The organism is Streptomyces sp. NPDC031497, from assembly GCF_055580905.1.
This window is the reverse complement of record NZ_JBVIKO010000004.1, coordinates 171,353-228,715: the sequence shown is the minus strand read 5'-3', so window position 1 is coordinate 228,715 and position 57,363 is coordinate 171,353. Positions and strand designations below refer to the sequence as shown.

Sequence of the window (57,363 nt, the reverse complement as noted above, 5' to 3'; positions counted from 1 at the left end):
TGTGCAACGTCACCTGGTACGGCTGACGCCCGCCGCGTCGCCCGACCAACCCCGCCCACCTCCCCTACCTGGCCGAAAACCGGCCACTTGGGACCACACAACCCACACTTCGCATACCTAACTGCCCCCTGAACGGACCGTTCCCGGTCGATTACAGTGCTGGCTGTCGTACGTACGGACGGTGCCCGTGAGGAGGTCATGGTGGGTGCGACAGTGGGTGCCGTCTGGGGTCGTGTCGAGCAGCAGGACTTCCGGAGCCGGGTGCGGGGAACCCTCCTCGGTGCTGCCGTGGGGGACGCGCTCGGCGGGCCCGTGGACGGGCTGACGCTGGAGGAGATCCGGGCGGCGTACGGGCCGGAGGGGCTGGTCGATCTCGGGTTCGGGTACGGGCGGCGCGGGACCGTGACCCATCACACCCAGCTGACCCTGTTCACCGTGGACGGGTTGATAAGAGCCCAGGTGAGACGGGATACCGGCGCCTGGCATCCGCCCACCGACCTGCATCGCGCCTATCTGCGGTGGGCGGCCACCCAGCGGGACTGGGGGCCCGACGAGCGGCGGAAGGACGACGGGTGGCTGGCCCGGGAGGAGTGGCTGTACGCCAGGAGAGATCCGACCCGGGCGCTGCTCATCGGGCTCGGGGACGAGACCATGGGGACCCTTGAGTCGCCGAAGAACCCCGACGACATAGGGTCGGAGGCCGTCGCCCGGTCCGCGCCGTTCGGGCTGCTCGTCGGCTGGGAGCCGCAGCTCGTCGTGCAGCTGGCCGTGGAGTGCGCGGCGCAGACGCATGGGCATCCGACCGCCTGTCTGGCGGCGGGCGCGTACGCGGTGATCGTGCACGCGCTGGCCCGGGGCGACTCCCTCGACGGGGCCGTCCAGCGGTCCCTCGCCATCCTCGCCGCCAGGCCGGGGCACCAGCCCGTCTCCGACGCGTTGCAGCACGCGCTCGGCGCCGTACGGCAGGGGATGCCCTCCCCGGCCCGGGTCGAGGAGCTGACCGGGGACGGGGCGGCGGACGGGACGCTCGCCGCGGCCGTGTACTGCGCCCTCGTCGGGGAGGACGTGCGGCACGGGCTGTGCCTCGCCGTCAACCAGGCCGGACCCTCCGCCGTCGCCGGCGCCCTCACCGGCGGCCTGCTCGGCGCCCTGCACGGCGAGACGGCCCTCCCGCCGGCCTGGGTGGCCGAACTGGAGGGCCGCCCTACGATCCTGGAGCTGGCCGACGACTTCGCCATGGAGATGACCCAGGGTCCGGCCCTGCACGGGCCGGCGGGCGCGTCCCCGGGCTGGCTCACCCGCTATCCGAGAGGCTGACCCGGCGCCCCGGTCCTGTCATCGGGTGACATCGGGTGTCATCAGTACTGGTCAGGTGCTGGTCAGGTACTGGTCCGCGATGACCGACAGCAGTCGGAGCTTGTCGTGGTCCTCCGTACCGGGCGACGCGGTGAGGACCAGCAGGGACTGCGACTGGTCGGGGTCGACCAGCGTCTGGCAGAACACGGTGATCGGCCCGATCTCGGGGTGGATGATGTGTTTGTGGTCGCTGTAGACGATGCCGACCTCGTGCTCGTCCCACAGGGCCGCGAACTCGGGGCTGTCGGCCTGGAGCCGCCGGGCGAGGACGTCCGCTCGTGAGCCGGCTCCTTCGCGTGACGCGACGGCCCGGAGCTGTGCCACGTACACGCGGCTGTGCTGGGAGTGCTCCTCCGGGGCATAGCGTCCGCGCTCACCGGGGTGGAGGAACCAGCGGTAGATGAGGCTTCGCTCGTACCCGGTGAAGTGTGTCTGCTCGCCGAGCAGAGCCACGGCCAGCCGGTTCTGGATGATCGTCTCGCCGGTGCCGGTGACGACCTGCGCGGGCGTGTCCGCCAGCCCGTCGAGGATGCGCATCATGCCCGGATTGACATGGCTGGTGCGCAGCGCGCGGGCCGGCGCGTTGTGACCGGCCAGGACGAACAGGTGGTCGCGCTCGTCGAGGGTGAGTCGTAGCCCGCGGGCGATCGAGGCGAGCATCTGCTCGGACGGCTGAGGGCCGTGGCCGCGTTCGAGGCGGCTGTAGTAGTCCGTCGACATCTCGCACAGCACGGCGACTTCCTCGCGCCGCAGTCCCGGCGTACGCCGGCGGCGTCCCTCGGGAAGGCCGACGTCGGCAGGCTGGAGCGCCTCGCGGCGCTTGCGAAGGAATGCCGCCAACCCGGTCTGATCCATGCCTTCACTGTGCCGCGTCACCGGGACCGTATCCACTGTCCGCCAGTCCCACCCTGAGCGGGAGCACCAAGGGGGGACCGGCGGACAGTGGATAAGCGGGCACTGGTTGCCTTCGCGGTCGGCACCTCAAATGGTCACGGAAGCCAGAAATGTCTTGGAGAGGACGTTCCGATGACCGATCTGAGTGGAAAGACCGCGGTGATCACAGGTTCCGCACGGGGTATCGGCCGGGCGATCGCATTGCGCTATGCGAGCCTCGGCGCGAATGTCGTGGTGAATTACGCGGGCAACAAGGAACGGGCCGAGGCCACCGCCGCCGACATCGAGCGACTCGGTGTGCGCGCGATCACGGTCCAGGCGGACGTGGCCGTGGTCGCCGATATCGAGCGGCTCTTCGACGAGGCCACCGCGGAGTTCGGGAACATCGACATCGCCGTCGCCAACGCGGGCGTCGAGGAGATCGGCATCGATTTCGTCGACATCACGGAGGAACAGTTCGACCGACTGTTCACGATCAACACCAAGGGCACCTTCTTCACACTTCAGTCGGCCGCCCGTCGCGTCGTGGACAACGGCAGGATCCTGTACGTCGGCTCGACCACGACGGCCGTGCCGGTCGCGCGGGAAGGTCTCTACGGGTCCAGCAAGATCGCGCCGCGCTACGCCGTGGAGGTTCTCGCACAGGAGCTGGCGGACCGGGGCGTTACGGTCAACACGATCCTTCCGACAGCCATCGAGGGCGCCGGCGTCTTCACCGAGTTCGACCCCGACCACCCGGTTCGGCAGTTCGTCTCGCGCCCCGGACGCATCGGCCGCCGGATGGGTACCGTCGAGGACGTCGCGGACGCCGCCGAGTACTTCGCCTCCGACCTGGCGGCATGGGTCAGCGGCCAGACCCTGCTGGTCACCGGCGGCTCATTCCAGTAGCCACGAGAACCCCGGGCCCCGGCCCCCGGCCCCTGGACCCCGGCCCCCGTCACGCGGCCGCCGTCACGCGGCCCCCGGCCCCCGGCCCCCGGCCCGTACGTCCGGTCCCTGTCCGCGGCCCTCGGTCACTCATCACAGCCATCACGTCATCACAGCCATCACGGCCATCACGGCCAACGGCTATTACGTCATCACGTCAGGAGAATCAGCTCATGTCCGCACCTCAGACGCCCCGCACGTTCGGGGCGGGTACCACGGCCGCCGAGGTCGTCGACGGTGTCGACCTGCACGGCCGCGTGGCCGTGGTCACCGGCGCCAGCTCCGGAATCGGGGTGGAGACGGCACGCGCGCTCGCCGCCGCGGGCGCCGACGTGACCCTGGCCGTACGGGACACCGACGCGGGCGCCCGCGTGGCGGCTCGGCTGGAGGCCGAACTTCCGGCCGGGGCGGGGAAGCTGACGGTGGGGCGGATCGACCTGGCGGACCGGTCGACGGTCGAGGCGTTCGCCGCCGCCTGGGACGGTCCGCTGGACATCCTGGTCAACAACGCCGGCGTGATGTCCCCGTCGGCGATCGCCCGCACCGCCGACGGCCACGAGTGGCAGTTCGCCGTCAACCACCTGGGCCACTTCGCCCTCACCACCGGCCTGCACCGGGCGCTCGCCGCGGCCGACGGGGCACGGGTGGTGGCGGTGAGCTCCATCGGCCACCTCTTCTCACCGGTCGTCTTCGACGACCTGGACTACCGCTTCCGGCCCTACGACCCGTGGACCTCCTACGGGCAGTCGAAGACCGCCATCGCCCTGTTCGCCGTGGGAGCCGCAGAGCGGTGGGCCGGCGACGGGATTGCGGTCAACGCGGTGATGCCGGGCAACGTCGGCGCGACGTCCCTGGGCCGGAACATGGACATGGAGCAGGTGGCCGCGGTCATCGCCTCGGGCGACCTCGCCCTGCCTCCGGAGAAGTCCGTGGAACAGGGTGCCGCGACCTCGGTGCTGATGGCCGCCTCGCCGACCGTGGAAGGCGTCACCGGGCGCTACTACGAGGACTGCGCGCCGGCCGAGCCGGTCACCGAACGAGCCGGCGCCGTCACCGGCGTCGCCCCCTACGCTCTGGACCAGGGGAACGCGGCGCGGCTGTGGACGGTGTCCGAGTCCTTCGTCCGCTAGGCGGTTCCGTTCCGGTCCCTCCGGTCCCTGCGTACGGGTACGGCCGCGGTCGGGTGACCGCGGCCGCAAGGCAGGTACAGGTACAGGGGCAGGCGGTGGACTTCCTCAGTCCTTCACCCGCGTCGCCACCGCCCCGTCCTCCGCCCCGCTCGCCGGCGCCGGGATCGTCGCCGCCGCGCTGTCCCCGTCCGTGTTCACGGTCTCGATGATCGCGAGGCGCTCCGGGGTGTCCTCCGGCTTCAGGTAGCCGATGAGGATGTAGAGGACCAGGGAGACGGCCAGCGGCACCGACACCTGGTACTGGAGCGGTACGCCGCCGTCGACGTTCCAGTTGATCGGGTAGTTGACCAGCCAGAAGGCCAGCAGGCCCGCCGCCCAGCTGGTGAGCGCGGCCGTCGGGCCGGAGCGGCGGAACGGACGGAGCAGGCCCAGCATCATCGGGATCGCGATCGGGCCCATCAGACCGGCCACCCACTTGATGACCACGGTGATGATGTCCTTGAACGTGGGGGAGTTGACCTGGGTGGCCACCGCCATGGACAGGCCGAGGAAGACCACCGTCGTCACCCGGGCCGCGATCAGGCCGGAGCGTTCGCTCCAGGACCGGGCCCGCGACGACAGCACCGGCGCCACGTCACGGGTGAAGACGGCCGCGATCGCGTTGGCGTCGGAGGAGCACATCGCCATCGTGTGGGAGAAGAAGCCGACGACCACCAGGCCCAGCAGGCCGTGGGGGAGGAGCTGTTCGGTCATCAGGCCGTAGGAGTCGGAGCCGTCCGGCTTCTGCGCGTGGACCAGCAGCGGCGACATCCACATGGGGAAGAACAGGACCACCGGCCAGATCAGCCACAGCGCCGCGGAGAGGCGGGCGCTGCGCTCGGCCTCCTTCGGTCCGGCCGTCGCCATGTAGCGCTGGGCCTGGTTGAGCATGCCGCCGTTGTACTCGAAGAGCTTGATGAAGAGGAAAGCGAGCAGGAAGACCGTGCCGTAGGGGCCCACCAGCGGCTTGCCGTGGCCGTGCAGGGCCGGCTGGTCCCAGGCGTCGAAGAAGCCGATGCCCTTGTCGTTCAGCTTCAGGACGACGGCGACGAACATCGAGACGCCGGCCAGCAACTGGATGATGAACTGGCCCAGTTCGGTCAGCGCGTCCGCCCACAGGCCGCCGATCGTGCAGTAGACCGCGGTGATCGCGCCGGTGATGAGGATGCCCTGGTTGAGGGACACGCCCGTGAACACCGACAACAGGGTGGCGATCGCGGCCCACTTGGCGGCCACGTCCACGATCTTCAGCAGCATGCCGGACCAGGCCAGCGCCTGCTGCGTGGACAGGTTGTAGCGGTTCTTCAGGTATTCGAGGGGGGACGCCACATGGAGCCGGGAGCGCAGGCGGTTGACGCGCGGTGCGAAGAGTTTCGAGCCGATCGCGATGCCCAGCGCGATCGGGAAGGACCAGGTGATGAACGACGTCACGCCGTAGGTGTAGGCGATGCCCGCGTAGCCGGTGAACATCACCGCGCTGTAGCCCGACATGTGGTGCGAGATGCCGGAGAGCCACCACGGCATCTTTCCGCCGGCCGTGAAGAAGTCGCTGACGTTGTCCACGCGCTTGTGCGACCAGACGCCGATCGCGACCATCACGCCGAAGTAGCCGATGAGCACGGCCCAGTCGAGCCCGTTCATGTGCCCCCCTTCCAGGGTCCGCCTTCTGAACTCCGCTCAGCTGGTTGGCACTTCGCATAAGCGGAGTGGGGACGGGGAAGGCCGCGAAGTGCCCGCTCATCGTGGGTTCGGTTACGCGGGCACGACAAGCGGGCGTCGGGTCAAGGGAAAGTAAAATCGTTCGCCTTGCTGACCTTGATTCACGTGTATGAACGGCCTGGCGTGTTTCCGATGGCCGGAACCAGTGCCTCAGCGCATCAGCTCCCCCGCGTTGACCAGCAGCGACTGCCCCGTGATGGCCCGCGCCCGGTCCGACGCCAGGAACACCGCCGCGTCCGCCACGTCCCCGTCCGTCGCCAGCTCCGGCAGCGCCATCCGCCCCGTCAGCCGCCCCAGCACCTCGTCCTCCGGCACCCCCTCCGTGTGCGCCGTGAACTGGACGTACGCCTGCACCGGCGGCCCCCACATCCAGCCCGGCAGCACCGTGTTGACCCGGATCCGGTACGGCCCCAGCTCGCGCGCCAGCGAGTACATCGCGCTGGTCAGCGCCCCCTTCGAGGCGGCGTACGCGGCCTGCCGCACCTGCGAGGGCGCGGCGACGGCCGACTGCGTACCGACGAAGACCACCGAGCCGCCGCCCGCCTCCTTCAGCGCCGGCAGACACGCCCGGGTCATCCGCAGCGTCCCCAGCAGGTTCACGTCGACCACCGACGCCCAGGTCGCGAAGTCCGCGTCCTCGACCCCGCCGAAGTAGGAGTCCCAGGCGGCCACGTGCACCACCGCGTCGATGCCCCCGAACCGCTCCCGCGCCAGCGCCGCCAGCGCCTCGCACTGGCCCTCGTCGGTGATGTCGGTCGGGCGGTACGCGGTCCGGCCGCCCTCCGGATCGATCCCGGCCGCGCTCTTGACGAGGTTCGCCTCGGTCCGCGCACCGAGCACGGCGTTCCCGCCGTCCCGTACGACGGCCGCCGCGACCTGGTGCCCCAGCCCGGCGCCGACCCCCGAGACGACGACCGTCTTGCCCACGAGCAGTGACATCGATGACCTCCCGGCACAGGTGCTTCATCTGACGGAGCGTCAGGGTATGGGCGGGCGCAGGCGGAAGGAAGGGAAGGCACATGAGCGAGGACACGCACAGCGATGTGTACGCCGAACTGGCCGCGGTTCGCCCCTACGGCGTCCGCCCCGGCCACGCCCTCATCGCCATGGTCGAGCCGCACCCCGGTGCGGGGGCTCACCGCAGCTCGTCCACGTAACGGTCGGTACCCGGGACCGTGGGGATGAACGGTGCGACGAACTGCGCGTCACCCAGCCCCGAAGCCGCCACGGCCGTCTCCAGGTCCGCGAAGTGCTCCCGCCAGGCCTCGCGGGGATCCTGCTGGAGGAACCACAGCAGGGTCAGCCGGGTTCCGACCCCCTCGACCTGCTTGACGTAGGTCATCCGGTCCAGGGGCAGCGGGGTCGGCGCGAAGACGGTCACCATGGCCGCCGGTGAGCCGGCCAGCCGCTTCGGCAGGTGGTCGTCACGCAGCCACGTGAGCAGCTCACCGCGCTCGCCGGGGGACCTGGCGTCGATCACCTGGACGACGAGCCCGGCGTAGGGGTGGTCGAGGGCGTGAATGTCCCGCGGGCCTTGGTCGCCGTCGCGGTAGACGGTTACGGCGTGGTCCTGGAAGGCGGTGAAGACGTGCGTACGGTCCTGGAAGACCCGGTGGTCGCGGTTGAGGCGCTTGTTGATGCCGACGGTCCAGCGCATGTGGTCGGCGTAGCGGCCGGCGGTCATCCAGTAGACGGAGATGTAGCAGCCCTCCGTCACCGGCTGCGCGACGGCCGAGGTCTCGGGGTAGCGCAGGAGCTGCAGGTCCCGGGTGGCGACCCAGCGGCGCCCGGCGTACATCCACGGCATGGCCATCGCACCGGCGATGAAGTGATCGTCCTCGTACCAACGATTGTACTGACGTTCGTGGCCCGGGTGTGGCTCGACCATGGTGATCAGGGCATGTCCGAGGTCGGCTCCGTATGGGCCGACAGCGGCCAGTTCCGCATACGTGCGGCTGCGGGTCTCATCTGTGTGCGTCGCGTCCTGTGTCATGAGTCCGGTTTACCTGACTGGACGTCAGATTTGGAGAGGGGTTCCGTTCAACTCCGTCCGAAGTTCGGAGAGCACGGGCTGACTGCCCCGCAGTTCGGCACGTCATCCAGGGCGCGCGCCAGGTGTCCCTCATCAACACCCGAGGCACACCCCGTGCGGGCAGCACGGAGCGACGAATTTCGGCCAACTCTGTTCGGCCGATTCACGCCACAACGCCGCCCGCACACACAGGCAACACACAGAAAGTCCATGGATGGGTGGGCTGGTGAGGCTTCAGAAGGCCACCGGACAGCCGCAGATTTCAGGCCGGCCCCCTCACCCGCCCCAGAACCCCCTGTACAGCACGGAGCGCTCCTGCTTATCGTGGCGCGGCGCATGACAGGTGCCTGACCAGCACGATTCGCGCGCACATCACTCAGCGACCGGGGGAACGCCGTCGCTCACGGGGAGGGGTCGCATCGCCATGTCGTCGCATCGGACGTCAGCACGCATCGCCCCAGCGGGTGAAGCGACATCCTGAGTCCCCCTCAGGACACATCGCGCGTCACCGCTCCCCGCTCTTCGGCCACCCTCACGGCTCACACCCCTTGAACGCAGAAAGGGATGCTCCGTGCACCCCAGACCATGGTTCCGCCTGCCCGGGTCCTGGAGACCCCGTAGAGCGGGAAAGCTCACCACCGCCATCACCTCCGTCGCCTCGCTGGCACTGCTCACCGGCCTCGCGGTCCAGCCCGACCTCGCCGCGAGTCTGGCCGCCGCCCACTCCAGCGACCGGCCGGACGACTGGTACGAAACCACGTCCGACGAACAACTTCGCTTCGACCAGTGCCTGATGGGCGACGCGCTGCGCCTGGGCGGTCCGGGCATGTACACCTTCGCGCAGAACGCTCTCAACCAGAGCCCGGCGAAGCTGCGCGAACTGGCGACTCTGGACGGGGCGTTCCACGGCCCGCTCTACGACGCCCACACCAAGGACGAAGCCGACAACAAGGCCAACTGGGAGCGGCTGCATGCCCGAGAGGCCGCGTGGGAGAAGCCGCTCGACGGTCTGGTGACCCCCGTCGGGTTCTCCGAGACCGGGTTCCACTGGGTTCCCGGCGTCCACGAGGGCGATGACTTCTACGACCAGACGGGCCTGGGCAAGTGGGCCGGCGGCCCCGACTGGACGCAGAAGTTCGACTTCTACGACCCGACCCCGAAGGCCGACGCGAAGACCCTGAAGGCCGTCGACGACCTGGGCACCCCCCTCTACGGCAAGGACCCGGACCCGGGCCTGCCCCGTGACGAGTGGAATCGCGCGCTGAACGAACGCGACGCGTTCAAGTGGCTGCACGGGTTCGCCACGGAGGCCGCCGGCGCCGACAACGCCCGTCTCTTCCTCGCCTCGGGCGGCTTCCCGCGTACCGGTCCGCAGCCCGACAGCATCGAGTACCGGATCGCGGTCGAGGACCTGAAGACCCGATCGGCCACGTGCGCCTGGCGCGACCCGATCGACCCGAACAAGACACTCCGCCAGGCCGAGGACACCGCGGCCGGTGAGTGGCAGCAGGAGATCGCCTCCCAGGCCACCCAGCGCAACCAGATCCTCACCGCCAACCGGGACGCCACCACGGCCCTCACCAAGGGCGCCGAGACCATGGCCGAACTCCTCGGTCAGTCCTGGATCGCCGACCACCTCACCCGCTGGCAGGACTACTGGAGCGCCGGTGGTCTGGGCTGGATCGGTGACGGGGACCTGGAGATCCAGGTGCCGGGGGCCGCGGGCAAGTGCCTGGACGTGGCCGGGGGTGGCAAGACCAACGGCACGCCCGTGCAGCTCTACTCCTGCAACGGCGGCGCCGCCCAGAAGTGGCAGCTCATGGGCTCCTACGACGGTGGCTACACCCTGGTCAACCCGAACTCGTTCAAGTGCCTGGAGGTGCTGAACGGGGCCGGCTCCGACGGCACGAAGATCCAGATCCGGGACTGCGGCAGCAGCAAGGCTCAGCAGTGGCAGTTCGACGTCCGCAGCACCGGCCCGCTGCGCAACGCGGCGAGCGGCAAGTGCCTGCACCTGCCCACGTTCGACAACGGCAAGGACGCCGTGCAGTCGACCTGCAACGGCTCCAGCGCCCAGAAGTTCAAGATCGTCCCGAAGACGCACACCGGTGACGGCAAGCTGGGCTACCCGACCAAGGCGCAGTTCGACAAGGCCAAGGCCGGGATCACTGCCGCGCAGACCGCCGCGAAGGCGCAGCTGGCCGTCCTGAAGACGCAGCTGACCAACGCGCAGAACGCCGCGACCACCTCGGACACCGCGATCCAGGCCGCGTACACCATCGCCGACACGCACGGCGCGCCGCGCGGGCGCGGTCTGCTGGTCGGTCAGCAGAAGGACCAGGTCACCAAGGGCGCAGCAGCCGCGGTCACGGCGCTGGAGAAGGCCGGTGAGACGGCCGAGGCCGCCACCCGCGCCGCCGCCGGTGACAGCGCGACCATCGCGCAGCGCGCCCTCGCTCAGGCGGCCCAGTCCAAGGCGGAGTTCCGCAAGAAGGCCGCCGAGGCCGCCGAACTCCAGGCCAAGGCCGCCGCCGACGCGGCGAAGATCCACCGCGACAACGCGAAGAAGGACAAGGAGACGGCGGAGGCGAAGCTCGCCGACGCCCTCAAGGCCGAGGGTGACGCCAAGGCAGCCGCCGCCGACGCGCACGCCAAGCGGCTCGCCGCCGAGGCCGAGGAGAAGACGGCCAAGGCGGAGAAGGAGAACGCCGCCGCCAGCCGGGCCGAAGCCGCCGAGCACCGCAAGAACGCCGAGTCCCAGGCGACGAAGGCGAGCGACGCCAAGTCCAGGGCGGAGGCCGCCGAGAAGACCGCCGAGGACCGGCGCGACGACGCCGTCAAGGCCAAGGACCACGCCGCGTCCATGCGCGACGACGCCTGGGACGCCGAGCAGAAAGCCGACGCCACCCGCGCGAAGGCAGACGCCAAGGAGGCCTACGCCGACAAGCTGGATGCCGGGGAAGCGGCCGACGCCGCCCGCGCCGCAGCCAACGACGCCGACAAGGCCGCCGACGACGCCGAAGCCGCCGCAGGCAGAGCCCGCTCCGAGGCGGACGCCGCAACCCAGGCAGCAGCAGACGCGGACGCCGCGGCCACCCGCGCCGAAGCCGCCGCCAAACGCGCCCGCTCCGACGCCGACGCCGCCCAGGCCGACAAACTGAAGGCCGACGCCGCGGTCAAGACCTCGACCAGCGCCGTCGCCGACGCCATCAAGGCATCCCACGACGCCTCCGCCGAAGCCAAGACCTCCGTCCAACTCGCCAACGAGGCCGAAGCCCACGCCAAGAACGCGAGCACCCAGGCCGACGCCGCCAACAAGGAAGCCGGCAACGCCCTCGCGGCCGCCGCGAAGGCCGCGGGCTACGCCCACGTCACCGCCCAGGCAGCCGTCGACGCGGGCAAGGCCGCCGAGCAGGTCGCCAACCCGGCCAACGACGCGATCCAGCTCGGCTCCCCCTACGTCGACACCGACTCGGCCGCCGGCCTGGTCGTGCTGACCGGACAGGCGTCCAAGACGATCGCCGAGCAGCAGCAGGCAGTCGCCGACGCGCACGCCAAGAACGCCGCCGCCGAGGCCCAGGCCGCCAAGAACATCGCCGACCAGGCCACCGGCGACGCCAAGGAGGCCTACCAGCACGCGGCCAACGCCGCCCAGTACGCGGCCAACGCCCGCACCTACTCCAAGGAAGCCCTCGGCTACGCCGCCGACGCCGCCAAGGCAGCCGCAGCCGCCTCCGCGTCACTGGCCCGCACCATCGACTACGACCAGCAGGCAGCCGACGACGCAGCAGCCGCCGACAAGGCCGCCGGCAACGCCGAGGGCTACGCCACGGAAGCCCGCGACTCAGCCGACGCCGCCGAACTCGACGCACAGGCCGCCCGCTCAGCGGCCGCCCAGGCCGAACAGGACGCCAAGGACGCCCGCGCGGCAGCCACCCGCGCCGACGCCGCCGCGACCGAAGCCGAACAGGCCGCCAAGGATGCCGCCAAGTACGCCAAGGAAGCCCAGGAAGCAGCCGACAGGGCCGAGAAGGCAGCCAAGGGCAAGCAAATCGATGCCGGCACCGTCCCCGACGGAAGCGGCGGCTCCATCGGCAGCATGTTCTACGTCATCGACCACATCGAGCGGGTCGGCGATCCGCAGATCGTGGACAAGACGAGCAGTTGCGACAACTGGATCAGCAAACTCGCCTACACGGGCGACTGCACCATCACGGCGAAGCTTCCGTACAAGGCCGTCGTCGACCTCTATCTGTGCAGCGCCGACGGCATCGATCCGCAGAAGTTGATGTGCCCGTCCGGCGCGACGCATTACCTCCAGACAGTCAAGACCGACGTACTTTACGAAAAGGTCACGCACAACATCACGATCGCCGAGTGGCAGGAGAACGTCGACCCGATCGACATCCTCTTCGGCAGCTGGATCAAGTGCGCCCAGAAGCTCACCCCCGGTGGTGAGAGCGGCAGCTGGAGCGGCTGCGGCTGGGCGTCCCTGGACGTCGCGAGCCTGTTCGCGGGCAAGATCCTCCGGCCTATCGCCGACGCGGTGAAGGCAGCAGACGCGGCCGCCCGGACCGGGATCGCGTTCACGGACGCGTGGAAGGCACTGCGCGCCCTCAATCTGCCGGAAGATGCTGTCGCCGGCATCTTCAAGGCAGCTGGCCAGAGACTGCGTGGACTCTGCCTGAAGGACAGCTTCCCCGCTGCGACACCCGTACTGCTCGCCGATGGTTCGGTCAAGCGCATCGACGCGGTCAAGGTCGGCGATCGAGTGCTCGCGACTGACCCGGACGCCGGTACGACCGGGCCCGAACCGGTCACGTCGACGTTCTCTCACTCAGCAGACCGGCTCCTGCAGATCTCCTTCGCTGACGGCGGACGGATACTGACCACGCCGGGACACCGGATGTATGTTCCGGGCCGCGGCTGGGTGCACGCCTCCAGCCTGCACAGCGCAGACTCGCTCCGGACTCCGACCGGTGCCCTGCACAAGGTGGTCGGTGTCAGCCCCGTGGCCGCACCGCAGCAGGTGTGGGACCTCAGCATCGCCGACGTCCACACCTTCTACGTGCTCGCGGGCCGGACTCCCGTACTGGTCCACAACGTCGAGTGCCCCGTCTACTATGCGGAATACCCCAGTGGAGCCTCGATCGTCGCGGACATCGACAAGAGGGGTCTCTTCGGACTCGCCATCGAGGCGATCAAGGACGAATTGCCCAGAGGCAGCGAGATGTTCAACGCCGCACTCGCGCATTTCGGCGACGCCGTGAAGGGTATCAAGGGGTACTGGCAGGACGGAGGTACGCTCAGCGATAACCTGAACTCCTTCAACGCGGCCGTACGGGACGGTGTACCGCTCGAGGAAGCGGCACTGACAAAAACGTTCACGGGTAAAATGGCCGCGCGAGCAGGTTTCACGCGGGTGGAGATAACTGAACTCAGAGGCATGCCGGGGCACTACACAAACGTGGGCGTGATCTTCTGGCCGTGATCTTCCGTCAGGGCACCTGCCCACGGCATCCACCACTGAAGGACTCGCGTCACGCGAAAGATCGGAAAGTCGGCCACAAGATGAACGAGATGGAGATTCTTGTCGGCGAGCTGAAGGCGGCTCATGCCGATGGAAAGGACGCGATAGAGCTCGCATTGCTCGCCAGGGAAAAGCTGGGTGCAGGGTTCCGCGCCGTCCCTTTCATTGCCTCCTTCCGTCTCGCTTTTGACATACCGCTGCCCGTTCTGCAGCGGGCGCAAGCCTGGGAGAGATTCGGCTTGGGGAGCGTCCACATTTCCGACGAGGAGTTCACGAGTCTCCTCTCACCATGGCTCACCCATGAGTGAGGAGCCCTCGGGCCCCGGAGGACGCATCGACCGGGCCGGGTGACGTCGAGGCGCAGGGGCGGGCGGGGAAACCGCCCGCCCCTGCGGCATGTCCCGGGCCGCGCCCCCACGGGACGGACCCCACCCTCCACCCCCGCATGGATCTTGCGCTCGTCGCACCCTTTCCGGCGGAGAAGGCTGTTCGGCCGGCGAAGGTGGCGCGCGTGCTGGTCGGAACCGGGGACCGGCGTGCCGTTGAGGCGGCGTCGAGGGCCGCACACTGGTCCCACCGGGCGCGGCAGGAGAGCGGTCCGCCGAGTGGGGATGAGCAGGAGGCGGAGGAGGCCACCGGGGAGTCCGCCATCGCGCTGATGGCCGTCGGCGCGTTGCGCCAGGGTCGCGAACTGCTCGGCTTGCTCAGGGCGTCGGCAGACGCGTCCGGAACAAGCGAACGTTCTGGAGGGCGTCGACACCCGGCTGGCCCTGGGCCGGGTGGAACTGGTGGCACCGTTCGTACCGACCGTGCCGGGCACGGATCGCCATGTGGCGGAGCTACGCGGCTGACCCGGTCACTTCAGCTCGTCGGGACACGGGGTGCCCCGCGGCAGCTGGTACGGCGCCGCCAGCCGGTAGGTCCCCGTCTTCGGCGCGAGCAGCATCGTCCACCTGTCGCCCTTCGCGTCCTCCGGCGTCTCCATCAGGCAGCCGTTGGCGTTGACGTACGTCTTCGGCGTGCCATCGGCCCGGTGCTTGGAGGCCTGGGTCTCCTGCGGCGGCTTCAGGCTCTTGCCGTCCGCGTCGACGATGCTCAGCCATGGCGAGTACGGGATCCGGATCAGGATCCGCCCGGCCTTGCGCACCTCGATGGTCAGCTCGCCCTGCTCGGCGCTGTCCACCACCGCGTTCGGCTCGGCGAGCGGCACCGGGTCGGTCACCCGGAACAGCTGCCAGTTGGCGTCGCCCCACACCTGCTTCAGGTACGGCATCCCGCGCTGGACCAGCGCCCGCTCGCGTTCGCCGCCGTCGCCGTCGGGCTCGTCCTTCGGCAGCACCACGAAGTGCACGGCCCAGCGCTGCAGCCACTCGTGGTAGTTCGCGGAGTTGAGGGTGTCGTCGTAGAAGAGCGGGTTGCGCTCCATGTCGGCCTGGCGGTTCCAGCCGCGGGCCAGGTTGACGTACGGCGCGAGCGCGGACGCCTCCCGGTGCGAGCGGGCCGGGACCACCTCGACACGGCCCTTCTCCGCGCCGACCTCCTGGAGCTGGTTGACGAGCGGGGCGAGTTCGCGGGCCCAGGACGCGGCCGGGGTCGTATGGACGATGTCGTCGACCGCCTTGAAGCCGATCCAGCCGACGAAGCCGAGGAAGGCGAGAACGGTGACGTAGTACTTGCGCGAACGCGGCACGGTGTACGGCAGGGCCGCGATCAGGGTCGCCCCCGCGAACAGCATCGGCAGCCGCGAGATGTTCGAGCCGATCTGCGAACTGACCAGCCACACCAGCACGACCCCGAGGCTGTACACGGCCGCCGTCAGCCGGACCGTCTTCCACTCCCTGGGCACGAGGAAGAGACAGAACAGGCCGTACAGCAGGGGCATGATCACCGAGCCGAAGCCCATCGGCTGGGTGCCGGAGAACGGGAACAGCCAGGCGGAGACGGCGACCACGGCCGCGGGTGCCACACCGAGCGCCCACGCGCCCGGGCGCCGTTTCTGCAGGAACAGCGCGACCGCGACCAGGCCGATGAAGAGCCCGGCGACCGGCGACGACATGGTCGCCAGGGCCGCCAGCGGGGCCGCGACCAGCGCCTTCGCCCACCGTTTGTAGCGCCAGCGGTACGGCCAGCAGAACACCGCTCCCACCGAGGCCAGCGCGAACACCGTGCCGAGCCCGAAGGTGACGCGCCCGGACAGCGCGTTGCAGATCAGCGCGAACACCCCGGCGAGCGAGGCCCACAGGGGGTTCTTCACCGCGCGGCTGCGGATGAGGAGCAGGGTCAGCAGCCCGGCCGAGACCGTGCCGGCGATCATCATCGTCGTACGGACACCGAGCACCGACATTAGGTACGGCGAGACCACGCTGTACGACACCGGGTGCATACCGCCGTACCAGGCGAGGTTGTACGCCGAGTCCGGGTGCCGGCCGACGAACTCGGCCCAGGCGTCCTGCGCCGCGAGGTCGCCGCCACTGTTCGCGAACGTGAACAGCCAGATGATGTGCAGGACGCCGGCGAGGGCCGTGACCGCCAGCACCGGGTGGCGCGACGGCCACTCGCGCAGGGGTTCGTCCAGATCGAGGAGGTGACGGAGCCCGCCGTTACGCTGCGTGCTCGTCCTGCCCCGCGTGCTTGGTGCGCTCTGCGTGCTCTGCGTGATTTGTGTGGTCCGAGCGCCGTGCGCGCCGTGCGGACCGGTCTCGGGCAGGGCTATTCGCGGGCCGGATACCGGGCCCGGATCGGCGTCGTCGGCGCGTGTCGGCTCCGCTGTGGCCACCTGAAGGCACTCCCCGTGTCCCGTCTTCTGTTCTCGGCCGCGTTCCACGGTGTTACCGGCCGCTTCTCATCCAGTTCGCGGCCGTGTCCCGGCGGCCGACGACCTGCCCCGATTCGTGACGCTAGCACGCACCCCGCCGCGGGACCCTGGGGTGGGCCGCCATCGGCGGGGTGCGGGGGCGGAATGCGTGTCTTGTGTCAGCCGAGACGGGTCAGCTTGCTCGTGAACCCGGGCTCGGCCAGATCCTTCTGCAGGGCGACCGGGACCTGGACCGCGGAGCCGGAGCCGTCACCCACGGTGAGGGCGCCGACCTTGGTGCCGGCCTTCGCGGTGTGCGGCACGTCGTCGGCCTGGAAGGTCAGCTTCACCTTCAGGCCCGACCAGCCGACCGCGGTGACGTCCTTGGTCGCCACGACCGGGGTACGGCCGCCGAGACCGTCGTCGACGTACCCGACGACAGCGCCCTTCTTGTAGATCGTCGCCGACTTCAGCGCGCCCTGGGCGGCCCGGATCAGCTTGTCGCCGCCGTTCAGGGCGGCGGTGAGGATGCTGTTGTCCGAGGCGGCGCTGGCCGGCTGCCGGAGCACCGCGCCGATGATCGTGCGGGTCTCGCCGTTCACGTCCTTCTTCGCGGCGAAGACCAGGTTGCCGAGGGCGGAGGTGGTGGTGCCGGTCTTGATGCCGACGACGTCGTTGTGGCCGACCAGCTGGTTCCAGTTGCCGTGGTTGACACCCTTGTAGTCGTCGTACGACATCATCGCGGCGACCTCGCGGAACGACGGCTCGCTCGACATGGCCGCCTTCGCCAGCTTCACCTGGTCCACGGCCGTGGAGACGGTGGAGTCGGTGAGGCCGGAGGGGTCGGTGTACGTCGTGTTCGTCATGCCGAGCTTCTTCGCGGTGGTGTTCATCTTCGCCACGAACGCCTTCTCGGAACCGGCGTCCCAACGGGCCAGCAGGCGGGCCACGTTGTTGGCTGAGGCGATGAGGATGCCCTCCAGGGCCTCGCGCTGGGTGAGCGAGTCGCCCGCCGTCACGTCGACGGTGGACTCCTGGCCGGCCTTCGACTGGTCCTGGGCCGTCTGGTCGATCTTGATCTTGGGGCCGGCCGCGCCGCTCTTCAGGGGGTGGTCGCGCAGGATGATGTACGCGGTCATCACCTTGGCGACGCTCGCGATCGGTACGGGCTTCTGGTCGCCGGAGGAACCGAACGAGCCGATGCCCTGGACGTCGAGGGCGGCCTGGCCGTCGGCCGGCCAGGGGATGTCGGCCTTGCTGCCGTCGAAGGCGTAGGTGTCCTTCGCGGTGAGGTCGAGGGTGGGCTGCGGGAGCGGACGGAGAGTCTGTACGACCGCAAAGATGATCAAGAGGACTATGACCAGGGGCGTCCAGATCTTGACCCGCCGGACGAAGGTCCTGACCGAGGTCTCCGGCGGCGGAGGCGTGTTGGTCAGCTCGGCGAGCAGGTCCAGCGGGGGCTTCGGGGGGAGCGGCAGCTGGGTGGTGCGCTCGGGGCCGACCTGGGGGATGGCGGTGGTACGGGTGGTGGAGGCGGTGCCGGGTTTGGCGGCCGGCGTCGCGTCCGGCTTCGCGGCCGGCGTCGCGGTCGGCGTCGCGTCGGGTTTGGCGTCCGGCTTGGTGTCCGGCTTGAGGTCCGACTTGAGGGCGACGAATCTGCTGGTGCGCTCGGGGTCGGACTCAGGGGTCTTGGGCCGGGGCTTGGGGTTGGGCTGGGGCTTGGAGCCCAGCTTGAGCGTGGTGGTGGGCTGGTCGACCTGCGGGGGGCGGGGGGCCTTGAGCATGGTGGTGGGCTGATCGACCGCGGCTGCGGCTGCGGCGTTGGCTGCGGCTTCGCCGGGGCCGTCCTCGCCGTCGGCGTCCTCGCCGTCGGCGGGCGCGGGTCCGTCGCTGGTTGCGGTCTTGGTGCCCCCACCCGCACCACCCGTGCGACTCTCGTCGCCGACTGCGGGTGGCCCCTGCGCAGCGCCTTCACCGTCGGCGTCTGCGAGTCCGGAGTCGGCCTTGGGCTTGTCTTCGGGTGCGGCGTCTTCGGCAGCGTCCCTGGGCTCGTCCTCGGGCGCGGCGTCTTCGGGTTCGGCCGCAGGCTTCGGGGCGGCCTTGGGTGCGGCGTCTTCGGGTTCGGAGTCGGCCTTGGGCTTGTCTTCGGGTGCGGCGTCGGCGGGTTCGGCGGCAGCCTTCGGGGCGTCCTCGGGTGCGGCGTCCTCGGGTTCGACCGCAACCCTGGGCTCGTCTTCGGGTTCGGCGGCCGCCTTGGGCTCGTCCTCCGGTGCGGCGTCGGCGGGTTCGGCGGCAGCCTTCGGGGCGTCTTCGGGTGCGGCGTCCTCCGGTTCGGCGGCCTCCTTGGGCTCGTCTTCGCGCTCGGCGTCCGCGGGTTCGGCGGCAGCCTTCGGGGCGTCCTCCGGTGCGGCGTCCGCGGGTTCGGCCGCGGCCTTGAGCTCGTCCTCGGGTTCGGCCGCAGCCTTCGGCGCGTCCCCCGGTGCGGCGTCCTCCGGTTCGGTCGCGGGCTTCGTGGCGTCCTCGGGTTCGGGTGCAGGGTTCGGGGTGGCCTCGGGCGGGGTGCTCTTGTCGGCGGTGGTCGTCGGCGCGGTGTCCTCGGACTCTGGCTCGTTCTCCGTGTCCGCCTCGGTCGTTGCCTCAGGCGCGGTGTCGGCCCTGTCGGCGTTCTTCGGCGGCTCAGGGGCCTCCTGGGGCTCCTCGGCCGCCTCGGGGCCCTCCGTGGCCGCCTCGGGCCGCTCAGGCTCTTCCGGGGCGCCGCGCTCCTCGGCCTCCTCCGCGGGCGGACCCGTGCGGACCCACGCCGCCACCGCCTCGCGGAGCTTCGTGTCGTCCTCGCCGGCCGTCTTCACGTCCCGTACCGAGAAGATCCGGGTCGCGGTGTCCACGCCGCCGGTGGTCTCCCTCTCGTCCTCGGCGGCCACCGCCAGTCGCGGGTCGCGTGGTTCGGGAACTGTTCCCGCACTCCCCGACGTCGGTTCTGCCGACGACTCGCGCTGCTTCGACCTGTCGGGGGACTCGCCCGCCACCGATGCCTCCTCCACGCTTCGCACGTTGCCGTGCGCTGTCCGAACCATGTACCAGTGTCCTGTGTGCGGGCTTAGCCCCTGCGGTAGACGAGAACGACATACCTTCCGGTTCCCTTACAAACCGGTCACGCACCCTCGACAGACCAATGTGAGAGGGGTCACCCTGTCATTCATCCACGCGGGGAGGCATGGATGGGCAGGAGCCGCAGAACACTTCCGGAGGAGCTTCTGCTGCTGGCACTGGACCCGACCACGGGTACCACTGCACAGCCGCAGTCGCTCGACCTCGGTCTGGCCGGAGCACAGCTAGTGGAGCTGGCGCTGGCCGGACGGATAGCCCCAGACGGGGATCGTATCGCCGTGGTGCAGCCACGGCCGACTGGAGATCCGACTTTGGACTGCGCGTTGGAGTTGCTGCGAAGGCGTGGCGCTCCCGTGCGGGCTGTGAACTGGATCGGCGGGCCACGTCTGGGACTTCGCCAGACGTACCTCTCGCATCTGGAGCGGTGCGGCATGGTGCATGCCGTGGCGGGCCAGATGTGCGGGGTGCTGCCGACGACCCGGTATCAGGCGACGGACAACGAGATCTGCCGGGACATCCGTGCCCGGCTGGATTCGGCGATCCGTACCGGCGTACCACCGGACCCGCGGACCGCGGCGCTCGCCGCCCTGGCCCACGCGGTCGGTCTCGGCAAGCACCTGTATCCGGGGAACGAGGGACGCTCCTCGCGTTCCCGGCTGCGGGACTTGATCCGGCACGACCCGATGGGCGGGCTCGTGGCCCACGCCGTCATGGACGTGCAGAACGGCGCGGGCGCCCAGCCTCGCCGCAACCCGGCCGCCCCGGCCGGGCGTCAGACCGCACCGGCCGGCAGGCCAGGTGTGCCGGAACCCGCCCGCGGTGTTCCGATGCAGCCGCGCCGAGGCGCGGGTGCGATGGCACGAGCCGTGGTGCACTGAGCCGCAGTTCCACGGCACAACAGCCGGCAGTAGCCGGCAACACAGCACCCCTGAGACCCGGTTCGGGAGCCGCTGGTCCGAGCGGGGCGGTGAGGCGCACGCAGTACGCGCCCCGCCGCCCCGCTCGGTATTTCCCGGCGCTTCCCGTCGTTTCCCGTCCCACCGGCCTCGTCCGGCGCCCGGAGAATCCGGAACGTGCCCGAACTGACGCGTACGCGCCGCATATCCACAGTTTCCCAGCGGTAGGAACCACCTTGGTGGCAGTCTGCTCAACAGCAGATACGCAAAGTGGTAGTTACAGGCAGGCAGCCGGAGGTGCACGTCCCGTGGCGTCCAATGTCAATCCCACCGTCAGGCGGCGCCGGCTGGGCCAGGAGCTGCGCAGGCTCCGCGAGCTCAAGGGCATGACGGCGGAGGAGGTGGCGGAGCGGTTGCTCGTCTCCCAGTCGAAGATCAGCCGGCTGGAGAACGGGCGCCGCAGCATCAGCCAGCGCGATGTCCGCGACCTGTGCGGGGTCTACGAGGTCGAGGACCAGCGGGTCGTCGAGTCCCTGATGGAGATGGCCAGGGATTCGCGGCAGCAAGGCTGGTGGCATGCGTTCGGAGACATCCCGTACAGCGTCTACATCGGCCTGGAGACCGATGCCGAGTCACTGAGGGTGTACGAACCCCAGCTGGTCACCGGGCTGTTGCAGACCCGGGCATACGCCGAGGCGCTGGTGCAGGGCGCGTTGCCGGAGACCTCCGCCGCCGACATCGAGAAGCGGGTCCAGGTGCGGATGCGGCGACAGGAACGTATCACCGCAGAACACAACCCCCTTCGCCTCTGGGTGGTGCTCGACGAGGCCGCGCTGCGCCGGCTCGTCGGCAACAGGCTCGTGATGCGCGAGCAGCTGGAGTACCTGATCGAGATGTCCCAGCAGCCGCACATCACCGTCCAGGTGCTGCCCTTCGAGGTGGGCGCGCATCCCGGCCTCAACGGCCAGTACGCGATCCTGGAGTTCGCCGACGCGGCCGACTCCAGCGTCGTCTACCTGGAGGGCGTGACCAGCGACCTGTACCTGGAGAAGGCCCACGACGTGCAGAAGTACGCCGTGATGTACGAGCACCTGCGGGCCCAGTCGCTGAACGTGGAGCAGTCCCGGCAGTTCATCGCCGACGCGGCCAAGGAGTACGCGCGCTGAGCCCTTCCGGACGGCGAGCGCCGGATCGTACACCGGCGCCACGCTCCAGCGGAAGGCTCTCCTGGAATATGCCATCCGGTCGAGTGAACGAGTGCTCCGGGCGAGGGAGTTGGCTAGTAGCGTCGATCACGCCAACCGATCAGAAGGTTGGCGTGAATGGCACTACACCAAGCACCACAGCAACTCGTTACAGGAGTGGACATGGCACTGCTTCAGGGCACCACGGAGACGTGGACGAAGTCCTCCTATTCCGCAGGGAACGGGGCGTGCGTCGAGGTCAAGTCGCCGACGACCGCTGGACTCGCCGTACGCGACTCCAAGGTCGAGAAGGGCCCGGTCCTCGCGTTCCCGACCGGAGCGTGGAACGCGTTCGTGGCCTCGGTCAAGGCGTAGGGGCCTCGCTGACCCATCGGCCACGCTCCCGACACGCACCACCACAACTGCACAAGCGTCACCTCAAGAGCCCTCTCGACTAGCTCGCCGTCCTTGCCGAGGGGGCTCGGCTTGTGCCCGTGCGGCCGGTCGTCGGACCGGCCGCCGCGTCACCTACCGGACGGGGAAGGCCACATCGCACACCGGGTCCTCCGGGCCCGCCGCGTCCCAGTCCGCGAAGTAGACCTCCCGGCACGGGCCGTCGTACTCCAGAGCGCCCTCCGGAGCGCCGTCCGGGCCACCCTGCCGGGCCACCCACCGCTCCACCGCCTCGAAGGCCGCCACGATCTGCGGATGCGCCACCTGCGCCTTGCTGATCCGCGTGTACGCCAGCGTGCGCGCCGGCTCGACGCGCACCTTCGTCTCCCAGGCCCGCCCGTGCCGCTCCGCCCAGGCCCGGGCCGCCGCCTCGTCCGCCACCGGGACACAGGCCTCGGCCGGCCCGTCGCTCTCCATGGACACCTCCGCGTAGTACACGACGAACGGCGCCCCGGCCACACCCCCGCACGCGCGGGCCGCCGCCTCCAGACGGCCCAGGGAGGCGGGAATCCAGACGGGCAGCTCGTCCGCCAAGGCGTGCCGCGTCTCGGTGATCACCACCTGCGCGGGTACCTCCACCGTCTCCACCGCGAACATCTCGTACATCTCGGGACTCCTTCCGGACAGCCGTCCACGGAGATATGCGGCAAGGGTCCGCTGCCCGGCGATCCGCCGCTCGACATCCGCCCAGTAGGCGGCCAGCAGCCCGGCGGCCGCGCTGCCGGCGGCCGAGCCACCGGTGGGCGAGCCACCGGTGGGCGTATCGCCGTCGGTCGCGCCGCCGTGCGCCGTGTCGCCGTCGGTCGTGCCGCCGTCCGCCGCCTCGATCACCTCGGCGATCCGCGCCAGGGGCATGTCCAGCCGGCGCAGCAGCGCCACCAGCCGGGCGCGCTCCACCTGCCCGGCCCGGTAGTACCGGTAGCCGGTCGCCCCGTCGACGTACGCCGGGGCCAGCAGCCCCAGCCGGTCGTACAGGCGCAGCGCCTTCGCCGAGAGCCGGGACCGCGCCGCGAACGCGCCGATCGTGAGCAGCTCCTCGTCCACAGCGTCCTCCACGGCCACATCCTCCGTCACCGGGCACCCGTGGCCCGACGCGACCGACGCTCGCCCCTGCCCCAGGGGCAAGGTCAAGCGGCGGGCACGGAACGCCGACGGCGGTCACGGGAGACCCTCTCCCGTGACCGCCGTCGCCAGTCTCGGGGCGTCAGCCGATGGCCTTCTCCACCGCGGCCACGACCTCCGCCGACTCCGGCTCGGTCTGCGGCGCGAACCGGCCGACGACCTGGCCGTCCCGGCCGATCAGGAACTTCTCGAAGTTCCAGCGGATGTCACCGGTGTGCCCCTCGCCGTCGGCGAAGTCCACCAGCCGCTGGTAGAGCGGATGCCGGTCATCCCCGTTGACCTCGACCTTCTCGGTCAGCGGGAAGGTCACGCCGTACGTCGCCGAGCAGAACTCGGCGATCTCCTCGGCGCTGCCCGGCTCCTGCCCCATGAACTGGTTGCAGGGCACCCCGAGCACGGTGAAGCCCTGCGCCGCGTACCGCTCCTGGAGCCGCTCCAGGCCGCTGTACTGCGGGGTCAGACCGCACTTGGAGGCCACGTTGACAATGAGCACGGCCTGGCCGGTGTAGCCCGGCAGATCGGCGGAACCGCCCTGGAGAGCACCGATCTCGATGTCGAGCACGGACCCGTTGTTCTCGGTAGTCGTCATAAACGGATGCTAACTCCGCTAAGTGTCGGACCGGCTCCCGGCCTCCACCAGCACGTCCCCCGCCGCCGTCCGCGAGTACAGCACCGACCGCGCTCCAGACGCGCCCGAGCCGGTGCGGATCCGGTCTGCGCCCCCTCGCCCCCCTCGCCTCCGTCGGCTGCGGTGCGAGTCTGGTGGTGCAGGAGCGGCTGATGAGCCTGACCCCCGACGAACTCGGCGGCCACGCCCTGGGGCTGCCCTCGGCGGGGATGCCGACCGTGCAGGGCGTGGGAGCGGCGCCGGCGGGCTCGGTGGCCCAGCTCACCTCGCCCGCCAGCGCGATGACGCTGACGGCGCTCGCGTCACTGGCCGTGACGCTGACGCCGGCTACTGCCGGTCGGCAGGAGCGGAGGATCCCGGCGACGGTTCCCGCGGATCCCGCGGGGCGGTGACCTCGGCCGCCGGCCCGAACCTGTCCGCGACGGCGGCGATCTGCTCGATCCCGGCCTTCAGCGCGGCCTGCCCCTCCGGTGCGTCCAGCTCCCGCTCGTTCTTCTCGACCTCCTGGTCGAGCCGCTTGGTGGCGCGCTCGAAGTAGCGCAGCAGCTCGACCGGGAAGGGCATCACCAGGGTCGAGTTCTTCTCGGCGGCCACCTCGACGACGGTCTGCAGGAGCCGCAGCTGCATCGCCTCGGGCGAGTCGGACATGATCCGGGAGGCGTTGGCGAGCTGCTGCGCGGCCTGGAACTCACCGTCCGCGGTGATGACGCGGGCCCGCCGCTCCCGTTCGGCCTCCGCCTGCCGGGACATGGACCGCTTCAGCGACTCCGGCAGCTGTACGTCCTTGATCTCGACGCGGTCGATGTGGATGCCCCACTCCGCGGCCGGGCTGTCGATCATCAGGGCGAGCCCCTCGTGCAGCCGCTCCCGGTCGGTGAGCAGGTCGTCGAGATCGCTCTTGCCGATGATGGACCGCAGCGACGACTGGGCGACCTGCCCGACGGCGAAGACGTAGTCCTGCACCTCGATGGCGGCGCGGATCGGGTCGGTGACCCGGAAGTAGACGACGGCGTCGACCTTCACGGACACGTTGTCCTTGGTGATGCCCTCCTGCGTGGGCACCGGCATCGTGACCACCTGCACGTTCACCTTGCGCATCCGGTCGGCGAAGGGGATGAGAAAGGTGATCCCCGGCTGCCGGTACGCCGGCAGCGCCTTGCCCCACCGGAACACGACCCCGCGGTCGACCTGGTTGACCACCCGCATCCCACTGCGCAGCACGAGCAGGACCACCACGACGACCAGTACGACCCCTACGACGGCGCCGTCCATCGGCACTCACTCCATTCTCCGAGCATTCCCCGACGAGATCCGGACAACGATCCGGCAAGGATGAGGACACCGGCCGGACCCCACGGGATGCGGGGGCAGGCGTCAGGAGTGCGTAAAGAAAACGAGCGGGATCCGCAGTCACCTCGGCACGATGTTCACCGCGCGGTACGGGTCCCGGTCCTGCCGGAACCCGGGAGCCTCCCAGCCGAACGTAACACTCGTGCTCCAAGGGGTTCTCGGCCCTGCGTGGGGCCGTCGTGCCAGGCCTACAGTGACGCCGGACGGTACCGGTGGGGGAGACCGTCCGGACGGCCCGGCGACGGGCCGGCGAGGGGGGGCGGACGAGTCGTGGCGGCGCAGACGAGAACCCGGACCGGAAGCCGGTCGGACCTACGGGGAGCACGGTTCACCGGCGTTCTGCTGCTGGCCGGTTCGGTGATCGCGGCAGTCGTCTGCACCTACCTGGCCACGGTGATGCTGCCGACCACCCTGGACCAGTACCGGGCGTACAAGGCGGCCGTGGCCTGCCCCGACACCCGGCCGGCCCGGGGCTCGCGGAACTGCGTCCGTACCGTCACCTTCACCGTGAAGCACACGGTGGTCCACGACGGGGGGCGGGGCGCCCAGTACCAGGCGACCCTGTCGGGGCCGTCCGGTGGGAGCAGCCTGGTCTCGTTCGGCGACCCGGGGCCGGTGCTGAGCGAGCTCCGGCCCGGGGACCGAGTCAGCGGCACGGTGTGGCGCGGTCACGTGATGCGGATCGCCCGGGACGGCGCCGAGCAGGCCACCGCCGACGAACCCCGTGACGAACCCCAGATGTACGCCGGCCTCGCCGTGACCGCGGGACTGCTGGCGGCGCTGAGCCTGTGGTTCGGGGCGGTACGACTCGTCAGGCCGCGGAACCCGGAGCCGTACACCTGGCGGCTCCTGGGCCGATGGCTGCTCGCGACCGTCCTGGTCGCCGGGCTCGTCTGGGGCTACGCCGCCCTGTGGTTCCACATCCCCTGGCAGGCCGTGCCCCCCGTTGCCGTGGCCCTCACGGCCGTCGCCGCCCGGGGCCTCGTCACCGCCCGCCGAGACCGGCCGCACCCCGCACCGCCACCGGCGGCCCCGGGCCGGTAGGACCGCGTCGGCGACGACGGCTCGCGCGCCGCCGAACCCGACGGCGGCCCACGCGGGAACGCCCGGCCGGGAAACCCCGGCCGGGCGCCTGATCCGCGTGAACCGCTCGCGCCCTTTCCGGGCGGGCGTGCCTAGTCGACGTCCACCGGACCGTCGTCCGACTTCCTCGCCTTGCTGGAGGGCAGCTGGAGCAGGCCGCTGCCGTTGCCCTCGCTCTTCTCGGGGCGGTGGCCGTCGGACTCCTGTCCGCCCAGGTTCTGCCGGACCGAATCGAGGATCGTCAGACCCTGGGAGACCAGTCCTGCGGCGATCTCGCCGAGGCCGTCCGCGCCGTTGAGGACGTTCACGTTGGCGCCGGCGAGACCGCCGGCCGCCTCCTTGACGATCTGCGGGAGCTGGTCGATCAGCATCCGGTCGAGCGCGACGCGGTCGTACGACGCCGCGGCCTCCGCCTGGATCTTCATCCGCTGCGCCTCGGCGGCCGCGAGGATCCTGACCCGCTCGGCCTCGGCCTCGGCGGGCCTCACGACCTCGGACACCAGCTGCTGCTGGCGCAGCTTGGCCTGGCGCTGGGCCAGCTCCGTCTGGGCGGCGAGCACCTCCTGCTGGGCGTGTGCCTGTGCGAGCGGTCCGGCCTGCGCGGCCTGCGCCTGGGCGCGGTCCACCTCGGCCGAGTACTCGGCCTTGACGATCGCGGTCTGCCGGGCGTACTCGGCCTGGTTGCGGGCCGCCACCTGCTCCGCCTCGACCGAGGCCTGGGTGGCCTGCGCCTGGGCGATCTGCGCCTGCCGCTGGATGGCCGCCTTGTGCGGGGCGGACATGGCGTCGATGTAGCCGACGTCGCCGTCGTCGATCGACTGGATCTGCAGCGAGTCGACGATCAGGCCGATCTTCGCCATCTCGGTCTTGGAGGTGTCCAGGACCTCCGCGGCGAGCTTCTGCCGCTCGGTGACGATCTCCTCGACGGTCATCGAGCCGATGATGGCCCGCAGGTGCCCGGCGAAGATCCGGCCGGTGAGCACCGACATCTGCTCCTGGTCGGAGAGAAAACGCTGGCCCGCGTTGATGATGCTCTCCTGGTCGTTGCCGACCTTGAAGGCGATGACCGCGCGGACGTGCAACGCGATGCCCTGTCTGGTCACGCAGGTCTCGGTGACCTCGGACTCACACATGGACAGGGTGAGGAACCGGACCTTCCGGAAGACCGGCAGCACGAACTTGCCGTGCCCCGTCACCACTCGGAACGGCGCGCCCCCCAGTCCCCGCCTGCCCCCCGAGATCAACATCGCCTCGTCGGGAGCGGGGACGCGGTATCCGAACATGCTTGTACTCCTCAGCCGGCCTCGGCTATGTCGCCGAGCGCGTCCAATGGATCCACCCACTCGATGACACAGACCTCGCGGCATCCACGTGATTCGATCACGAGCACCGTGGCGCCCACCGGCAGGGGATCCTCCGACCAGGCGAGGAAGGTCTCGGAGCCGCCTCGGACCCGCACCAGGATCTCGCCGGGGCCGGCGGAACCACGGGTTCCGATGAGTACCTGCCCCGTGCAGCCGATCACGGCATCGTCCTGCGGCATCACCGGCCGCCTTCCTCGTCCTGGCCCATGAATCCGACGATAGACCCACTCGGCCCGGGACCCAACGGCCAGGTAACTTCGGCCTCCCCACCGGAACGCCCACACCCCGGCCCACGGAGACCGTGCGACCGGCGTCGGCACCGGCCGGGCCGCGTCCTACCCGCCGGCCTCGTCCCTGTCGTCCCTGTCGTCCTGGCCGTCCCTGTCGTCCTGGCCGTCCCGGTCGTCCTCGAAGACGAAGAGCGGTTTGGCGCCGTGCGCGGGTGCTTCGGCGAACGCGATGGCTTCGGTGAAACGGTCGAGCGGGAAAGGCCGGCCCTCGGGGATGCTCAGCACCTCGTCGGCGACGAGACCGCGCACCTCGGACAGCGCGCGCAGCGCGTCCGCGGGCGAAGTGGTGCCGAACCAGCGGTTGAGCCAGAAGCCACGGACCGTTTTGGTCTCGTAGATGACCGAGCGGGCCTGCAACGGGATCGTCAGCGCTGCCGGGTCGGTCTGCCGGTGGGTGGAGAGCGCGCCGTAGACCACGACCACTCCTCCCGGAGCCAGGGCCTGGGACACCTGGGCCCCCACGTCGCCCGCGACACAGTCGGCGGCCTTGCGCACGCCGGCCGGTCCGGCGATCTCGGCCACACGCTCCAACAGGTCCTCGTCCTCGGTGCAGATGACCTCGTCCCCGCCGAGCGCCTTGATCTCCTCGACGGCGGCGCGCCGCCGTACGACGTTGATCGTGCGCATACCCAGATGTCTGGCCAGCTGGATGACGAGCCGGCCGACGGTGGAGCCCGCGGCCGTCTGCACCAGCCATTCACCCGGCTGTACGTCGAGTTCGCGCGTCACCAGGAGCAGCGCGGTCAACGGGTTGACGGCGAGTTGGCAGGCGCTGGAGTCGCTCAGCCGGTCGGGGACCGGCAGGAGCCGGTGGGCATCGGCGACCAGGTATTCCTGCCAGGTACCGGCCACCCGCGGCCCGGGTACGGCCGGGACCGCCACGGCCACCACGCGCTCGCCGGTCTTCAGGCCCTCGGTGTCCGGGCCCAGGGCCTCGATACGGCCCACGCATTCCATGTGCCCGCCGACCGTGGGAAACCCGGGGGAGAAGCCGTAGCGGCCACGCAGCACATGCAGATCGCTGGCGTGAATCGGAGTCGCCGTCACGCGGACCAACGCCTGCCCGGTCTCCGGCGTGGGAACGGGCCGGGATTCCAGCCGCAGGACATCGGCCGGCTCGCCGACCGTTCCCGCTACGAGCGCGCGCATGGATCGTGGCATGAGTGACCTCGCCTCCCGGCGCCCGACGCATGCCCTGCGAGGTCCGCCGTGAGAGCCCCAGGAACCCCCGACATCACGCTAAGCGCCACGGACAGCCCCTGCAATCCAGCGTCCCGGCCGCCGGTCCCGCGCCGGGGCGCGGGACCGGCGGTCCGGTCACTTCTGGACCACGGCGCTGTCCAGGGCGATGTTGTGCCCGCCGCTGGCGGGGTTGATGTCGGGTGCGACGGTGACCACGACGGTGTGGGGTCCGGCCGGCAGTTGCGGACTGGTCCACACGCTCGACGAAGCCGCCCGCCCGGGCGCGTAGTTGTCCACCTTCACGGGGACCGAGCCGTCGACGCTGACGTACATGCGCCCCTGGTCGGTGTCGCGGACGGCCCGCAGGGTCACCTGCCGGCCCGTGAAGTGCAGCAGCGCCGTCGAGCCGGGAACATAACTCCAGTTGGCGGTGGTGTTGTACATGTCGCCCACGCCGTTGGTCTGTCCCCAGTTCGTTCCGTACCGGAAGTAGTCCGGTCCGCTGCTCGTCACGGCGGCGTCCACGGTCGTGCTGCCCTGGCCGGCGGGGACGACGGTGACGAGGAAGGCGTCCTGGGCGGCCGTTCCGGCGAGCGACAGGTGCACGCTGTCGGTGCCGGCCGGAACGGTCTGACTGCTGACGGTGACGGGCTGCTCCAGGGGCGCCTGGTCGGGAACGCGCTGGACGGTGACGGTGACGCCGCTGCCGCCGGACAGTGCCGGGCTGGTCAGGCCGTTGACGGTGAGATCCGCCGAGGGGACGCCGGAGGTCGCCGCGGCCAGCACCGAGGCCCTCCTGCGCACCGGATCGACGGTGGCGAGGGCGGCGAGCGTGCCCTGCGTACTGACCTGTGCCCGAGAGCCGGTCATGTCGGCGTAGCCCTTGTAGACCCACCACTGGCCGGTCGGCCGCAGCACACCGTTGCTGCGGACCAGGACGCCGTCGAGAGTCCCCGCCGCACAGCAGTCGTCCCAGATGGCGTGGGAGGCGGAATCGATACCGGAGCCCGCCAACTGGGCCAGGTACCAGGCCTGATAACCGGCGTGCTGCTCATCGCCGTGGAGGTACTCGTTCATCGACAGCGGCAGGCCGCCCAGCCCTTTGGAGTCGAGCAGGGAGCGCATGGTCTGGGCGTCGGCGACGGGCGTGCCGCTGAAATGCCAGTTGATGACGTCGGGAACGGTACCGGCGGCTTTGGTGTGGTCGAGGAAGGGAGAGACGTTGTTGGGACTGAAGTCCCACAGGGAGGGGCCCACGATCACCGCCTGCGGGGCGGCGGCCCGCAGCTCACGTACCGCGGTGTCCCACATCTGGTAGTACTGCGTGGTGTTGAAGCCGGGCGGGAAGAACGCGCCGGTGGGCTCGTTCCAGATGTCGTAGCGGACCTTGACCCCGGAGGCGGCGACATCGGCGGCCAGGCGGCGCAGGAAGGCCTGCCAGTTGCCGCAGTCACCGCCGGTGCAGGGATAGACGGTGGCGGCGGGCTGGGTGGTGTCGGCACCCCAGATGTCGCTGACGAGCAGGTCGTAGGTGCCCTCGTAGGGCGGTGTGGTGAGCCTGCGGGCCTGGGCGAGTGCGGAGTTGAGGCGGCGGGTGTAACCGCTGCCGGGGGTGTAGTTGTCGCCGACCCATCCGCCGCCGTCGAGACGGGCCCCGCCGCCACGCGCCGAGCGGGGAGCGAGCGGGGCCAGCAGGCTGTCGTCAGGGCCGCTCCCGTCCTCGCTCAGCCCGTACAGAAAGCCGCTCCCGACTCCGGTGGCAGCGCCCTGGGTGGTGCGCAGGTCGACGGTGACGGCCTGGCCGGCGGCGTGCGCCGGTGCGGTCGCGGCCAGCTGGCCGCCGGTGACGAGCAGGGCGAGCGCGGCGAGCAGCGCGGCCAGTCCGCGGCGGCGGCGAATACCGGTGCCGCCGGCCGGATGCGGGTCGGTCGGGTGCAGGCCGGCCGGGTCCGGGCCGGTCGGGTGCAGGCCGGCCGGGTGCGGGTCGGTCGGGTGCGGGCCGGGCGGTGGGGAATTCAGGGGGTGTGACATGGCGTGTCCCTTCTTTGTCCGCAGCCCGGTGGGCTGGGGCGGCTCCGGGGGACGGCCGCCTGAGCGGCGGCCTGCTTCAGTGCTGCCTTCGGTGCTGCCTTCAGTGCTGCCTTCTGTGCTGTCTTCGGTGGTGCGTTCGGTGCTGCCTTCGGGGCTGCTTCAGTGGGCGAACGCGGCGGCGATGGCGGAGCCGGCGCGGACGAAGACCGGGATGCGGTCGAGCGGTGCGTCGGCGGGGACCGTCCGGCCGCCCGGGTGGAGGTGGTGGCCGGCCGTGTCGATCCAGTCCGCGCCCGCGGGCAGGTAGACCTGGCGGCGGCGCTCGCCGAGCCGGGTGACGGGGGCGACGAGCAGGTCGGGGCCGCACAGGAACTGGTCCTCGACCGTCCAGGCGGTGGCGTCGTCGGGGAAGTCGAAGAACAGCGGGCGGATGACGGGGGCGCCGCTGGCGGCGGCCGTGGTCATCTGCCGGTGCAGGTAGGGACGCAGATCCTGGCGCAGCCGGAGCTGACCGGTGAGGATCTCGTAGGCCTCCTCGCCGTACGACCACAGCTCGTTGGGGCCGCCGCTGTGACCGGCGGCGAAGCTGTCGCGCGGCTCGCGGTGGCCGTGCATGCGCAGCAGCGGGCAGAAGACGGCGAACTGGAACCAGCGGATGACCAGTTCGCGGTAGTCGGGGTCGTCGGGGTCGCCGCCGTGGAATCCGCCGATGTCGGTGGTCCACCACGGGATGCCGCTCAGCCCGGCGCTCAGCCCGGCACGTAGCTGCGAGGCCAGGGCCCCGAACGTGGCCGGGATGTCGCCCGACCACAGGGCGGCCCCGTAGGCCTGGCTGCCGGCCCAGGCGGACCGCACCAGACTCACCGGGACCTCTTCACCCGCGGCGCGTGTGTGCTCGTAGAAGCCCCGGACGTGTTCGCGCGGGTAGAGGTTGGCCACCGAGCTGCCGGGGCCCGCCGCGTAGCGCAGGTTGCCGAACTGCTCGGGGAACATCTCCGGTTCGCACGCGTCCAGCCACCACAGCCGGAAGCCGAGGTCGAAGTAGTTGCGCTTGATACGGCTCCACACGAAGTCGCGGGCCCGTTCGTCGGTCGGGTCGTAGAAGGCCACCGGCAGGGGCTCGCCGGCGAACTGGCCGTCGGGGAAGACGTGCTGGAACGGCTGGCCCTGCTCGGTGCCGACCAGCAGCCGCTCGTCGCGCATGCGGGCGTAGTTCTCGCTCAGGACGCTGACGGACGGCCAGACCGACAGGAGCGGCCGTACCCCCATGGCTTCGAGCTCGGCCACCATCCCCGCAGGGTCGGGCCAGTCGGTCTCGTCGAAGCGCCAGTCGCCCAGGTGCGGCCAGTGGAAGTAGTCGACGGCGATGACCGACAGCGGCAGGCCCCGCCGCTGGTAGGCGCGGGCCACCTCCAGCAGTTCGTCCTGGGTGCGGTAGCGCAGCCGGGACTGCCACAGGCCGAGGGCCCATTCCGGCAGCACGGGAGCGTGCCCGGTGGCGTCGGCGTAGTGGTGCATGATGCCGGCCGGTGTGGGGTGGGTGGTGATCCAGTAGTCGATCTGTTCGGCGGCGTCGGCGACCCAGCGCGTCTGGTTGGCGGCCAGTTCCACCCGCCCGACGGCCGGCTGGTTCCACAGCAGGCCGTAGCCGCGGGAGGAGAGGGTGAAGGGGATGGTGACCTCACCGTTGCGCTGCACGAGATCGATCACCATGTGCTTGTGGTCCAGGCGCCCGTGCGAGTGCTGGCCCAGCCCGAAGAAGCGCTCCCCGTCGTAGGAGGCGAACCGCTGGTCGATCCGGCAGCCGTGGTCACCGGCCGGGGTGAACTGGCGCGGGCCGGGCCACGCGAAGTGCCCCACGCTCTCGCGCAGCAGCTCCGCCCCGTCCTCGGTGCGCACGAAACGCAGCCGCCCCTGCGGCGACAGCTCCACCCGCAGGCGTCCGACGGTGAGGATCCTGGTGCCGGACGCGTCCGTGTGCACATGAGCCTCGGCGGCGGCGGGCGAAGCGCTCAGGGCGCCGGGCAGGCCGTCGCGGATCCCGTGGCGGGCCGCCCGCACCCGGACGCTGTCGGGGCCCCAGGGCTCCACCCGGAGGACGTGCTCGGCGTCACCGAACTCGAGCCGGCAGGCCGTGGCATCGGTGACATCAGAAACATCAGGAACATCGGGGGTATCGGGAACATCGGAGGCTTCGGGGGCGGACACGGGGATGGGGTGCTCGGCTGCCTGGGGGGTCGGCGGGACGGGCGGTGTGGTGGTGTCGGGCAGGGACACACTGCTCCTTTCGACAGAGCGGGGTGGAGCGGGAGACGGCGGTATCGCGGAGCACCCACCGGACGGCGCGGACAGTCCTTGCGGTCAGTCCTTGACCGCGCCGCCGGTGAGACCGGCCGCCACATGCCGCTGGGCGATGACCAGCAACAGGGCCGCGGGCAGGGAGGAGATGACGGCCGTGGCCATCACCGAGTTCCAGCTGGTGGTGTTGGTGCCGGCGCCGATGTAGTCGTACAGGCCCACCGTGATGGGCTTCCAGGTGGTGGAGTTGAGGTTGAGCGTGGTGGCGAACAGGAAGTCGCCCCAGGCGAAGAGGAACGCGAACAGCCCGGACGTGATCAGCGCGTTGCGGGACATGGGCAGCACGATCCGGCAGAAGGCACCTACGGTCCCCGCGCCGTCCAGCGAAGCCGCCTCCAGCACGGAACGGGGAATGCCCGTCATGAAGGCCCGCAGGATCAGCACGGCGAACGGTACGGCGAGGGTGGCGTCCGCGAGGATCAGCGCCGGCGCCGAGTCGAGGATTCCCGCGGAGGCGAAGATCCGGTACAGGGCGTTGGCCATCACGATGCCCGGCACCAGCTGGACCACGAGCAGCACGCTCAGCAGCGTTCTGCCGCCCGTTGTGCGCAGCAGCGCCAGGGCGTAGGCAGCCGGGGCGGCGACGGCCAGGGTCAGGAGGGTGGCACCGGCCGCGATGACCAACGAGGCCAGCAGGTGGCCGCCCTGCTGGGACAGCGCGTCCCGGTAGCCGCTGAGGGTGCCGCCCCAGGGCAGCCAGTGCGGGGAGCGCCGGGCCAGCTGCTGATTGGTCTGGAAGGAGGCGTTCACCATCCAGTAGAGCGGAAACAGCATGACCGCGACGATGGCGACACCGGCCGTGGTCTTGATCCAGGACGGCACGGACCGGCGCCGGCGGGTACGGCGTGCGCCGTCGGCAAGAGCCGCACCGGCCCGGACGGGAGCGTGGACAGTCATGTCAGTGGTTCTCCGCTTCGGCACGTAGCGAGCGCAGATAGAACAGTGCGAAGACGGCGGCCACCACGATGAGCAGGTTTCCCGCCGCCGCGCCGAGCCCGAACTCCGCGAGGCCGCCGAAGGACAGCTGGTAGGCATAGGTGGTGACGGTGTGGGTGGCGTTGGCCGGTCCGCCCTTGGTCATCACCCAGATCACGTCGAAGACCTTGAGCGTGTAGATCAGACCGAGCGTCAGCACGACGCCGATCACCGGTCTGAGCTGCGGCAGGGTGATGTGACGGAACTGCTGGCGCCGTCCGGCGCCGTCCAGGGCGGCCGCCTCGTACAGCTCCGCCGGAACGGCCTGCAGACCGCCGTAGAGGATGACCATGTTGAACGGCACACCGATCCACACGTTGCAGATCAGCACGGCGACCATCGCGGTGCCAGGTTCGTTGAGCCACGGCACCGGGTCCTGCACGAGGTGCAGGTTGAGCAGGATCTGGTTGACGACACCGTTGCTGGTGTCGAGCATCCAGCGGAACAGCGTGCCGGAGACCACCAGCGGCAGCAGCCACGGGATCAGCAGCAGCGCGCGCAGCAACTGGCTCAGCGGAAAGGCACGGTGGAAGAACTCCGCGAGCCCCAGCCCGATGGTGAACTGGAAGAAGAGGGAACCCGCGACGAACACCAGCGTGTTGACCACGGTCGTGTGGAAGACCGGATCGCCCAGCAGCTTCGTGTAGTTGTCGAGGCCGTTGAAGGGGGCCTTGCCGCTGTAGAGGGACGTGATGCCGTAGTCCTGGAACGACAGCACGACGTTACGGCCCAGCGGATACAGGTAGAACACCGCGACGAACACGACGACCGGCACGACGAATCCGAGGCCCAGCCGCCGGCTGCGCACCGACCAGGCGGCAGGCCCGGACGGCCGCGGCGACGACCCGCCGCCGGACACGACGGGGACGTCCTTGGACACTGCCAACGCCACCGCTACCTCCTCCCCGCCCCGACCCCGGGCCGGCATACGACGACGGTCCCGGGCCGGCATTCGGCGGCGGTTCCGGGCCCGCATTCGGCGTCGGTTCCGGGCCGCCGTCCGGCCCCGACCCCGGGCCGGTATCCGGCGACGGTTCCGAGCCGCCGTCCGGCGATGGCCCCGGGCCGCCATTCGGTGGTGGCCCCGGGCCGGTATCCGGCCGTGGTCGCGGTCCTCATCGCGTCGCCTCGCGCTGCGCCTCGGTCAGGGCCGCCGCCGGCGACTTGCCGCTCGACAGCGCGGCCTGCACGGCCGTCCACATGGCCTGGGAGTACTTCGGGTAGTCCGCTCCGAGTTCCGCCGTTCGGCCCTTGGCCGAGCCGATGGTCTTCACGAACGTCTTCATCTCCGGTACCGAGGAGGCCAGTTCGGCGGCCGCCGACTCGTCGGACGGTACGTAGTTGGTGAGTTTCGCCCAGGCCAGGCTGTTGTCCTTCGCCACCATGCACCTGATGACCTCGGCCGCCTTGCGGGCCTTGTCGCCGTTGTTGCCGGCCGCCCACACCTCGCCGCCCAGGGCACTCGAGGACGTGCCGCCGGCCGGGGCGGGAACCGGCACGACGCCGAAGTCCTTCATCCCCGCCTTCTGCAACTGGGGCAGCTGCCAGGGCCCGTTGACCATCATGGCCAGAGAACCGTTCGCGAACTGCTCCTCGACGTTCGCCTGCGTCCAGCTGAGCACGTCCTTGGGCGCGGCACCCGAGGCGACCAGGTCCTTGAGGAGCTGCAGCGCGGCCACGGCCTGCGGCGAGTCGAGCTTCTTCAGCGAGGCACCCGAGCTGAAGAAGAAGGACTCGAACTGGAAACTGCCCTCTTCCGTGGCCGGCACCGCGAAGCCGATACCGCGCACCTTCTCGCCGTCGGTGAGCTTCTTGGCCGCCGTGCGCAACTCGTCCCAGGTGCGGGGCGGTTGGACGCCCGCCTTCTTGAACATCGCCGTGTTGTAGTACAGCGCCAGCTGGTTCACACCTGGCGCCACCCCGTACAGCTTCCCCTGGTACTGACCCGCGGCGACGATGTTCGGGTACAGCCCGTCCGTGCTCAGACCGGCCGCACCGAGGTCGGCCAGGGCCCCGGTGGCGGCGAGTTGCTGCAGGTCGGGATTGTCGAGCAGGACCAGATCCGGTATCGCCCGGCTGCCGGCCAACTGCATCAGCTTGGTCCGCAGTTCCGGCACCACCTGCCGCTTGACGGTGACCCCGGCCTTGTCACCGCACTGCTTGAGCTGCTTGGGCAACGCGCTGTGCAGCGGCTCCGTGTTGTAGTAGTCCATCTCGGTCAGGGTGATCGTCTTGCCCTCCGCGGAGTCGGACGAAGAGCTTCCGCCGCAGGCGGTCAGTACGAGACCAGTTGCGGCGAGCAGCGCCGTCAGGGGGACGAACGAGCGGGGACGGCGGGATCTGACAGGGGTGGACATGGCGGCTCCAGGAATGAAGGGATGCGCGGACGGTGCGGGCGGTGCGGGCGGTGTGCCCGGCCGACGCAGGGCAGGCAGGGCAGACGAGGGACCGCACTGTGACGGCGGGTGTGACCGGCTGGGGGAGTGCCGGCCGAAGACGGGGCCGGGACAGGCGGGGACCTGATGCCGGTGTCAGCGCGGTCGAGATGCGCGCGGGGTCATGGCTGGGGGTATGAGGGTGTGTCCCGAGACTCGGCGGCTCGGCCTCGGGACACGGGGCTTCAGCGCGGGTGCGGGCTGCCGGGGCCGGGCGCGGGCCCCAGGGTGCCGCGTTCGACCAGGTCAGGCCGGAGCAGCACATGATCGAAAGACGTGGCCGGGCCGGTCACCGCCTTGTGCAGTGCCTCGACGGCCCGGCGCCCCATCTCGGCGGTGGGAACGTCGGCGGCGGTCACCTGAGGACTGAGACCGCACGCATTGTCCTGGGAAGTGACGGCCACCAGCGAGAAGTCCTCGGGCAGGCGCAGGCCGGCCTGCCCAAGGCCCCGCAGGACACCCTCCAGTGACCGTTCGTTGATCGTCACCAAGGCGGTGAGAGCGGGATCTTCTGCCAGCAGTGTGCGCGCGCACTCCTGTCCGGCGGACTGCTCGTCCTCACAGCACACCGCCCGTCCCCGCAGACCGAGTTCGACCACGGTCTTCTCGAAGGCGTCCAGCGCGCGGTAGGCAGGACCGTACTCACGGTCCAGGAGCGCCTGCGGGCGGTTCACCAGGGCGATCCTGCGATGCCCCAGCTCCGCCAGCCGCTCCACGGCCGTGGTCACCAGCCCGGCATAGTCCAGGTCCACCCACCCGTGTTCCGCGTCGCTGCCGGTACGACCGATGGTGACGCACGGCATCGACTGCTCCAGCAGCCGCACCACCCGGGCATCGTGCAGCACGGTCTCCATCACGATCACGCCGTCCACCCGGCGCTCGCCGAGCATGCGGTCGAAAGCCTCCTCGCGACCACTGGGCGACAGCAGGACGTCATAGTCGTGATCGGCCGCGGCCTCGGCGACGGAACCGACGAAGTGCAACTGGTCGATGCTGAGATGGCCTCCCATCGGAGGGATCACCAGACCGAAGGCCTTGGTGGAGCCTTGAGCCAGCGCGCGTGCGGTGGCACTCGGCCGGTATCCCGACTCCTTGATGACCCGCTCGACCCGGGCCCTGACCTCTTCCGACACCGGGCGCTTGCCGCTCAGCACGTATGACACGGTGCTGCGTGACACCCCGGCTCGTTTGGCGATCTCGCCGATGTTCACTGCTCACCTCTCGGACCGACAGGGGCCTGCGGTACCTGGTCGAACCGGTTCGCGAACCGGTTCGATGGCGATTACAAGCCCGCGGTCTCGCCGACGTCAAGGGTTCTGCAGCACTTTGGCGAGGGGGCGGAGTCAAGCAGGAGGCAGAGCCCGCGAGATGAGGAGGGGAGGAAAGCCGATTGGCCGCGTCAGTTCGGCCGGAACTCATCAACCGGGCCGTAAGAGTCCGTCGGCGGCCTAGGGGTGTGTCTCGGACCCAAGGTGGGCGAGGCCGAACGGGGGTTGAGAAGATCCTGGCATGCAGTTCGATGACCCTGCCAGTTTGAGCCGCGTATGCACAGAACGGCTCGGTGAGAAGGCCGGTCGGCAATTCGCTGCCATGGCTCGCCGCGGCTTTCGGCTGGTCCGCCCAGCGGGAAGTGTCCAGGCCACTGGGAAATGCCGACTTGGTGGGCCTGCCCTCCTCGAACCGGAGACCCGCTGGCCCGAACAGAGCGGGGTTCCGTTGTCCCTGCATGCCGTGCTGGACACCGACGCTCTGGCCATCTGGCTGGGCGACGAACTGCCCACACGGCCCGGCCTGCTCAACTTCTTCTACCTCGATCCAGACTTGCCGTACGAGGAGTACCGCCACCTGGACATGTCCGACTCCGGGGCGTACCGCGTCATTCCCGTCGATCCGGCACGGGCAGTGGAGACGAGGGCACCCGAACCGGCGAGAAGCTATCCGGCCACACCCGTCCAGGCGGCTGAGGCAATCATGCTCCCGGACTGCTGGGACATCGAGGACGAGGACGTGGAGTTCGACAGGGACCAGCACTGGGGCGCGGCATCACTCATTCTCGATGAGATGGGAGATCTCGACGGGAACACCGCCGGCAGTCACTGCGCCTTCGGCTGGCCGGACACCTCGTACACGCTCAAGGTGTCGTCCCGCGACGCCGCCGGCCCAGCCGTCCATCTGCTCCAGCTTGCCGAGGACACCGGACTCGGATGGGGTTGGGGGGACGCCGGAACGTTGTACTTCACGATCCCGGTCAAGGCTCTCGCGACCGGCGACTTCAGCCAGGCCGTGGCTCAGGTTCTCTGCTGTTGATCCGCACGGCAGGAGATCGTTGCCGGATACCGCTCCGCCGTGAGCAGGGCACACGCTCCTCCCTGGTTCTCACGCGTTCACGGTGCTTTCCGTCCCCGTGTGTGCTGAATACGCGCCGGTGGACGCTCTCCGGCCAGGACATGGTCTGCTCGGGGGAGCCGACGAGCGGCCGGAGTGAGGTGCGGGAGTTTCCCCTGTGCCGGGCACGGGGGCCACGAGTCAGGACGGGGGCTGGAGGACTGTGTCAATGACGTAGATGGTGGCGTTCGCGGCCTTGACGTTGCCGCAGACGATGTTCGCCTTCCCGTTGACCTTGAAGTCGGTGCCCGAGCCCGACGTGGTCAGTTTGCTGCCTTCCACCGTCGTGAAGGAGCCCTTGGAGAGTTCGTCCGGGGTGATCCGCTGGTCCACGACGTGGTAGGTCAGGACCTTCTTCAGCTGCCCCGGGTTGCCGAGCAGCGAGGCAAGCTGCTCCACGGTCACCTGCTGAAAGGCCTGGTCGTCGGGAGCGAAGATGGTGACATCGGGCTTTCCGTCGAGGCTGTCGCTCAGATTTGCCCTGACCGCCGCCGAGACCAGATGGCTGAGCTGCGGATATGCGGCCGCGGCCTCAACGACCTTGTCCTTGGCGGTGTTGGCCTTCTGCGCGAGTGCCGAACAGCCCGGACCGAACGTCCCCGACGGGCTGGGAGACGCATCCTGCGCGTGACTCTGCGACGCCAGACCTCCAAGCGCGAGCGGGATGGCGACCACGACTGCCGCGGTGGCCTTTGCCGTACGCATGCGGGTGAACCTCATCGCAACCTTCCTCCCATGGAGGCGTGAACACTGCTGAGGTGTGACTGCGGAAGCCTTCGTATCCGGTGGGCGGGGTGGACGCGGCCGCTGCGCCCGGCCCTGGGCCGACCTCACCCGACCACTCGGCGAGCGTATCCAGCGGGTGCGAGTGACCGCATCTCGAAGCGGGGCGCCCCGCGACCGCGTACACCGGTGAGTCACCGCGTACACCGGTGCGCCGGCGAACGGGCCCGCGCCCGCCGGCCTCGGGCGGCCGGCGGCCGGCAACCGGTCCCGACACGGCGGCCAGGAGCCTCGGGGCCCGCCGTGGGCCGGACCGGCGCGATCCCGGCCCGCGCCTCGTATCGCGCCACGAGTGCCCAGGACTTACGGTGACGGTGTCGCTCTCGGGGCGCCCGGGCACGGCGCGTGGTAGGCCCGGAACGGCTGACACCACGGAACGGCGACGAGCACAGGTCGGTCCGACCGGCACGACGAGGGCGCGGGGCCGTTCACCACACGGCTCACGTGGTCTCTTCCCGGGGGCGGTACGGCGGTCCGGGAGTCGCGGGCCGCGCGTAGGCGCGGGACGTCGTGGTCGCGGCAGAGCTCGTCGGCCATGAGGCCGAGGACGCCGCCGGGCAGGCGCCCCCGCCGTACGCCCCCGCCCGGCTCGCGCAGCCCCGTCGGCGCTCGATTCGTCTTTCCGCAAAGACGCCGAAAACTCGCTCCAGATATGTAGAGATCATGACAAACCCGGGTAGTCATGCCGACATGCATTTACATCGATCGCGTTCGGGAACCAAACGCCTCGCCGCGCTCGTCGCCGCCGCGGCGCTGATCCTGGTGGGCTGTGACAGCGGCGGCACACCGCACTCCGGTGACGGCCGGCAGCAGCTGACCGTGGCGGCACTGCCGCTCACCGACTCCGCCGCCCTCTATCTGGCCCGGGACCGTGGGTTGTTCGCCAAGGAGGGTCTGGACGTGCGCGTCCAGCCCGTGCAGCAGAGCATCCAGGCGCTGCCCGCGCTCCTCAAGGGCCAGGTGGACGTCATCGCGAGCGCGAACTACGTCACCTACTTCCAGGCGTACGAGAAGGGCACCCTGGACCTGCGCATCCTCGCCGAGGGCGTGCGGATCGCCCCGCACATGATGGATGTCCTCGTGCCCAAGGACTCCGCCCTGAAGTCGCCCGCGGACCTCGCCGGCAAGAAGGTCGCCGTCGCCGTCCTGAACAACATCCAGTCCCTGACCCTGAACGCGATCCTCGACGCCCGGCACGCCGGGCGACCCGTCTACCGGCAGATCCTGTTCCCGCAGATGGGCCCCGCTCTGCAGCGGGGCCAGGTGGACGCCGCACACGCGGTCGAGCCCTTCGACACGGCCATCCGGGGCGAACTGGGCGCCAGGGTCCTGCTCGACGCCGGTTCGGGACCGGCGAGGGGCCTGCCCGCCAGCGGGTACATCACCACGGCCGACTTCGTGAAGAAGAACCCGAAGGCGGCAGCGGGCTTCCGGCGTGCTGTCGAGGCGGCGTCCAAGCTGGCCGACGAGGACCCGGCGACGGTGCGCACCGAACTGCCCAAGTACACCAAGGTGACCGCGGACCAGGCCACGTCGATCCACCTGCCGGCCTATCCGACGGCCGCCGATCCGTCCGCCCTGCGCCGGCTCATCCGGCTCATGCGCGCCCAGGGACTGCTGAGCAAGGACATCGACCCGGCGCCCCTGCTGGTGAAATGACACGGCGTCAGGAACTCCTGCTGGGCCTGCTCGGCGCGGCGGCGGCGTTCGGGGTCTGTGAGGCGGTGGCCCGGGCCGGGATCGTCCGGCGCAGCTATCTGCCGCCCGCGTCCGAAGTCCTCGTCCGCGCCGCGCGGCTGGCGGGTGACCCGGCCTTTCTCGACGGGATCGGGGTGACCCTGCGGGCGTGGGCGCTCGGCCTCGGGCTCGCCTGTGCGTTCGCGGTGCCGCTGGGACTGCTGCTGGGCGCGGTGCCGGTGGCGGAGGCCGCCGCACGCGCCGTGATCGAGTTCCTGCGGCCCCTGCCGTCCGTCGCGCTGATCCCCCTGGTGTCCCTGCTGCTCGGGTCGGGCACCCAGACGGAGGTGACGCTGATCGCGTACGCCTCGCTGTGGCCGGTGCTGTTCAACACCGTCTACGGCCTCGGCGAGACCGACCCGCTGGCCAGGGACACCCTGCGCGCCTTCGGGTTCGGCCGGCTCGCGGTGCTGCTGCGGGTGGAGCTGCCGGCCACCGCCCCGTTCATCGCCGCCGGCGTGCGGATCTCGGCCGCGGTCGCCCTGATCCTCGCCGTCGCGACGGAGATCCTCTCCGGCTTCGGCCAGGGCCTCGGCATCTTCATCGCCCAGGCCCAGACCGGTACCGACGGCACGCGGGACGTGCTGGCCGGGGTGGTGTGGGCGGGCGGCCTCGGGCTGGTGATCAACGGCGTACTGGTCGGCGCCGAGCGGCGGTTGTTCGGCTGGGCCCAGGAACCCCGCCAGGCGTCAGGGAAGTTGCGGCGGAGCCGGCCATGATGCGGACACAGGGCAGCGCGCGTCCCGGATCCGCGCCCGGCTCGGCGCGCACCGCCGCCGCGCCCTTCCTGCTGCGCTGGTCGGTGTTCCTCGGCGCCGTCCTCTGCTGGGAGCTGGCCGCTCGTGCGCAGGACAGCGTGTACTTCCCGCCGCCGCTGCGGATCGCCCGGCACGCCCGCGACCTGTGGTTCTCGGGCCCCGCCGGCCATCTGTTCCTCACCTCGGGCGCCGTCGACACGATCCTGCCGAGCCTGGGCAGGATGGCGGCCGGGTTCACGCTCGCCGCCGTCGCGGGGATCGCCCTGGGGATCGCGGTGGGCCGCTCACGCCGGGCGTACGCGCTGTGCAATCCGGTGCTCCAGTTCGCGCGGGCCGTGCCGCCGCCCGCGCTGGTGCCGGTGTTCGTCGTCGTCTTCGATGTCGGTACGCCCATGCAGGTGGCGTCGATCGTGTTCGGCGCCGTGTGGCCGGTGCTGATCAACTCGGCCGAGGGCGCCCGCGCCACCGATCCGCTGCGGCTCCAGGTGGCGGCCGTGCTGCGGCTGACGGCACCCGAGCGGCTGTGGTTCCTGATCCTGCCCTCGGCGCTGCCCCGGATCTTCGCGGGGCTCCGGCTCAGCCTGTCGCTGTGCCTGATCCTGATGGTGTTCTCGGAGCTGCTGCCGGGCAGTGACGACGGCATCGGGTTCACGCTCACCGATGCCCAGACGCGCTCCGACCTGCTCACGGTGTGGTCGGCGCTGCTGCTGCTCGGTGCACTCGGGTATCTCCTCAACACCGGACTGCTGGCGGTCGAGAAGCGGCTCGTCGGCCCTGGATCCCCCGCGGGGAGGACAGCATGACGACGGTCACCGTGCGCGAGGCGGTCGTACGGTTTCTGCGCGACACCGGCATGACCACGGTCTTCGGCAATCCGGGCTCCACGGAACTGCGGATGTTCCGCGACTGGCCCGACGACTTCACCTATGTGCTGGGTCTGCAGGAGTCCGTCGCCGTCGGCATGGCGGCCGGGCACGCGCTCGGCACCCGGCGGGCCGCGTTCGTCAGCCTCCACTCGGCCGGCGGGGTGGGGCACGCGCTCGGCGCGGTCTTCAACGCCTTCCGCGACCGGGTGCCGCTGGTGATCGTGGCGGGTCAGCAGGCGCGCTCGCTGATCCAGCTGCGGCCGTTCCTCGGCGCCGACGAACCGGCCCTGTTCCCGCGCCCGTACGTGAAGTCCGCGCGCCAGCCGGAACGGGCCGAGGACGTGCCGGCCGTGCTCGCCGAGGCCTACCGGGTCGCGATGGCGCCGCCCCGCGGACCGGCGTTCGTGTCCGTGCCCGAGGACGACTGGGACCGGCCCGCCGAGCCCGTCACGCCCCGCACGCTCCACTCGGGTTTCACGGCCGCCCCGGCCGCCCTCGACGCGCTCGCCGCCCGGCTGGACACCTGTGCGCGCCCGGCGCTCGTGGTCGGTCCTGGCGTGGACGACGAGGACGCGCTGGAACAGGTGCGGGCGCTGGCCGAACGGATCCGGGCCGGGGTGTGGATCAGCCCGCTCTCCGGCCGCTCCGGCTTCCCGGAGTCGCATCCGCTGTTCCAGGGCTTCCTGCCGCCGGTCGCCCGCCAACTGTCCGCGCGTCTCGCGCCGTACGACGTGGTGGTCGCCCTCGGCGCACCGGTGTTCACCTACCACGTGGCGGACGGCGGTCCGCCGCTCCCGCCCGGTACCGAGCTGTTCCACCTGGACTGCGACCCCGGCCAGGCCGCCTGGCTGCCCACCGGCACGAGCATCGTCACCACCCTGCGGCCCGCCCTGGAACGGCTCACCGGGCTGCTGAAGGAAACCGACCGCGCCATGCCGCCGCCCCGGCCGGCATCCGTCCCGGCCCGCACCGAAGGGCACATCACCCCGGAGCTGGTCTTCGACCTGCTGCGCACCCGCCTGCCGCGCGACCGGGTCCTCGTGGAGGAGGCACCGAGCCACCGCGACGCGCTCCACGCGCGCGTACCCATCGCGTCGAGCGGCGGCTTCCTCACCACGGGCAGCGGGGCGCTCGGCTGGGGCCTGCCCCTCGCGGTGGGCCGGGCCCTCGCCGACAGGCGCCGGGTGGTGTGCGTGGTCGGGGACGGGTCGGCGCTGTACTCGGTGCAGGCCCTGTGGACCGCGGCCCGCCACACGGCGCCGGTCACCTACGTCCTTCTGGACAACGGCGGTTACGCGGCCGTCCGCGCGCTGGGCCGCCGGATCGCCGTCACACCCGTCCCCGGCACGGACATCACGGGCATCGACTTCGCGGCACTCGCGGAGTCCTTCGGCTGCCCCGCGGCCCGCGCCGAGCACCCCGAGGAACTGCCGGCCGCCCTGGACCACGCCCTGAGCCGGGGCGACGACGCCGGCCCCTTCCTGCTGCACGTCGCGGTGACCGGCAGCCGCGGCACCTTGTACGAGCCCTGGGCCGGGTGAGAGATGCTGCGCCTCGATTCCGTCAGCCGGCACTTCGGCGACCAGCATGTCCTGGACGGCATCAGCCTGACCGTCCCCGACGGGCAACTCCTCAGCGTGGTCGGGCCCTCCGGCTGCGGCAAGTCCACGCTGCTGCGCACCATCGCCGGGCTGCTGCCCGCACAGGAGGGCACCGTCACAGTCGACGGGACACCGGTGACCGGCGTGCCGGAGCGGCTCGCGGTGGTCTTCCAGGAGTACGGCCGCTCGCTGCTGCCCTGGCTCACCGTCCGCGACAACGTGGCCCTGCCGCTGCGCCGCCGCGGCCTGACCCGCGCCGCCCGCCGGGCCGAGGCCGAGACGATCCTCGAACGGGTCGGCCTGCACGGCGTCGCCCGGCGCCATCCGCGTGAACTGTCCGGCGGTATGCAACAGCGCGTCGCCATCGCCCGCGCCCTGGTCTGCCGGCCCTCCCTGCTTCTCATGGACGAGCCGTTCGGCTCCCTGGACGCGGGCACCCGCGAGGACCTGGAGGACCTCCTCCTCGAAGTCCATCGCACCGACGACACGACCATCCTGTTCGTCACCCACGACGTCGACGAGAGCGTGTACGTGGGCGACCGTGTCGTCGTCCTCTCTCCCGGCCCCGGCTCCCGGCTCGTCCGGGACCTGCCGGTCGCCCTGCCGGGCGAGCGTGACCAGATCACCACGCGCAGCTCTCCCGATTTCGTGGCGCTGCGCACGGAGGTGGGCCGGGCGGTGCGGAACGCTCCGCGGGCAGGGCCGGAATGAGGAAGTACCACGATCTGCCGTCTGCCGTCTGCCGTCTGCCGTCTGCGGTCTGCGGCCCCGTCGTGGCTGGTCGGGCCCGCCCCTGCGGCCGCGACGGGACGACAGGCACCACGTCGCTGATCGCGGCCCGGCCGCTTCTTCACGCGGGACTGCCTGCTCGAGCTCGCTGCCCGCTCGACCCGCTGACCCGTCGGCGCTGAGATCCGGATCACCTTGACGATCGGCTGACCCCACTTTCATAATGCAGTTATGCATAATGAGGTTATGGATTCCGGTGGCTCTGGTGAAGAGCTCGTCGTCGCCTTTGAGCAGCTGGTGCGGTACGTGCGTCAGGTCAGCACTGCCGGGGGCCTGAGCTCGGCGGCCTCGTCCGTGCTGGGCCGCCTCGGTCGCGAGGGACCCCAGCGGCTGACCGAGCTGGCACGCGCAGAGGGTGTCTCCCAGCCCGGAATGACACAGCTGGTCACGCGTATGGAACGCGACGGGCTGGTACGCCGCATCGCGAGCACCGACGATCGGCGAGGCGTGCTGGTCGAAGGGACCGACGCCGGAGCCGCCCTGGTCAGACAGCGGCGTGCCGAGCGCGCAGAGGCTCTGCGCGAGCTGATGGACCGGCTTGATCCGCAGGAGCGGTCCGCGGTGGTCATCGCCCTCCCCGCGCTCGCCCGACTGATCCAGGCCGAGGCGTCCAAGTGACCGTCGGCATCGATGAGGGACAACCTTCGGACAACCTTCCAGGAGAAAATAGGCAATGAGCGCAACGCATGGGACGACGGCGAGCCTGTTCAAGCAGCCACGTGCTGTTTGGGCCGTGGCGTTCGCCTGCGTCATCTCCTTCATGGGCATCGGCCTGGTCGACCCGATCCTGCCCTCGCTCGCGAAGAACCTGCATGCCACACCGAGTCAGGTGTCGCTGCTGTTCACCAGCTACCTGGTCGTGACCGCGGTCGCGATGCTCGTGGTGGGGTGGGTCTCCAGCCGGATCGGCGCCAAGCGCACGCTGGTCATCGGCCTGGTGCTGATCGTCGTGTTCTCCGCGCTCGCCGGCGCCTCCGGCTCGATAGGCGGCATCGTCGGCTTCCGCGCCGGCTGGGGCGTGGGCAACGCCCTGTTCATCGCCACCAGCCTTGCGGTCATCGTCGCCTCGGCCAGCGGCGGCTTCGGCGGAGCGATCATCCTGTACGAAGCCGCACTCGGTATCGGCATCGCGGTCGGTCCGCTGCTCGGCGGTGAACTGGGCACCATCAGCTGGCGCGGGCCGTTCTACGGCGTCGCCGTGCTCATGGCCGTCGCCCTGATCGCCACGATCGCGTTCGTCCCCGCACTGCCCAAACCCGAGCACCGCACATCGCTGGCCGCCCCGCTCAAGGCCTTGCGGCACCGCGGCCTGCTCACCATGGGCATCATGGCGCTGCTGTACAACTGGGGATTCTTCACCATGCTCGGCTACGCGCCGTACCCCATGGAGCTCGACGCCGAGCAGCTCGGCCTGGTCTTCACCGGCTGGGGCCTGCTGGTCGCCGCCTTCAGCGTGTTCGTCGCGCCCCGCCTGCAGGCCCGATTCGGCACCGCCCCGGTGCTCTACGCCAACCTGGTCGGGCTCGCTGTCGTCATGACGGTCATCGCCGTCGGCGTCAACACCCCCGTCGCCGTGATCGTCGCGGTCATCGTCAGCGGCGCGTTCCTCGGCATCAACAACACCCTCACCACCCAGGCCGTCATGCTCGTCTCCCCGGTCGAGCGATCGGTCGCCTCCTCGTCCTACGGCTTCGTCCGGTTCATCGGAGGCGGCCTGGCCCCGTTCGCCGCCGGCAAGCTCGCCGACGCCACCGACCTCAGCGTCCCGTTCTACCTCGGCGGCGCCGCCTTCATCCTCGCGGCCTTCGTCCTCGCCTCGGGCCACAAGCTGATCAGCGCTGCGGAGAAGAAGGAGGCCGACGGCGAGACGGTGCGCCCGACCCTCGAGCGTGTCGGGGCCACCCCGGCGCCCGGGTACCGACCGGTCATCGTGGCGGTCGGCGCCACCGAGGACGCCGCCCAGGTCGTCGACGCGGCCGCCGCCATCGCCCGCGACACCGGCAGCCCACTGGAGGTCGTCCACGTCCGTGAGACCGCCGTGGTCGAGGAACAGGCCGTCGACACCGAGGACGCCGACCACGCACGCTCCGCAGTACTCGCCCACCTCGACCACCTCGCCGCACACAGCATCACCGCCACCGGACAGGTACTCACCGCCGTCGGTGACCACGCCACAGCCGGCAGGGTCCTCGCCCAGCACGCCGCCGCCGTCGAAGCACACACGATCGCGGTCGGCCGATCCCCGCGCGGACCGGTGGCACAGTTCACCGACGGCAGCTTCACCGCCGCACTCACCCACGCCGCGACCTCCACCGTCGTCCTGGTCGAACCCGGCCGGACACCACACCGGTTGACGGCAGCGTCACTGGAGGAACTGCGTAAGAGCGCGTAGCGAAGACGGCACGGCGCCAGCAAGAAGGAGACGAAGTGAGTGCGACGAACGCGGTCGCGTACACGCTGGAGACCTTGGTGCTGATCACCGCCCTCGCCATCGGCCCGAACGTCCTCCCGCGGCGTCATACCGCGACACGACCGGGGCGCGCCGTTCGCCGTTCGCCGTTCGCCGTGAGGAGGTTGTCGTGCTGATCGCCGTGTCATTGGTCTGCGCCGTGCTCGCGGCCGCGAGCAACGCTCTGGGAAACGTGATGCAGCGTCGGGCCGCCCTGATCGTCCCGCAGTCCGACAGGTTCCGTATCGGCCTGATGTGGGACCTGCTTCGTACGCCCGTCTGGCTGCTCGGCATCGGAGGCGTCATCCTCGCGGCGCTCTTTCAGGGCGCCGCACTGGCCACCGGCCCCCTGGCCGTCGTACAGCCGGTCTTCCTGCTGGAGCTGCCGTTCACCCTGCTCGTCGCAGGTGTCGCCTTCCGTCACCCGATACCCCGGGCGACCTGGCTCTCTGTCGGCACGATCGTCGTCAGTCTCTGCCTGGGGCTGTTCGCGGCCGCACCCAAAGGAGGCACCCTCCAAGCCCCCGCCTCGCGGTGGACAGCGGTCATGACCTGTTGCCTGGGAGCCATGGCGGTGCTGTGCACCCTCGCGGTCAGGCGCCGCGTGGGCCCAAGCCGCGCCGCCTTCATGGGGCTGGCCGCCGCAATCGGGTACGCCCTGACCGCCGCGTTGATGAAGTCCTCCACCGACACCCTCAGCCGTGAGGGTGTCGCCGCCTTCTTCACCTCCTGGCAGACCTACGCCTTCGCCGCGACGGGGGTGTGCTCCTTGTTCCTGCTGGAGAACGCCCTGCAGTCCGGACCGCTGATCGCCTCACAACCGGCACTGACCCTCGGAGACGCCCTCGTCAGCCTCACCCTGGGCATCACCCTCTACGGCGAAACCCTGCGCGGCGGCTGGTGGCTGACCCTCCAACTCCCCTGCCTCGCGCTCGCGGCGGCGGGCGTGACCCGGCTGTCCCGTCACCACACCCTGTCCGGCGAGCCGGCCCGCACGTCGAACACGGCCACGCCGACGGACCACGAGACCGCCATGACGAGCGCCCCGGACCACGCGGCGGCTCATGCCCGCGACGACCGTCATGCGCTCGGCGACATGGGCACGGTCACCACCGTCGTGTCGTCGCCCGCGTCCTCGGTCCGCGAGCGAAGGCCGGTCACACCACCTGGATGAATCAGGCCGCCCCTGCTCAGTACGGCAACCGATGCGCGGTCGGGCCGGCCGAGCGCGTGTCGTGCAGCAGCCAGTGGACGGCGGGTCAGGGCCCGGCTGACGGAGCGGACGAGGGCTCGCTCGGACCGGTCGGTCAGCAACCCGCACCCCGCGCAACCGCAACGCACTTGCAGTGAGTCGAAGGAGGAAACCATCGATGCCCATATCCGTCACCGGTCCCCTCGTCAGCGCTCCGAGCGGGAGGCCGAGGGTGGACGACAGTGCCGGCCGGAGTACCGGCCGGCACCGAGAACAGCGCTCCGACGAAGGCCGGCTGCCCGGTGCCGAATGCGTGGCCGGCTTCGAATGTGCCCTGGAATTCCGCCGTCGCATGTACTTGGCCGCGTTGCGCATGACGCGTAATCCGGAGGACGCCGAAGACCTGGTGCAGGAGACCTACGCGAAGGCGTACGCGCACTTCGACCAGTTCCAGCAGGGCACCAACCTCAGGGCCTGGCTCGACCGCATCCTGATCAACACCTTCCTCAACAACAACCGCAAGGCACGGACTGAGCCGGCACGCAGCCGCATCGACGAGATCGAGGACTGGCAGCAGGCCCACGCCGAGTCCCACATGCCGCGGGGACTGCTCTCGGCCGAGGCCGAGGTGCTGGACCGCCTGGGCGACCCACACGTCCGGGCAGCCCTACGCGCCCTTCCCACCGATCAACGGGTGACCATCTACCTCTGTGACGTCGAGGGCTTCACCTACCAAGAGACCGCCGACTTCACGGGCGTGTCCAAGAACACCGTCGGTTCCCGCGTCTACCGGGCCCGGCACCACCTGCGGCAACTGCTACAGGACTACGCAGGCGAGCACGGACACGTTCAGAAGCACACCACGCACCGGCATGGCCAGGCCGCCTGAGCCCCGGTGGGGGCCGTTGCGGCGGAACTGATGCGGAGGGGCAGGGCGACCGCCCCCCCCGGATGCCCAGGACGGGCGGGGGAGAGGATGCGACGCTGGAGTGAGGGGCCCGCGAGTGGAGGTGCGAGTGCGTCTCATCCGGTCCGGGGCCCTCTCCTTCGGCCTGGCGACCATGTCCCGGTGCGGCTCAATGGACGCGACGCGCAATCGTGCGGTCAGTCTGGGAACAGGCCGGCGGGGGCATCACTCACCGAGCGTCGCCAGGCGGCCTCACCGCGTGGATCCGGCCCGCCGGGACCAGGACCGCGCGACCACTACGGAAGGCAGGTGCGTCCCATGCGCACGTCGACCCGTATCGCCGGTGCCCTCACCGGCCTGACCCTCACCCTCGGTGGTGCGGTCCTCGCCGCTCCCGCGGTCCGGGCGGACATCCCCGCCTGTACGAAGATGGCCGAACAGGCCGGTGCCACCGCTTCCGACTCCGTCACAGCGGCCTGCGGCCGTGGCGTGGTCGGAGACCTGCAGAGTTGTGTGACCGGGCTGACCGGGGCCGGAGTGGCGGGCGGCGCCGCGACCGGTGCCTGCCGGGCGGCGGCCCACGAACCGCGTTAGAGGCCCGCGCGGGGAAGCCGCCCAGCCTCGTCTCGCCTCGCCTCGCAGGCCTCATGCGGAGCGCCCATGCTGAGCAAGAGGGCGCCGTCGTCTTGAGACTTGTCCTTCCCGAAGGCCGAACGAGGGCGCCTGGGAGGAGGAAGCCATGCGCATGCGAAGAATCCTGGGCCTCGCCCTGGCCGCGGCAACCCTTGCCGGCGTGAGCGCCGTCGGCGCTGTCAGCGCCGGGGCCGCCTCGTCTCCGAACATCTCCAGAGACGACTGCACGGCCGCCGGCGGACAGATCGTTTCACGCCCCTACGCCGGCGACGCCTGCAAGCTGCCTGACGGGACCACGCAGGCGATCACTTGACCGGTCGGCGCACGGCTGCGCAGCCAGTCCGGCCGGTGCACCCGACGCGGTGGGTACGGAGTGACGGCACCCGGTCACCGTCGGGTGGATCACCCGGCCCACCGTCGGGTGGATCACCCGGTCCACCGCCCGGTCTACCGTCGGGTGGATCACCTGGTCCACCGCCCGGTCTACCGTCGGGTGGATCGCCCGTGCCCGTCTCGACACCGCGGCACTCGCGATGATGGACGCCGACCCTCTCGAAGCCAAGGCCGTCACCGCTTCGAGACGGTCCGCGCCGTCCTGAACACCGCGCTCGCCGCCGTCCTGAACGGCCTCGGCGAGGCGCAGAGGAACGAGCGGTCCCGCCGGCCTCGAACCTGGATGTGCCGACGGTGATGGCGTCCTTCTTCTGACGAGGGCGATGATCGCGCCGCTGTCCGCATCGAGGTGGCCCTTTGCCGATGCCCTCACTCATCCCCACCAAGGAAGAGGTCCAGCAGGTCATCCCGCTCCAACCCGTCTGAGTCAAGACCGACCTCGCCGGCATCACCGACCGGCACGCGGTCCACGGTCCTCTCCGGGGACCTACCAGACGGCGCCGTAACAGCACGACCAAGGAGCCGACCGGCACGGTGCACCCGCCGGTCGGCTCCGCCGTGCTCGTCACCGACCCCGGGGACGACTCCGTCGTTCGGCCCATCAAGGGCACCGGCCGCAACGCCGAAAAGGACCAAGCGGAGTCGCCCCACCCTCGCGTCCCGGTACGCCTCCGTGCCCCAGTCCGCCCCGATGACTGCGGTCCGGCACCCCGGCCGACAGGCCCGGAGGAGATCCCGCATGCGCGTCTTCCTGCCCCTGACCGCCGTCACCACCGCCGGGCTCCTGCTCGTCACGGTCACCGGCGCGACTCCCGCCGCGGCAGACCGGAACCCCGACGAGTCACTGGTCAAGGTGTCCCACGGCGACCCGTACGCGAAGTGCACCATCGGAGCGAGGTCCCCCGACAGCATCGTCTACCCGGCCACCGAGGTCGAGCCGTACCTGTCCGTCGATCCGCGCGACCCCAAGCGCGTGGTCACCGTGTTCCAGCAGGACCGCTGGAACGACGGCGCCGCCCGTGGCCTGGCGGCCGGCTGGACCACGGACGGCCACACCTTCCACCAGAGCACGCTGCCGTTCAGCCTGTGCGCCCCCGGCGGCGCGGACTACGAACGGGCCTCCGACCCCTGGGTGAGCACCGGACCGGACGGCACCGTCTACGCGAGCGGGGAGGGCGTCGACTTCACGAAGAGCACGCGCACCGCCCTCCTGGCAGTCACGTCCCGCGACGGCGGCCGCACTTGGCAGAACCTCACCACCACGCACGTCGACGAACAGCCGTTCTTCAACGACAAGCCCTCACTCACCGCCGACCCGGTCCGCAAGGGCACCGCCTACCAGGTCTGGGACCGCCTCGACAACGACCCGCCCGGCCCCAGCTCCCTCGACGGCCCCGGCTACATCTCCCTCACCCGCGACGGCGGCCGCACCTGGAGCAGGGCCCGGCCGTTCGTCGACACCAGCGCCGTGCCCAACACCCAGACCATCGGCCATCTGATCGTCGCCGACCGGCGTACCGGCACCCTGTACGACTTCTTCGACCGGATCACCTTCTCCGACGACCTGAGCACCGTCGTCGAAGCCCGCTACGAGGTGGTCACCTCGACCGACGCCGGAGAGACCTGGAGCGCCCCGGTCACCGTGGCCCGGGACACGTCCGTACCGGAGGTCGACCCGAACGACCCCACCAAACCGCTGCGCGCCGGGTCCACCCTGCCGAGCCCGGCCGTCGACCCCGAGACAGGCACGCTGTACATGGCCTACGAGGGCTCGGACTTCTCCGGTGGAGAGTTCGACTCCGTCCAGCTGGTGCGGTCCACCGACGGCGGACATACCTGGGGGACCCCGGAGCTGATCAGCCCCAAGGGCGTTCCGGCCTTCTCCCCGTCGATCGCGGTCGACGAGCGGGGCACGGTCGCGCTCACCTACTACGACCTGCGCTTCCTCGAGCCCGGCAACACCACCACCCTGCCCACCGCCTACCAACTGGCCACGCTGCAGCACGGAAACCCGAAGCTCCGGACCGAACGACGGATCTCGCGGGTCTTCGACTGGCTGCAGGCGCCGTTCTCCGGGGGCTACTTCCTCGGCGACTACCAAGGCCTGGTGGCAGACGGCAAGGGAGTACGGGCGGTGCTCACCGAGACCCACTCCGGCGCACCACAGAACCGTACGGACGTGTACACCAGCAGTCTCCGCACCCGCTGACCGACGCCGCCGACCGGCCCGACCGCCGACGTCCGCAGACAGGCCTCGGACCGACTCCATGACCACGTCGGGCGGGGAGGTTCGGCCCGCGCCCCGCCCGGCGGGGATCCGATCAACCGTTGGCGGGCGGGCGACCGGCCGGTCGCGCGTTGGTTCTTCGAATGCCAGGTCTCAGGCGTGCCCCCGCCCGACGGGTCGGCACAGTCCCCGCGACTGTCCCGGCCGCTCGCGCGGGAGCGCCCCGCGGCGCGTGGCTGCGGGGCGCCTTGCGGGGGGTCAGTCGACCTGCTCCCCGTTGTGCGTACCGCCCTTGCAGTAGTTGCCCGCCTCATTGATCGCGGGCGTTCCACCGCCCTGCTTGCACTCAGAAGGGGTTACGTAGGATGGCGCACCCTGTGCGGTGGCGGCGGTGGCGGCGCCTGTGAGGCCGAGTCCGGCGAGGGCTGCCGTGGTGATGACGGCGGCGAGGATTCGTCGAATGCGCATGTGGTTCGCCTTTCACGGATTGCCTCGGTTGGGGCACTAGCCAGCGTGATCTTCACCCATGTGGGTGGCACATCATGTTGGGCCATTCGGGTGACAGCGCGGTCGGCTGCGGGGTCGGCTGCGGGGTCGGCTGCGCGGTCGGTGACGCGACCCGTCGGACAGGCCCTGGAACGAAGAGACCACCCCGGCCGGATGGGTGGTCTCTTTGTTGTTCCGGAGGGGGGCGGCGTCCGCAACCGACCCACCGCAAAGAGCCGTGTTGACCTGCGGAAACGCGCCCCCTGGTGACGGGGAGTAGCCGTGGTCAACCACAGCGAGCGGGGGAGGCCCGGCGGCACCTGCCCACGTCCGCCGCCTGCGGGATCGTGGGGAAACCGTGCGCAGCTGTCAGGGCCGAGGCACGGCCCGTGCCCCCGCGCCGGGGCATCCTCCGTCCCACCTCGACCGGGTTGCGGTTTTCTTCGCCGCCGCCTCGCCCCCCCGCCAGGAACCCGTCGACGCCGCCGCCCCGGCCGAACGTCTGCGGCACGCCTGGGGCGTCCACGCCGTCTACGTCACCACCGGGCGTCGTGAAACTGCGGCTCGTCGGCTACGACGTACTGTGCCGCGTCCGGATGCCTCGCAAGGCCGACGCCGGCTCCCCCTCTCGCCGACGCTGCGGCCATCTGCCAGCCCCAACATGCCTTTGCGGACAGGCAGAATGGTGCGCCCAAGACGGCCTGGAGGCATAGGTGACGGTGTATCTGGCTGAAGCTGATCCGCGATGGGCCGAGCACTCCGGTGAACAGGGCCACAACGGTGCTCCGGAATGGGGCCCGGAGGACCTGGAGCGCGCTGCGGCGTTCCTGGCCGAAGTCGCGCCGCAGGCCCGGCGGGTATTCGAGTACCTGTTGCGCAACCCCGGCCGGGTGATCCACTGCACAGAACTGGTGGACAAGGTTCTGGACGGGCCGAACGAGGGCGATCCCGCTCGCCGCGTGGCAGGCGTGCTGTCGGGAATGAGCAAGGCACGCGGCAACAGTGGGCGGCGCTACCCGTTCTACTGGTGGGAGGCCCCTGAAGGCGGCGCAGGAGCAACGTACGCGGCCCGGCCCTCGGTGGCGGCGGTGTTCCTGGCCACTCGACTCGGGCAGTGACAGCGGGCACCGAATCCCTGACCGCTGCCTCCGTGTCGGATCAGTCATCTCAGCGGTCGACGAGCCCGCGAAGGAGTTCCAGGCCCGTCGGCCAGTCACCGAGGTCGCTGTCGGAATTGATGTGGCCGTGACCTCCGATGAGGTGGCCTTGCGCCTGCCACTCGTGCGCGAAGGAAGTGGACGTCGTCGGGTCGCAGTAGGGGTCGTCATCGCTGGCCACCATCAGGCTCGGGCACGGCAAAGGGCGAGCGGACAGGCCCAGGAACGTCGATGCGGCCTCGCGTGGGAACGCCGGTCCCTGGGGATCGGGAGGCGCGACCAGGAACGCCGCAACCGTGTCGGGTCGCGCCTGCTCCAGCCACTGCGCGGCTGCCCAGCAGCCAAGGCTGTGAGCCACCAAGGCCACCTGGTCGTCACGCCGGGAAGCGATCGCGTAGGCAGCCTGGATTGCGGCAATCCAGTCCGGCAGGTCCGGCCGGCTCCACGAGGCCGGTGCGATCCGGATCGCTGCGGGCCCCCATCGCTTCTCCCACAAGCTCTGCCAGTGCCGCTCATCCGAACCGTCGATCCCAGGGATGATGACGTACGCGACCATCGCCTACCGCTCCTCCAATCGTGGCCCCCGCGTATCGCCGGGGCCCCTGGGGTGATTCTCGACGGACCAGCGGCAACGATCGAGCTCAGCAAGTGATCTCAAAGAAAGCTGGGGTGACATCGATGGAATCACTCGACGAGATCGACCGTGCCATCCTGGAACTGCTCCAGACCGACGGCCGGCTCACCGGAGCCGAGGCCGGACGCCGAGTCGGGCTGTCCCAGCCGGCAGCCGGCGCCCGCATCCAACGCCTGGAGAAGAACGGTACGGCTTCGTGCGGATGCTGCGCTTCGGCTTGGCGTCCCTGCTGGTCCCGTAGACCTTCAGCAGCGTCATCCCCCAGACTTTGACCCCCAGGGTCGCTGTGCGACCAGGTGCGGACGTCTCCAGAGCATCTGTGAGGAACGGTCACGCCATGGCGGGTGAGTCGGAGCGTTCGTGTGCACGCGGCTTTGGTCGCCGTACCACTCGGCTACCCGGATTCCGATGCCGAAGCGCCCGGGCCACCGCGCAACCAACTTGTCGACGATCCGCACGGTGTCCAAGACATTGGCCTGTCCCCCTTCTCCTTCCGCCGGCAGCCGCACCCTCACCCTCACCGTAGATCGGCACCAGTTGCGGTTGTATGCGGCGAGCGGCGCACCGGCACCGCCCCTCGGGCCGTGGCCAGCCTGCGCAACCTCGCCATCGGTGCCCTCCGCCTGGCAGGGCACCGGAGTATCGCCGCCGGCCTCCGCCACCACGCGCGCAACGCCAGCCGCCCCCTGACCACCCTCGGCATCACGTGATCAAACCGCACAACGCTCCCAACTGACGTCCAGCGCCCTGTGCCGCACGGCGAGGCTGACTGAAGTCGCGGATTGTGCTACATGGTTTTGAACGCGTTCAACTTTTTGGTCTAGGCTCACCCGAGACGAAGGAGGGGTAGCCGATGAAGATTGTGATTCCTGGGGGCACCGGTCAGGTCGGCGCGGTCCTGAAGCGCGCACTCGACGCCGCCGGCCACGAGGTCGTGATTCTCACCAGACGCCCCAGGCGCGAGGGCGAGGTCCAATGGGACGGTCAGACCCTGGGGCCGTGGACGGCGGCGGTGGACGGCAGCGATATCGTCATCAATCTGGCCGGACGCACCGTGAGTTGCCGATACACGGCGGCCAATCTGCAGGAAATGATGGACTCCCGGGTCGACTCCACCCGGGTCGTGGGCGCCGCGATCGCGGGCGCTGCCCGACCGCCCCGGGTCTGGCTGCAGATGAGCACCGCCACGGTGTACGCGCACCGCATCGACGCCCCCAACGACGAGGCCACCGGTGTGATCGGCGGTACCGAACCGGGCGTGCCGGACTACTGGGCGTACAGCGTCGAGATCGCCAAGGCCTGGGAGCAGGCTCAGCAGCAGGCCGAAACGCCGGCCACGCGCAAGGTCGCTCTGCGCTCGGCCATGGTGATGAGCCCGGACCCCGGCGGGGTCTTCGCCGTCCTGCTGGGACTGGCCCGCCTGGGTCTCGGCGGCCCGGTCGCCGGTGGGGCACAGTACGTGTCGTGGATCCACGAACACGACTTC

General features: G+C 70.5%; 48 protein-coding genes and 2 pseudogenes (2 of these 50 only partly in view). 29 read left to right on the top strand and 21 right to left on the bottom strand.

Going from position 1 to position 57,363, the window contains the following annotated elements; all coding sequences use genetic code 11:
- Window positions 1-26 carry the 3' end of a hypothetical protein gene (locus ACZ5K7_RS09680; RefSeq protein ID WP_468912227.1) on the top strand. 220 nt of this gene lie to the left of the window's left edge, so only the last 26 of its 246 coding nucleotides appear in the window; the start codon falls outside the window, past its left edge; it ends in the stop codon at window positions 24-26.
- Between the two features lie 175 nt (window positions 27-201).
- A complete protein-coding gene (locus ACZ5K7_RS09675; protein ID WP_351711766.1) occupies window positions 202-1,317 on the top strand; it encodes an ADP-ribosylglycohydrolase family protein in 1,116 nt (371 codons plus the stop codon).
- A gap of 51 nt (window positions 1,318-1,368) precedes the next feature.
- On the opposite strand, the gene ACZ5K7_RS09670 is transcribed toward ACZ5K7_RS09675, so the two are convergent.
- Window positions 1,369-2,211, bottom strand: coding sequence for a helix-turn-helix transcriptional regulator (locus tag ACZ5K7_RS09670; RefSeq protein WP_468912225.1), 843 nt, complete (start codon window positions 2,209-2,211; stop codon window positions 1,369-1,371).
- A 171-nt stretch (window positions 2,212-2,382) separates the two neighbouring features.
- On the opposite strand from ACZ5K7_RS09670, the gene ACZ5K7_RS09665 reads away from it, so the two are divergent.
- Together ACZ5K7_RS09665 and ACZ5K7_RS09660 are read left to right on the top strand one after the other, a co-directional pair.
- The gene (locus ACZ5K7_RS09665; protein WP_468912223.1) at window positions 2,383-3,138 is read left to right on the top strand and encodes an SDR family oxidoreductase; all 756 of its coding nucleotides are present in this window, start codon (window positions 2,383-2,385) and stop codon (window positions 3,136-3,138) included.
- Window positions 3,139-3,350: 212 nt separating this feature from the next.
- Window positions 3,351-4,307, top strand: a complete 957-nt coding sequence (locus ACZ5K7_RS09660) for an SDR family NAD(P)-dependent oxidoreductase (RefSeq protein WP_468912221.1) — start codon at window positions 3,351-3,353, stop codon at window positions 4,305-4,307.
- Window positions 4,308-4,412: 105 nt separating this feature from the next.
- Here ACZ5K7_RS09660 and ACZ5K7_RS09655 read toward each other — a convergent pair whose 3' ends face one another.
- Window positions 4,413-5,987 carry a sodium:solute symporter family protein gene (locus tag ACZ5K7_RS09655; protein WP_351711658.1) on the bottom strand — a complete coding sequence of 525 codons (1,575 nt, stop codon included), beginning with the start codon at window positions 5,985-5,987 and terminating at the stop codon, window positions 4,413-4,415.
- 228 nt (window positions 5,988-6,215) lie between these two features.
- The gene (locus ACZ5K7_RS09650; RefSeq protein WP_468912219.1) at window positions 6,216-7,004 is read right to left on the bottom strand and encodes an SDR family oxidoreductase; all 789 of its coding nucleotides are present in this window, start codon (window positions 7,002-7,004) and stop codon (window positions 6,216-6,218) included.
- Window positions 7,005-7,084: 80 nt separating this feature from the next.
- Between ACZ5K7_RS09650 and ACZ5K7_RS09645 the strand changes: the two genes are divergently transcribed.
- Entirely contained in the window at window positions 7,085-7,222 is a 138-nt protein-coding gene (locus tag ACZ5K7_RS09645; protein ID WP_468912618.1) for a hypothetical protein, read from the top strand.
- On the opposite strand, the gene ACZ5K7_RS09640 is transcribed toward ACZ5K7_RS09645, so the two are convergent.
- A complete protein-coding gene (locus tag ACZ5K7_RS09640; protein ID WP_468912217.1) occupies window positions 7,201-8,058 on the bottom strand; it encodes a hypothetical protein in 858 nt (285 codons plus the stop codon). The two genes, ACZ5K7_RS09645 and ACZ5K7_RS09640, sit on opposite strands and share 22 nt — an antisense overlap.
- A 610-nt stretch (window positions 8,059-8,668) precedes the next feature.
- Between ACZ5K7_RS09640 and ACZ5K7_RS09635 the strand changes: the two genes are divergently transcribed.
- Window positions 8,669-13,588 (top strand): RICIN domain-containing protein, encoded by a 4,920-nt coding sequence (locus ACZ5K7_RS09635; RefSeq protein WP_468912215.1) that lies wholly within the window; start codon window positions 8,669-8,671, stop codon window positions 13,586-13,588.
- On the top strand, window positions 13,585-13,935 hold the full coding sequence (locus ACZ5K7_RS09630) for a hypothetical protein (RefSeq protein WP_351711666.1): 351 nt from the start codon (window positions 13,585-13,587) through the stop codon (window positions 13,933-13,935). Before ACZ5K7_RS09635 ends, ACZ5K7_RS09630 begins: the two co-directional genes overlap by 4 nt.
- A gap of 548 nt (window positions 13,936-14,483) precedes the next feature.
- Here the strand turns inward: ACZ5K7_RS09630 and ACZ5K7_RS09625 are convergent.
- Window positions 14,484-16,403: an MFS transporter gene (locus ACZ5K7_RS09625; RefSeq protein ID WP_468912213.1), complete on the bottom strand. Its 1,920-nt coding sequence runs from the start codon at window positions 16,401-16,403 to the stop codon at window positions 14,484-14,486.
- A gap of 197 nt (window positions 16,404-16,600) precedes the next feature.
- Window positions 16,601-19,495: a serine hydrolase gene (locus tag ACZ5K7_RS09620; protein ID WP_468912211.1), complete on the bottom strand. Its 2,895-nt coding sequence runs from the start codon at window positions 19,493-19,495 to the stop codon at window positions 16,601-16,603.
- Window positions 19,496-19,639: 144 nt separating this feature from the next.
- Here ACZ5K7_RS09620 and ACZ5K7_RS09615 point away from each other — a divergent pair, with 144 nt between their 5' ends.
- The 3 genes from ACZ5K7_RS09615 (at window position 19,640) to ACZ5K7_RS09605 (ending at window position 21,984) form a co-directional block, all read left to right on the top strand.
- A complete protein-coding gene (locus ACZ5K7_RS09615) occupies window positions 19,640-20,407 on the top strand; it encodes a GOLPH3/VPS74 family protein (protein ID WP_351711672.1) in 768 nt (255 codons plus the stop codon).
- Between the two features lie 326 nt (window positions 20,408-20,733).
- Window positions 20,734-21,591, top strand: coding sequence for a helix-turn-helix domain-containing protein (locus tag ACZ5K7_RS09610; protein ID WP_351711674.1), 858 nt, complete (start codon window positions 20,734-20,736; stop codon window positions 21,589-21,591).
- A gap of 201 nt (window positions 21,592-21,792) precedes the next feature.
- A complete protein-coding gene (locus tag ACZ5K7_RS09605) occupies window positions 21,793-21,984 on the top strand; it encodes a DUF397 domain-containing protein (RefSeq protein ID WP_351711676.1) in 192 nt (63 codons plus the stop codon).
- A gap of 153 nt (window positions 21,985-22,137) precedes the next feature.
- Here the strand turns inward: ACZ5K7_RS09605 and ACZ5K7_RS09600 are convergent, their stop codons facing one another.
- Window positions 22,138-23,136 (bottom strand): MerR family transcriptional regulator, encoded by a 999-nt coding sequence (locus ACZ5K7_RS09600; protein ID WP_468912208.1) that lies wholly within the window; start codon window positions 23,134-23,136, stop codon window positions 22,138-22,140.
- Window positions 23,137-23,266: 130 nt separating this feature from the next.
- Window positions 23,267-23,773: a glutathione peroxidase gene (locus ACZ5K7_RS09595; protein WP_351711680.1), complete on the bottom strand. Its 507-nt coding sequence runs from the start codon at window positions 23,771-23,773 to the stop codon at window positions 23,267-23,269.
- A 143-nt stretch (window positions 23,774-23,916) separates the two neighbouring features.
- Between ACZ5K7_RS09595 and ACZ5K7_RS09590 the strand changes: the two are divergent.
- Window positions 23,917-24,204 (top strand): annotated as a pseudogene (locus tag ACZ5K7_RS09590) (MFS transporter); the annotation flags it as partial.
- Here ACZ5K7_RS09590 and ACZ5K7_RS09585 read toward each other — a convergent pair.
- A complete protein-coding gene (locus tag ACZ5K7_RS09585) occupies window positions 24,140-25,084 on the bottom strand; it encodes a slipin family protein (protein WP_468912206.1) in 945 nt (314 codons plus the stop codon). The pseudogene ACZ5K7_RS09590 and the gene ACZ5K7_RS09585 overlap by 65 nt on opposite strands.
- 348 nt (window positions 25,085-25,432) lie before the next feature.
- On the opposite strand from ACZ5K7_RS09585, the gene ACZ5K7_RS09580 reads away from it, so the two are divergent.
- Complete coding sequence (locus ACZ5K7_RS09580) at window positions 25,433-26,206, top strand: hypothetical protein (protein ID WP_468912204.1); 774 nt, start codon at window positions 25,433-25,435, stop codon at window positions 26,204-26,206.
- A gap of 131 nt (window positions 26,207-26,337) precedes the next feature.
- Here the strand turns inward: ACZ5K7_RS09580 and ACZ5K7_RS09575 are convergent, their stop codons facing one another.
- The 9 genes from ACZ5K7_RS09575 to ACZ5K7_RS09535 form a co-directional block, all read right to left on the bottom strand.
- Window positions 26,338-27,528, bottom strand: coding sequence for an SPFH domain-containing protein (locus ACZ5K7_RS09575; protein WP_351711684.1), 1,191 nt, complete (start codon window positions 27,526-27,528; stop codon window positions 26,338-26,340).
- 11 nt (window positions 27,529-27,539) lie between these two features.
- Window positions 27,540-27,788, bottom strand: a complete 249-nt coding sequence (locus tag ACZ5K7_RS09570) for a hypothetical protein (protein WP_351711686.1) — start codon at window positions 27,786-27,788, stop codon at window positions 27,540-27,542.
- A 156-nt stretch (window positions 27,789-27,944) separates the two neighbouring features.
- Window positions 27,945-29,048, bottom strand: coding sequence for a zinc-dependent alcohol dehydrogenase family protein (locus ACZ5K7_RS09565; protein WP_468912202.1), 1,104 nt, complete (start codon window positions 29,046-29,048; stop codon window positions 27,945-27,947).
- 168 nt (window positions 29,049-29,216) lie between these two features.
- Window positions 29,217-31,112 (bottom strand): beta-xylosidase, encoded by a 1,896-nt coding sequence (locus ACZ5K7_RS09560; RefSeq protein ID WP_468912200.1) that lies wholly within the window; start codon window positions 31,110-31,112, stop codon window positions 29,217-29,219.
- Between the two features lie 159 nt (window positions 31,113-31,271).
- Window positions 31,272-33,389, bottom strand: coding sequence for a glycoside hydrolase family 31 protein (locus tag ACZ5K7_RS09555; RefSeq protein ID WP_468912198.1), 2,118 nt, complete (start codon window positions 33,387-33,389; stop codon window positions 31,272-31,274).
- An 84-nt stretch (window positions 33,390-33,473) separates the two neighbouring features.
- Window positions 33,474-34,367 (bottom strand): carbohydrate ABC transporter permease, encoded by an 894-nt coding sequence (locus ACZ5K7_RS09550; RefSeq protein ID WP_450972067.1) that lies wholly within the window; start codon window positions 34,365-34,367, stop codon window positions 33,474-33,476.
- A gap of 1 nt (window position 34,368) precedes the next feature.
- Window positions 34,369-35,331 carry a carbohydrate ABC transporter permease gene (locus ACZ5K7_RS09545; protein WP_468912595.1) on the bottom strand — a complete coding sequence of 321 codons (963 nt, stop codon included), beginning with the start codon at window positions 35,329-35,331 and terminating at the stop codon, window positions 34,369-34,371.
- A 229-nt stretch (window positions 35,332-35,560) separates the two neighbouring features.
- Complete coding sequence (locus ACZ5K7_RS09540) at window positions 35,561-36,802, bottom strand: sugar ABC transporter substrate-binding protein (protein WP_351711696.1); 1,242 nt, start codon at window positions 36,800-36,802, stop codon at window positions 35,561-35,563.
- Window positions 36,803-37,065: 263 nt separating this feature from the next.
- Window positions 37,066-38,091, bottom strand: coding sequence for a LacI family DNA-binding transcriptional regulator (locus ACZ5K7_RS09535; RefSeq protein ID WP_468912196.1), 1,026 nt, complete (start codon window positions 38,089-38,091; stop codon window positions 37,066-37,068).
- A gap of 298 nt (window positions 38,092-38,389) precedes the next feature.
- On the opposite strand from ACZ5K7_RS09535, the gene ACZ5K7_RS09530 reads away from it, so the two are divergent.
- Complete coding sequence (locus ACZ5K7_RS09530; protein ID WP_468912195.1) at window positions 38,390-39,187, top strand: DUF1963 domain-containing protein; 798 nt, start codon at window positions 38,390-38,392, stop codon at window positions 39,185-39,187.
- Between the two features lie 219 nt (window positions 39,188-39,406).
- On the opposite strand, the gene ACZ5K7_RS09525 is transcribed toward ACZ5K7_RS09530, so the two are convergent.
- Entirely contained in the window at window positions 39,407-39,985 is a 579-nt protein-coding gene (locus tag ACZ5K7_RS09525; RefSeq protein WP_351711700.1) for a fasciclin domain-containing protein, read from the bottom strand.
- Between the two features lie 753 nt (window positions 39,986-40,738).
- Here ACZ5K7_RS09525 and ACZ5K7_RS09520 point away from each other — a divergent pair.
- From ACZ5K7_RS09520 to ACZ5K7_RS09465, 12 genes are all read left to right on the top strand, one after another.
- On the top strand, window positions 40,739-41,707 hold the full coding sequence (locus tag ACZ5K7_RS09520; RefSeq protein ID WP_468912194.1) for an ABC transporter substrate-binding protein: 969 nt from the start codon (window positions 40,739-40,741) through the stop codon (window positions 41,705-41,707).
- Complete coding sequence (locus ACZ5K7_RS09515) at window positions 41,704-42,504, top strand: ABC transporter permease (RefSeq protein ID WP_468912193.1); 801 nt, start codon at window positions 41,704-41,706, stop codon at window positions 42,502-42,504. Before ACZ5K7_RS09520 ends, ACZ5K7_RS09515 begins: the two co-directional genes overlap by 4 nt.
- On the top strand, window positions 42,501-43,346 hold the full coding sequence (locus tag ACZ5K7_RS09510; protein WP_468912192.1) for an ABC transporter permease: 846 nt from the start codon (window positions 42,501-42,503) through the stop codon (window positions 43,344-43,346). The genes ACZ5K7_RS09515 and ACZ5K7_RS09510 overlap by 4 nt, the downstream gene beginning before the upstream one ends.
- Window positions 43,343-44,950 (top strand): benzoylformate decarboxylase, encoded by a 1,608-nt coding sequence (gene mdlC, locus ACZ5K7_RS09505; RefSeq protein ID WP_468912191.1) that lies wholly within the window; start codon window positions 43,343-43,345, stop codon window positions 44,948-44,950. The genes ACZ5K7_RS09510 and mdlC overlap by 4 nt, the downstream gene beginning before the upstream one ends.
- 3 nt (window positions 44,951-44,953) lie before the next feature.
- Entirely contained in the window at window positions 44,954-45,721 is a 768-nt protein-coding gene (locus tag ACZ5K7_RS09500) for an ABC transporter ATP-binding protein (RefSeq protein ID WP_351711710.1), read from the top strand.
- Between the two features lie 264 nt (window positions 45,722-45,985).
- On the top strand, window positions 45,986-46,417 hold the full coding sequence (locus ACZ5K7_RS09495; RefSeq protein WP_468912190.1) for a MarR family winged helix-turn-helix transcriptional regulator: 432 nt from the start codon (window positions 45,986-45,988) through the stop codon (window positions 46,415-46,417).
- 55 nt (window positions 46,418-46,472) lie between these two features.
- A complete protein-coding gene (locus tag ACZ5K7_RS09490; protein WP_351711716.1) occupies window positions 46,473-48,191 on the top strand; it encodes an MFS transporter in 1,719 nt (572 codons plus the stop codon).
- Between the two features lie 187 nt (window positions 48,192-48,378).
- The gene (locus ACZ5K7_RS09485) at window positions 48,379-49,422 is read left to right on the top strand and encodes a DMT family transporter (RefSeq protein ID WP_468912189.1); all 1,044 of its coding nucleotides are present in this window, start codon (window positions 48,379-48,381) and stop codon (window positions 49,420-49,422) included.
- A 250-nt stretch (window positions 49,423-49,672) separates the two neighbouring features.
- Entirely contained in the window at window positions 49,673-50,329 is a 657-nt protein-coding gene (locus ACZ5K7_RS09480) for a sigma-70 family RNA polymerase sigma factor (protein ID WP_468912188.1), read from the top strand.
- Between the two features lie 336 nt (window positions 50,330-50,665).
- A complete protein-coding gene (locus ACZ5K7_RS09475; RefSeq protein WP_351711722.1) occupies window positions 50,666-50,941 on the top strand; it encodes a hypothetical protein in 276 nt (91 codons plus the stop codon).
- A gap of 145 nt (window positions 50,942-51,086) precedes the next feature.
- Window positions 51,087-51,293 (top strand): hypothetical protein, encoded by a 207-nt coding sequence (locus ACZ5K7_RS09470; protein ID WP_351711724.1) that lies wholly within the window; start codon window positions 51,087-51,089, stop codon window positions 51,291-51,293.
- An 819-nt stretch (window positions 51,294-52,112) separates the two neighbouring features.
- The gene (locus ACZ5K7_RS09465) at window positions 52,113-53,582 is read left to right on the top strand and encodes a sialidase family protein (RefSeq protein ID WP_468912187.1); all 1,470 of its coding nucleotides are present in this window, start codon (window positions 52,113-52,115) and stop codon (window positions 53,580-53,582) included.
- A 276-nt stretch (window positions 53,583-53,858) separates the two neighbouring features.
- On the opposite strand, the gene ACZ5K7_RS09460 is transcribed toward ACZ5K7_RS09465, so the two are convergent.
- Window positions 53,859-54,068, bottom strand: a complete 210-nt coding sequence (locus ACZ5K7_RS09460; protein ID WP_468912185.1) for a hypothetical protein — start codon at window positions 54,066-54,068, stop codon at window positions 53,859-53,861.
- Between the two features lie 353 nt (window positions 54,069-54,421).
- On the opposite strand from ACZ5K7_RS09460, the pseudogene ACZ5K7_RS09455 reads away from it, so the two are divergent.
- Together ACZ5K7_RS09455 and ACZ5K7_RS09450 are read left to right on the top strand one after the other, a co-directional pair.
- Window positions 54,422-54,706: pseudogene (locus ACZ5K7_RS09455) on the top strand (FtsK/SpoIIIE domain-containing protein); the annotation flags it as partial.
- A gap of 93 nt (window positions 54,707-54,799) precedes the next feature.
- Window positions 54,800-55,204 (top strand): DUF6416 domain-containing protein, encoded by a 405-nt coding sequence (locus tag ACZ5K7_RS09450; RefSeq protein WP_468912183.1) that lies wholly within the window; start codon window positions 54,800-54,802, stop codon window positions 55,202-55,204.
- A 49-nt stretch (window positions 55,205-55,253) separates the two neighbouring features.
- Here ACZ5K7_RS09450 and ACZ5K7_RS09445 read toward each other — a convergent pair whose 3' ends face one another.
- The gene (locus ACZ5K7_RS09445; protein WP_468912181.1) at window positions 55,254-55,799 is read right to left on the bottom strand and encodes an RBBP9/YdeN family alpha/beta hydrolase; all 546 of its coding nucleotides are present in this window, start codon (window positions 55,797-55,799) and stop codon (window positions 55,254-55,256) included.
- 122 nt (window positions 55,800-55,921) lie between these two features.
- Between ACZ5K7_RS09445 and ACZ5K7_RS09440 the strand changes: the two genes are divergently transcribed.
- Both ACZ5K7_RS09440 and ACZ5K7_RS09435 read left to right on the top strand, forming a co-directional pair.
- Complete coding sequence (locus tag ACZ5K7_RS09440; protein ID WP_351711734.1) at window positions 55,922-56,149, top strand: Lrp/AsnC family transcriptional regulator; 228 nt, start codon at window positions 55,922-55,924, stop codon at window positions 56,147-56,149.
- A 581-nt stretch (window positions 56,150-56,730) separates the two neighbouring features.
- Window positions 56,731-57,363 carry the 5' portion of a TIGR01777 family oxidoreductase gene (locus ACZ5K7_RS09435; protein WP_468912180.1) on the top strand. It continues 336 nt past the right edge of the window, so 633 of the gene's 969 nt are visible here — the first part of the coding sequence; it begins with the start codon at window positions 56,731-56,733; its stop codon lies beyond the right edge, outside the window.

Excerpts from the sequence above, each read along its gene's own strand:
- ACZ5K7_RS09670 (WP_468912225.1), bottom strand. The coding sequence starts at position 2,211 with ATGGATCAGACCGGGTTGGCGGCATTCCTTCGCAAGCGCCGCGAGGCG.
- ACZ5K7_RS09665 (WP_468912223.1), top strand. The coding sequence starts at position 2,383 with ATGACCGATCTGAGTGGAAAGACCGCGGTGATCACAGGTTCCGCACGG.
- ACZ5K7_RS09660 (WP_468912221.1), top strand. The coding sequence starts at position 3,351 with ATGTCCGCACCTCAGACGCCCCGCACGTTCGGGGCGGGTACCACGGCC.
- ACZ5K7_RS09655 (WP_351711658.1), bottom strand. The coding sequence starts at position 5,987 with ATGAACGGGCTCGACTGGGCCGTGCTCATCGGCTACTTCGGCGTGATG.
- ACZ5K7_RS09650 (WP_468912219.1), bottom strand. The coding sequence starts at position 7,004 with ATGTCACTGCTCGTGGGCAAGACGGTCGTCGTCTCGGGGGTCGGCGCC.
- ACZ5K7_RS09645 (WP_468912618.1), top strand. The coding sequence starts at position 7,085 with ATGAGCGAGGACACGCACAGCGATGTGTACGCCGAACTGGCCGCGGTT.
- ACZ5K7_RS09640 (WP_468912217.1), bottom strand. The coding sequence starts at position 8,058 with ATGACACAGGACGCGACGCACACAGATGAGACCCGCAGCCGCACGTAT.
- ACZ5K7_RS09620 (WP_468912211.1), bottom strand. The coding sequence starts at position 19,495 with ATGGTTCGGACAGCGCACGGCAACGTGCGAAGCGTGGAGGAGGCATCG.
- ACZ5K7_RS09615 (WP_351711672.1), top strand. The coding sequence starts at position 19,640 with ATGGGCAGGAGCCGCAGAACACTTCCGGAGGAGCTTCTGCTGCTGGCA.
- ACZ5K7_RS09605 (WP_351711676.1), top strand. The coding sequence starts at position 21,793 with ATGGCACTGCTTCAGGGCACCACGGAGACGTGGACGAAGTCCTCCTAT.
- ACZ5K7_RS09595 (WP_351711680.1), bottom strand. The coding sequence starts at position 23,773 with ATGACGACTACCGAGAACAACGGGTCCGTGCTCGACATCGAGATCGGT.
- ACZ5K7_RS09585 (WP_468912206.1), bottom strand. The coding sequence starts at position 25,084 with ATGGACGGCGCCGTCGTAGGGGTCGTACTGGTCGTCGTGGTGGTCCTG.
- ACZ5K7_RS09575 (WP_351711684.1), bottom strand. The coding sequence starts at position 27,528 with ATGTTCGGATACCGCGTCCCCGCTCCCGACGAGGCGATGTTGATCTCG.
- ACZ5K7_RS09570 (WP_351711686.1), bottom strand. The coding sequence starts at position 27,788 with ATGCCGCAGGACGATGCCGTGATCGGCTGCACGGGGCAGGTACTCATC.
- ACZ5K7_RS09565 (WP_468912202.1), bottom strand. The coding sequence starts at position 29,048 with ATGCGCGCGCTCGTAGCGGGAACGGTCGGCGAGCCGGCCGATGTCCTG.
- ACZ5K7_RS09560 (WP_468912200.1), bottom strand. The coding sequence starts at position 31,112 with ATGTCACACCCCCTGAATTCCCCACCGCCCGGCCCGCACCCGACCGAC.
- ACZ5K7_RS09550 (WP_450972067.1), bottom strand. The coding sequence starts at position 34,367 with ATGACTGTCCACGCTCCCGTCCGGGCCGGTGCGGCTCTTGCCGACGGC.
- ACZ5K7_RS09540 (WP_351711696.1), bottom strand. The coding sequence starts at position 36,802 with ATGTCCACCCCTGTCAGATCCCGCCGTCCCCGCTCGTTCGTCCCCCTG.
- ACZ5K7_RS09530 (WP_468912195.1), top strand. The coding sequence starts at position 38,390 with ATGCAGTTCGATGACCCTGCCAGTTTGAGCCGCGTATGCACAGAACGG.
- ACZ5K7_RS09525 (WP_351711700.1), bottom strand. The coding sequence starts at position 39,985 with ATGAGGTTCACCCGCATGCGTACGGCAAAGGCCACCGCGGCAGTCGTG.
- ACZ5K7_RS09520 (WP_468912194.1), top strand. The coding sequence starts at position 40,739 with ATGCATTTACATCGATCGCGTTCGGGAACCAAACGCCTCGCCGCGCTC.
- ACZ5K7_RS09515 (WP_468912193.1), top strand. The coding sequence starts at position 41,704 with ATGACACGGCGTCAGGAACTCCTGCTGGGCCTGCTCGGCGCGGCGGCG.
- ACZ5K7_RS09510 (WP_468912192.1), top strand. The coding sequence starts at position 42,501 with ATGATGCGGACACAGGGCAGCGCGCGTCCCGGATCCGCGCCCGGCTCG.
- mdlC (WP_468912191.1), top strand. The coding sequence starts at position 43,343 with ATGACGACGGTCACCGTGCGCGAGGCGGTCGTACGGTTTCTGCGCGAC.
- ACZ5K7_RS09500 (WP_351711710.1), top strand. The coding sequence starts at position 44,954 with ATGCTGCGCCTCGATTCCGTCAGCCGGCACTTCGGCGACCAGCATGTC.
- ACZ5K7_RS09495 (WP_468912190.1), top strand. The coding sequence starts at position 45,986 with ATGGATTCCGGTGGCTCTGGTGAAGAGCTCGTCGTCGCCTTTGAGCAG.
- ACZ5K7_RS09490 (WP_351711716.1), top strand. The coding sequence starts at position 46,473 with ATGAGCGCAACGCATGGGACGACGGCGAGCCTGTTCAAGCAGCCACGT.
- ACZ5K7_RS09475 (WP_351711722.1), top strand. The coding sequence starts at position 50,666 with ATGCGCACGTCGACCCGTATCGCCGGTGCCCTCACCGGCCTGACCCTC.
- ACZ5K7_RS09470 (WP_351711724.1), top strand. The coding sequence starts at position 51,087 with ATGCGCATGCGAAGAATCCTGGGCCTCGCCCTGGCCGCGGCAACCCTT.
- ACZ5K7_RS09465 (WP_468912187.1), top strand. The coding sequence starts at position 52,113 with ATGCGCGTCTTCCTGCCCCTGACCGCCGTCACCACCGCCGGGCTCCTG.
- ACZ5K7_RS09460 (WP_468912185.1), bottom strand. The coding sequence starts at position 54,068 with ATGCGCATTCGACGAATCCTCGCCGCCGTCATCACCACGGCAGCCCTC.
- ACZ5K7_RS09445 (WP_468912181.1), bottom strand. The coding sequence starts at position 55,799 with ATGGTCGCGTACGTCATCATCCCTGGGATCGACGGTTCGGATGAGCGG.
- ACZ5K7_RS09440 (WP_351711734.1), top strand. The coding sequence starts at position 55,922 with ATGGAATCACTCGACGAGATCGACCGTGCCATCCTGGAACTGCTCCAG.